Origin of the sequence: Winogradskyella wichelsiae, assembly GCF_013403925.1 — a bacterium.
Taxonomy (GTDB): domain Bacteria; phylum Bacteroidota; class Bacteroidia; order Flavobacteriales; family Flavobacteriaceae; genus Winogradskyella; species Winogradskyella wichelsiae.
Window position 1 is genome coordinate 346,029 of record NZ_JABFDJ010000001.1, and the last position, 57,671, is coordinate 403,699.

At 32.6% G+C, this 57,671-nt stretch carries 50 protein-coding genes and 1 tRNA gene (2 of these 51 cut by a window edge); 17 read left to right on the forward strand and 34 right to left on the reverse strand.

The genetic code is table 11. The features are described 5' to 3' along the window. The 4 genes in view from cysC to gmd are tightly spaced (at most 4 nt apart) and all read right to left on the reverse strand, a layout consistent with a single transcriptional unit that may run on beyond the window. Positions 1 to 142 carry the beginning of an adenylyl-sulfate kinase gene (gene cysC / locus HM985_RS01625; protein ID WP_179374558.1) on the reverse strand. The gene continues 458 nt to the left of window position 1, outside the view, so the window shows 142 of its 600 coding nt (coding positions 1-142); it begins with the start codon at positions 140 to 142; its stop codon lies off the left edge, out of view. Further along, positions 139 to 579, reverse strand: a complete 441-nt coding sequence (locus HM985_RS01630) for a DUF2061 domain-containing protein (protein WP_179374559.1) — start codon at positions 577 to 579, stop codon at positions 139 to 141. The genes cysC and HM985_RS01630 overlap by 4 nt, the downstream gene beginning before the upstream one ends. 4 nt (positions 580 to 583) lie before the next feature. Continuing rightward, positions 584 to 1,531, reverse strand: a complete 948-nt coding sequence (locus HM985_RS01635; protein WP_179374560.1) for a GDP-L-fucose synthase family protein — start codon at positions 1,529 to 1,531, stop codon at positions 584 to 586. Between the two features lie 4 nt (positions 1,532 to 1,535). Then, entirely contained in the window at positions 1,536 to 2,651 is a 1,116-nt protein-coding gene (gene gmd, locus HM985_RS01640; protein ID WP_179374561.1) for a GDP-mannose 4,6-dehydratase, read from the reverse strand. A gap of 802 nt (positions 2,652 to 3,453) precedes the next feature. On the opposite strand from gmd, the gene HM985_RS01645 reads away from it, so the two are divergent. The 5 genes from HM985_RS01645 (at position 3,454) to HM985_RS01665 (ending at position 10,208) form a co-directional block, all read left to right on the forward strand. Then, entirely contained in the window at positions 3,454 to 6,873 is a 3,420-nt protein-coding gene (locus HM985_RS01645) for a T9SS type A sorting domain-containing protein (protein WP_179374562.1), read from the forward strand. A 133-nt stretch (positions 6,874 to 7,006) separates the two neighbouring features. Then, positions 7,007 to 7,168, forward strand: coding sequence for a hypothetical protein (locus HM985_RS01650; protein WP_179312782.1), 162 nt, complete (start codon positions 7,007 to 7,009; stop codon positions 7,166 to 7,168). 18 nt (positions 7,169 to 7,186) lie between these two features. Further along, the gene (locus HM985_RS01655) at positions 7,187 to 8,314 is read left to right on the forward strand and encodes a hypothetical protein (RefSeq protein ID WP_179374563.1); all 1,128 of its coding nucleotides are present in this window, start codon (positions 7,187 to 7,189) and stop codon (positions 8,312 to 8,314) included. Between the two features lie 42 nt (positions 8,315 to 8,356). Further along, entirely contained in the window at positions 8,357 to 9,385 is a 1,029-nt protein-coding gene (locus HM985_RS01660; protein ID WP_179374564.1) for a nucleotidyltransferase family protein, read from the forward strand. A 238-nt stretch (positions 9,386 to 9,623) separates the two neighbouring features. Further along, positions 9,624 to 10,208, forward strand: coding sequence for a hypothetical protein (locus HM985_RS01665; RefSeq protein ID WP_179374565.1), 585 nt, complete (start codon positions 9,624 to 9,626; stop codon positions 10,206 to 10,208). A gap of 109 nt (positions 10,209 to 10,317) precedes the next feature. Here the strand turns inward: HM985_RS01665 and HM985_RS01670 are convergent, their stop codons facing one another. The 10 genes from HM985_RS01670 to HM985_RS01715 all read right to left on the reverse strand — a co-directional run bounded on the left by HM985_RS01670 (position 10,318) and on the right by HM985_RS01715 (position 23,110). Further along, positions 10,318 to 11,175: a zinc-dependent peptidase gene (locus tag HM985_RS01670; protein ID WP_179374566.1), complete on the reverse strand. Its 858-nt coding sequence runs from the start codon at positions 11,173 to 11,175 to the stop codon at positions 10,318 to 10,320. A 118-nt stretch (positions 11,176 to 11,293) separates the two neighbouring features. Continuing rightward, complete coding sequence (locus HM985_RS01675) at positions 11,294 to 12,598, reverse strand: Glu/Leu/Phe/Val family dehydrogenase (RefSeq protein ID WP_179374567.1); 1,305 nt, start codon at positions 12,596 to 12,598, stop codon at positions 11,294 to 11,296. A 227-nt stretch (positions 12,599 to 12,825) separates the two neighbouring features. Beyond that, positions 12,826 to 13,926: a mechanosensitive ion channel family protein gene (locus HM985_RS01680; protein ID WP_179374568.1), complete on the reverse strand. Its 1,101-nt coding sequence runs from the start codon at positions 13,924 to 13,926 to the stop codon at positions 12,826 to 12,828. Positions 13,927 to 14,129: 203 nt separating this feature from the next. Next, positions 14,130 to 14,696 (reverse strand): TetR/AcrR family transcriptional regulator, encoded by a 567-nt coding sequence (locus HM985_RS01685; RefSeq protein ID WP_179374569.1) that lies wholly within the window; start codon positions 14,694 to 14,696, stop codon positions 14,130 to 14,132. Between the two features lie 50 nt (positions 14,697 to 14,746). Beyond that, positions 14,747 to 16,165 carry an efflux transporter outer membrane subunit gene (locus tag HM985_RS01690; protein ID WP_179374570.1) on the reverse strand — a complete coding sequence of 473 codons (1,419 nt, stop codon included), beginning with the start codon at positions 16,163 to 16,165 and terminating at the stop codon, positions 14,747 to 14,749. A gap of 4 nt (positions 16,166 to 16,169) precedes the next feature. Next, complete coding sequence (locus tag HM985_RS01695) at positions 16,170 to 19,307, reverse strand: efflux RND transporter permease subunit (protein ID WP_179374571.1); 3,138 nt, start codon at positions 19,305 to 19,307, stop codon at positions 16,170 to 16,172. A 22-nt stretch (positions 19,308 to 19,329) separates the two neighbouring features. Next, positions 19,330 to 20,463, reverse strand: coding sequence for an efflux RND transporter periplasmic adaptor subunit (locus tag HM985_RS01700; RefSeq protein ID WP_179312774.1), 1,134 nt, complete (start codon positions 20,461 to 20,463; stop codon positions 19,330 to 19,332). Positions 20,464 to 20,475: 12 nt separating this feature from the next. Beyond that, positions 20,476 to 20,979, reverse strand: coding sequence for a GbsR/MarR family transcriptional regulator (locus tag HM985_RS01705; protein ID WP_173587183.1), 504 nt, complete (start codon positions 20,977 to 20,979; stop codon positions 20,476 to 20,478). Positions 20,980 to 21,165: 186 nt separating this feature from the next. After that, the gene (nhaA, locus tag HM985_RS01710) at positions 21,166 to 22,479 is read right to left on the reverse strand and encodes a Na+/H+ antiporter NhaA (RefSeq protein WP_179374572.1); all 1,314 of its coding nucleotides are present in this window, start codon (positions 22,477 to 22,479) and stop codon (positions 21,166 to 21,168) included. Between the two features lie 199 nt (positions 22,480 to 22,678). Further along, positions 22,679 to 23,110, reverse strand: coding sequence for a DoxX family protein (locus tag HM985_RS01715; RefSeq protein WP_179374573.1), 432 nt, complete (start codon positions 23,108 to 23,110; stop codon positions 22,679 to 22,681). Between the two features lie 393 nt (positions 23,111 to 23,503). On the opposite strand from HM985_RS01715, the gene HM985_RS01720 reads away from it, so the two are divergent. Both HM985_RS01720 and HM985_RS17390 read left to right on the forward strand, forming a co-directional pair. After that, positions 23,504 to 25,093 carry an FMN-binding glutamate synthase family protein gene (locus tag HM985_RS01720; RefSeq protein WP_179374574.1) on the forward strand — a complete coding sequence of 530 codons (1,590 nt, stop codon included), beginning with the start codon at positions 23,504 to 23,506 and terminating at the stop codon, positions 25,091 to 25,093. Positions 25,094 to 25,426: 333 nt separating this feature from the next. After that, positions 25,427 to 27,511, forward strand: a complete 2,085-nt coding sequence (locus HM985_RS17390; RefSeq protein WP_317167121.1) for an FUSC family protein — start codon at positions 25,427 to 25,429, stop codon at positions 27,509 to 27,511. A 60-nt stretch (positions 27,512 to 27,571) separates the two neighbouring features. On the opposite strand, the gene HM985_RS01730 is transcribed toward HM985_RS17390, so the two are convergent. From HM985_RS01730 to HM985_RS01740, 3 genes are all read right to left on the reverse strand, one after another. Beyond that, entirely contained in the window at positions 27,572 to 28,012 is a 441-nt protein-coding gene (locus HM985_RS01730) for a PepSY-like domain-containing protein (RefSeq protein WP_179374575.1), read from the reverse strand. A 114-nt stretch (positions 28,013 to 28,126) separates the two neighbouring features. Next, complete coding sequence (locus HM985_RS01735) at positions 28,127 to 28,708, reverse strand: hypothetical protein (protein ID WP_179374576.1); 582 nt, start codon at positions 28,706 to 28,708, stop codon at positions 28,127 to 28,129. A gap of 48 nt (positions 28,709 to 28,756) precedes the next feature. Then, the gene (locus tag HM985_RS01740; protein ID WP_179374577.1) at positions 28,757 to 29,128 is read right to left on the reverse strand and encodes a hypothetical protein; all 372 of its coding nucleotides are present in this window, start codon (positions 29,126 to 29,128) and stop codon (positions 28,757 to 28,759) included. Between the two features lie 146 nt (positions 29,129 to 29,274). Here HM985_RS01740 and HM985_RS01745 point away from each other — a divergent pair, with 146 nt between their 5' ends. The 4 genes from HM985_RS01745 (at position 29,275) to HM985_RS01760 (ending at position 32,710) form a co-directional block, all read left to right on the forward strand. After that, complete coding sequence (locus HM985_RS01745; RefSeq protein ID WP_179374578.1) at positions 29,275 to 29,946, forward strand: response regulator transcription factor; 672 nt, start codon at positions 29,275 to 29,277, stop codon at positions 29,944 to 29,946. Further along, entirely contained in the window at positions 29,946 to 31,223 is a 1,278-nt protein-coding gene (locus HM985_RS01750) for a sensor histidine kinase (protein ID WP_179374579.1), read from the forward strand. Before HM985_RS01745 ends, HM985_RS01750 begins: the two co-directional genes overlap by 1 nt. Positions 31,224 to 31,316: 93 nt before the next feature. After that, positions 31,317 to 31,775: a PepSY-like domain-containing protein gene (locus HM985_RS01755; RefSeq protein WP_179374580.1), complete on the forward strand. Its 459-nt coding sequence runs from the start codon at positions 31,317 to 31,319 to the stop codon at positions 31,773 to 31,775. 50 nt (positions 31,776 to 31,825) lie between these two features. Further along, complete coding sequence (locus HM985_RS01760) at positions 31,826 to 32,710, forward strand: SdiA-regulated domain-containing protein (RefSeq protein WP_179374581.1); 885 nt, start codon at positions 31,826 to 31,828, stop codon at positions 32,708 to 32,710. A gap of 77 nt (positions 32,711 to 32,787) precedes the next feature. On the opposite strand, the gene HM985_RS01765 is transcribed toward HM985_RS01760, so the two are convergent. The 15 genes from HM985_RS01765 to mraZ all read right to left on the reverse strand — a co-directional run bounded on the left by HM985_RS01765 (position 32,788) and on the right by mraZ (position 49,142). Continuing rightward, a tRNA-Arg gene (locus HM985_RS01765) sits at positions 32,788 to 32,861 on the reverse strand. Between the two features lie 35 nt (positions 32,862 to 32,896). Then, positions 32,897 to 33,346, reverse strand: a complete 450-nt coding sequence (locus HM985_RS01770) for a GatB/YqeY domain-containing protein (RefSeq protein WP_179374582.1) — start codon at positions 33,344 to 33,346, stop codon at positions 32,897 to 32,899. Positions 33,347 to 33,503: 157 nt separating this feature from the next. Beyond that, positions 33,504 to 35,465, reverse strand: coding sequence for a cell division protein FtsZ (gene ftsZ / locus HM985_RS01775; protein WP_179374583.1), 1,962 nt, complete (start codon positions 35,463 to 35,465; stop codon positions 33,504 to 33,506). A gap of 109 nt (positions 35,466 to 35,574) precedes the next feature. Then, positions 35,575 to 36,921, reverse strand: a complete 1,347-nt coding sequence (gene ftsA, locus HM985_RS01780) for a cell division protein FtsA (protein WP_179374584.1) — start codon at positions 36,919 to 36,921, stop codon at positions 35,575 to 35,577. Positions 36,922 to 36,924: 3 nt separating this feature from the next. Further along, on the reverse strand, positions 36,925 to 37,647 hold the full coding sequence (locus tag HM985_RS01785; RefSeq protein WP_179374585.1) for a cell division protein FtsQ/DivIB: 723 nt from the start codon (positions 37,645 to 37,647) through the stop codon (positions 36,925 to 36,927). Beyond that, complete coding sequence (gene murC, locus HM985_RS01790) at positions 37,634 to 38,986, reverse strand: UDP-N-acetylmuramate--L-alanine ligase (protein WP_179374586.1); 1,353 nt, start codon at positions 38,984 to 38,986, stop codon at positions 37,634 to 37,636. Before murC ends, HM985_RS01785 begins: the two co-directional genes overlap by 14 nt. Continuing rightward, a complete protein-coding gene (gene murG, locus HM985_RS01795; RefSeq protein WP_179374587.1) occupies positions 38,986 to 40,089 on the reverse strand; it encodes an undecaprenyldiphospho-muramoylpentapeptide beta-N-acetylglucosaminyltransferase in 1,104 nt (367 codons plus the stop codon). Before murG ends, murC begins: the two co-directional genes overlap by 1 nt. Before the next feature lie 29 nt (positions 40,090 to 40,118). Beyond that, the gene (locus tag HM985_RS01800) at positions 40,119 to 41,309 is read right to left on the reverse strand and encodes an FtsW/RodA/SpoVE family cell cycle protein (protein ID WP_179374588.1); all 1,191 of its coding nucleotides are present in this window, start codon (positions 41,307 to 41,309) and stop codon (positions 40,119 to 40,121) included. A gap of 84 nt (positions 41,310 to 41,393) precedes the next feature. Further along, positions 41,394 to 42,725, reverse strand: a complete 1,332-nt coding sequence (gene murD, locus HM985_RS01805; protein ID WP_179374589.1) for a UDP-N-acetylmuramoyl-L-alanine--D-glutamate ligase — start codon at positions 42,723 to 42,725, stop codon at positions 41,394 to 41,396. Next, entirely contained in the window at positions 42,725 to 43,966 is a 1,242-nt protein-coding gene (mraY, locus tag HM985_RS01810) for a phospho-N-acetylmuramoyl-pentapeptide-transferase (protein ID WP_179374590.1), read from the reverse strand. Before mraY ends, murD begins: the two co-directional genes overlap by 1 nt. A gap of 22 nt (positions 43,967 to 43,988) precedes the next feature. After that, on the reverse strand, positions 43,989 to 45,452 hold the full coding sequence (locus HM985_RS01815; protein WP_179374591.1) for a UDP-N-acetylmuramoyl-L-alanyl-D-glutamate--2,6-diaminopimelate ligase: 1,464 nt from the start codon (positions 45,450 to 45,452) through the stop codon (positions 43,989 to 43,991). Then, entirely contained in the window at positions 45,449 to 47,413 is a 1,965-nt protein-coding gene (locus tag HM985_RS01820) for a penicillin-binding protein (protein WP_179374592.1), read from the reverse strand. The genes HM985_RS01815 and HM985_RS01820 overlap by 4 nt, the downstream gene beginning before the upstream one ends. 58 nt (positions 47,414 to 47,471) lie before the next feature. Beyond that, positions 47,472 to 47,792, reverse strand: coding sequence for an FtsL-like putative cell division protein (locus HM985_RS01825; RefSeq protein ID WP_179374593.1), 321 nt, complete (start codon positions 47,790 to 47,792; stop codon positions 47,472 to 47,474). Next, the gene (rsmH, locus tag HM985_RS01830) at positions 47,789 to 48,685 is read right to left on the reverse strand and encodes a 16S rRNA (cytosine(1402)-N(4))-methyltransferase RsmH (RefSeq protein WP_179374594.1); all 897 of its coding nucleotides are present in this window, start codon (positions 48,683 to 48,685) and stop codon (positions 47,789 to 47,791) included. Before rsmH ends, HM985_RS01825 begins: the two co-directional genes overlap by 4 nt. Then, positions 48,672 to 49,142, reverse strand: coding sequence for a division/cell wall cluster transcriptional repressor MraZ (gene mraZ, locus HM985_RS01835; RefSeq protein ID WP_179374595.1), 471 nt, complete (start codon positions 49,140 to 49,142; stop codon positions 48,672 to 48,674). Before mraZ ends, rsmH begins: the two co-directional genes overlap by 14 nt. A 286-nt stretch (positions 49,143 to 49,428) precedes the next feature. On the opposite strand from mraZ, the gene HM985_RS01840 reads away from it, so the two are divergent. Further along, positions 49,429 to 50,193, forward strand: a complete 765-nt coding sequence (locus tag HM985_RS01840) for an alpha/beta fold hydrolase (protein ID WP_179374596.1) — start codon at positions 49,429 to 49,431, stop codon at positions 50,191 to 50,193. Positions 50,194 to 50,286: 93 nt separating this feature from the next. Further along, the gene (gene yihA, locus HM985_RS01845; RefSeq protein ID WP_179374597.1) at positions 50,287 to 50,904 is read left to right on the forward strand and encodes a ribosome biogenesis GTP-binding protein YihA/YsxC; all 618 of its coding nucleotides are present in this window, start codon (positions 50,287 to 50,289) and stop codon (positions 50,902 to 50,904) included. A gap of 3 nt (positions 50,905 to 50,907) precedes the next feature. Here the strand turns inward: yihA and HM985_RS01850 are convergent, their stop codons facing one another. Together HM985_RS01850 and HM985_RS01855 are read right to left on the reverse strand one after the other, a co-directional pair. Further along, the gene (locus HM985_RS01850) at positions 50,908 to 52,002 is read right to left on the reverse strand and encodes an ABC transporter permease (protein ID WP_179374598.1); all 1,095 of its coding nucleotides are present in this window, start codon (positions 52,000 to 52,002) and stop codon (positions 50,908 to 50,910) included. A 72-nt stretch (positions 52,003 to 52,074) separates the two neighbouring features. Continuing rightward, the gene (locus tag HM985_RS01855; protein WP_179374599.1) at positions 52,075 to 54,261 is read right to left on the reverse strand and encodes a carboxy terminal-processing peptidase; all 2,187 of its coding nucleotides are present in this window, start codon (positions 54,259 to 54,261) and stop codon (positions 52,075 to 52,077) included. Positions 54,262 to 54,617: 356 nt separating this feature from the next. On the opposite strand from HM985_RS01855, the gene surE reads away from it, so the two are divergent. The 4 genes from surE to HM985_RS01875 form a co-directional block, all read left to right on the forward strand. After that, the gene (gene surE, locus HM985_RS01860) at positions 54,618 to 55,385 is read left to right on the forward strand and encodes a 5'/3'-nucleotidase SurE (RefSeq protein WP_179374600.1); all 768 of its coding nucleotides are present in this window, start codon (positions 54,618 to 54,620) and stop codon (positions 55,383 to 55,385) included. Positions 55,386 to 55,421: 36 nt separating this feature from the next. Then, entirely contained in the window at positions 55,422 to 56,543 is a 1,122-nt protein-coding gene (gene lpxB / locus HM985_RS01865; protein ID WP_179374601.1) for a lipid-A-disaccharide synthase, read from the forward strand. A 39-nt stretch (positions 56,544 to 56,582) separates the two neighbouring features. Beyond that, positions 56,583 to 57,092 carry a C40 family peptidase gene (locus tag HM985_RS01870; protein WP_179374602.1) on the forward strand — a complete coding sequence of 170 codons (510 nt, stop codon included), beginning with the start codon at positions 56,583 to 56,585 and terminating at the stop codon, positions 57,090 to 57,092. A 130-nt stretch (positions 57,093 to 57,222) separates the two neighbouring features. Further along, positions 57,223 to 57,671: the 5' end (the start) of a ComEC/Rec2 family competence protein gene (locus HM985_RS01875; protein ID WP_179374603.1), read on the forward strand. It continues 1,582 nt past the right edge of the window; 449 of the gene's 2,031 nt are visible here — the first part of the coding sequence; it begins with the start codon at positions 57,223 to 57,225; its stop codon lies beyond the right edge, outside the window.

A 57,671-nucleotide genomic window follows, 5' to 3' on the forward strand; every position in this document is an offset into this window, starting at 1 on the left:
CAACTTCGACCAAATTGGCTAAAGTAGATTTCCCAGACCCTGACAAACCGGTAAACCATAACAGATAAGATTGATGCTTATGAAGTTGCTCACGATCTGCTTTGGTGACTTTATACTGATGTATAACGGTGTTATGACTCATAATTTCCTACGTTCTCTTAATTGTTGTAATCGCTTTTTTCTAATACGTTGATCTAATCCGAAATTAATACGGTACCATATTTTTTCGTGTCCAAAATACAATAACATTTTTGTAACCACTTCGGCTCCTCCTATTTTTAAACCGGTTAAGGGGTTGCCCGAAATAAGCCATCCCAATAACATGGTATCAAGCGTACCTACAGCACGCCAAGAAAATGTTTTTAAAATATGCCGCTTGTTTGAAGATTTAATTTTAGACCGAAACCACAGACGCTCATGACCATAATACAATAGCATTTTGGTAATCAATTCTAATCCTCCTATTTTTAAACCAATGGAAATATCATTAGAGATATACCAAGACAGCAAAAGGGTATCTAGTGTCCCTACCGCACGCCATGTAATGGTTTTAGCAATATGCCGTTTACTGAGTTTCACAAAATTATAATTTTACGGTTTTATAAGCACTTTGATGGGAACAAAACCAAGCGTAAGCATCTTTAATTCCTGCTTCTAAAGAATACTGAGGCTCCCACCCTAAGGCCCTTAATTTAGAACTATCCATGAGCTTTCGCGGTGTTCCATCGGGCTTTGTACGGTCCCAAACAATTTCACCGGTATGACCAACAATCTGTTGAATCGTTTCGGCTAAAGTTTTTATAGTAACGTCAGAACCGGTCCCCACATTGTATAAATGTTCGGGTAACACATGCCCTACAGCAAATAAAACGGCTTGCGCCAAATCATCGACATGTAAAAACTCACGCATGGGTGTACCACTTCCCCAAAGTCCTACCGCTTTATGGTTGGCTTTTGCCTCATGAAACTTACGAATCATAGCAGGCATAACATGAGAACTCTCTAAATCAAAATTATCATGAGGGCCATATAAATTGGTGGGCATTAGACTTACAAAGTCTTTCCCAAATTGTTTTCTTATAGCTTCACAAGCTTTTACACCAGCGATTTTTGCGATAGCATACCACTCATTTGTAGGCTCTAAACTATCGGTAAGTAAATAGTCTTCCTTTAGTGGCTGAGGCGCAAATTTAGGATAGATACAAGAACTACCTAAAAAGATGAATTTCTTAACGTCTAAATGATGAGCGGCATCAATGAGATTGTTTTGTATTTGTAGGTTTTCCATTAAAAATGGATAAGGAAAATTGTTGTTCGCTAAAATCCCTCCGACTTTGGCTGCCGCATCGATGATGATGTCTGGCTTTTCTTCTGCTACAAATGCATTAACGGCCTGCTGATTTCTTAAATCGAGCTTAGCACTTGTTCTACCAATTAAATGCGTATAACCTTGAGCTGTTAAGGCGCGCCATATAGCAGAACCCACCATACCTCTATGGCCTGCAATATATATTTTTGAAGTCTTAGTCATAGGATTATTCAAAATAATTCATGGTTTTATAACCGCCTTTTTCAAGATATTGTTGTTGCTGCATCAATTTAATATCACTCTGCATCATATCTTTAACAAGATCATTTAAATCATACTGACATTCCCAACCTAACTTTTCTTTGGCTTTGGTAGCATCACCAATCAACAACTCGACTTCCGTTGGTCTAAAGTAACGTGGATCTACAGCTAAGACTTCTTTACCAATTTCTAATTGATAGTCGGGGTTATGACATTTTGTAACATAAGCTTTTTCATTTTCGCCTTCGCCTTTAAACTCAAGTTCTACACCAACTTCTGCGAAACTCATATGCACAAAATCACGTATGCTAGTGGTTTTACCTGTAGCAATCACCCAGTCTTCAGCAGCTTCAGCTTGAAGTATCATCCACATCATACGGACATAATCTTTAGCATGACCCCAATCGCGTTGGGCATCTAAATTACCTAAGTAAAATTGATCTTGTAAGCCTAAGGCGATTCGAGATACGGCTCTTGTAATTTTTCTGGTCACAAAAGTCTCCCCTCTAATTGGGGATTCGTGATTGAATAAAATACCATTACAAGCATACATACCATAAGCTTCACGGTAATTCACGGTAATCCAATACGCATACATTTTTGCGACCGCATAGGGTGAACGGGGATAAAAAGGAGTGGTTTCTGATTGTGGCACTTCTTGAACTTTACCATACAACTCAGAAGTTGATGCTTGATAAATTCGTGTTTTTTTCTCGAGACCTAATAAACGAACAGCATCTAAAATTCGAAGTGTACCTAAACCATCAGCATTCCCAGTGTATTCTGGAATCTCAAAAGACACAGCAACATGACTCATAGCCGCTAGGTTATAAATCTCATCAGGTTGAATTTCTTTGATCAAACGGATCAAATTGGTACTATCCGTCATATCTCCATAATGCAGAAAGAAATTTTTATGATCAACATGCGGATCTTGATACAAATGATCGATACGATCCGTGTTAAACAATGAAGAACGGCGTTTTAACCCATGAACCTCATAGCCTTTCTTTAATAAAAACTCACTTAAATAAGCTCCATCTTGGCCTGTAACTCCTGTAATAAATGCTACTTTACTCATAAAATCAAATTAAACCACTGAGGTCTATTTAGGAATAATTAAAACACAAATTTAAAATAATTGGAGGAGTATACTAAAGAATTTAAAGAATTTAAAAATCTAAATACGAATCCTATGAGACTTACGCTTAGATTAAAAAAAACAGAAACTAAAAACCATTACATCGATAAACCGACTTAAATAACACACTAAACAACAACAAATTAAAACAACAAGACAGCATTCCGAAAGACAAATCACATAAAAGAAATACATATTTAATTTTCAAACAACCAAAAGCGTACAGCTGAAAAAGTCATAATACGAGAAGACCAATAACACACGATATAGCCACTTATAAGACGGAACAAATAAATAGTTCACCTGTTAACCCTATAGATACTCCCTAGATACTCCCTAGATACTCCGTAGATAGTCCATGGCTAATGTATACGATCAACATCAATAATAGCCATAAAATAAAAGCGATCAACTAAGACACTATGAACAACCAACCCGTAATTATGAACAACCAACACGTAATATATATTCAAAAAAAGAAAGTATACAGCTACAAAACCCATGGTTTTTAAAGAAACATCCTACAAGACCATAACTATCTAACAATAAATTACTTAAAACATTAATATTTATATCATTTATTACATATATTTGTATTTAAAAGTAAAGTTGAGCTATTAAAACACTCCCCCTGTTTGATATATTCAGCAACAATTTTTAATAACATTACCCCTATTCATACCTGAGAAATATTATTATGATTTCTCTTTTTATAATTTTCAACCCCAAACAAAGACCTACTATGAAAAACCTTTACCTTTTATTAATTGCATTATGTCTAAACAGTATAAGCTTTGCTCAAACCACTGCTGATGCTTGGATAAATGAAATACATTATGATAACTCTGGATCTGACATAGCAGAAGGTGTAGAAATTGTTATTGCTGATATCGCAACCTACCCTTTAGATAATTGGTCTATTGTTTTATACAATGGAAGTAATGGAGTATCCTACGGAACAATAAACTACAGCGAACTATCCACAGTAACAAGTAATGTTTCTGGTTTTACAATAGGATGGGAAGCTAAATCAGATATTCAAAACGGTGCCCCAGACGGATTAGCTCTCGTTTACGATGGAACTACAGTCGTACAATTCCTTTCTTATGAAGGTATCATTACAGCCACAGATGGAGCTGCTATCGGATTAACTTCCATTGACATAGGGGTACAAGAAACAAATACGAATGAAACACCGGCTGGAACATCGCTACAATTAATAGATACAGGACTTCAATATTCACATTTCTCATGGCAAGCTGATGTAACTGCTACGGCAGGTACTATAAACACAGGACAAACATTTCAACTTCCTTGCTATCCGTTACTCCAAGCATCAGACTATAACACTACCACACCTATTGGAACAACAACAGCCACTTTAAATTGGACTATAGGAGATGGAGATAATGTTTTAGTGGTGGTAAAAGAAGGGGCTGCGGTTGACACAGATCCTACATCAGGAACAAGCTATACAGGCAATACCATTTTCTCTTCAGGAGATCAAATAGGAACAGAAAATTATGTCGTATATAGCGGTGCTTCTGCTTCATCGGTAAACATAACGGGATTAAGTGAAGCTACAACTTACCATGTAGCTATTTACGAGTATAACATTACAGGCACTTGTTATAACCTTCGTGAATTAACGGGTAGTTTTACAACAAACTGTACAACACCTACAAATGTTTCAGCTCTAAATGCCATAGGTGGTGATACCACAATTGATTTAAATTGGACGAATCATGCTTGTTTTGATGAAATACTTATAGTTGCAAAAGCAACCACTGAAGTTACAGAAACACCTACAGGAGATGGATCGACCTACACCGCAAATGCTACTTTTGGTAGTGGAACGAACTTAGTACCTTTATCACCAATAGGCTTAGGAGAATATGTTGTTTACAAGGGTACTGAAACTTCAACAACTGTAACAGGGTTAACCAATGGCACTGTTTATCATTTTGAAGTCTTTACGCGTAAAGGTTCAACTTGGAGTGCTGGTGTTAGTACTAATGCGACACCAGATTCAGCAGCTTTGTCTAACAGCATTATGATTACCGAAATAATGATAAACCCTGACAATTCTTCTGATACACATGGAGAGTATTTTGAAGTCTACAACACTACTGATACTCCTATAGACATGAATGGATGGATAATATTAGATACCCATACAGATAACCACACTATAAACACGAGTGTCATTGTGCCAGCCCACGGCTTTGCTGTATTTGGACGAAATGCAACTACAACTGAAAACAGCAATGTAACCGTAAACTACCAATATAGTAATATTTCAATTGCAAATTTTGCTGATGAAATCATTTTACTCAATGCTAATAGAACAGGAATTGATCGCGTAGATTATGGTAGTGATGCAACTTGGCCAGACCCTACCACAGGTGGGACTGCAATGATATATACAGGTAGCGATATAGAAGATAATAATGAGGGCTCACTTTGGACGTTTGCGACAGTGTCTGAAGGTATTGATGTAGATTTCGGATCTCCGGGTAGTAATGGTACTGACCAAATAGTAGCTTATTTAGTATTTGTAAATGACGCATGGAATACAACACCATCTGGATTAACATCTACAAGAACTGGGCTCATTAAAAGTAATGAAAACACAAGTTTCACTTTAATTAGCGCCTATCTTTTAGACGAACTCTATATTGAAGAAGGGGCCAGTTTAACTATAGAAGAAAATGCAACACTAAAATTAAATAAATTAATCTTAGAATCGACCTCAAACTCTTATTCGAGTTTAATATTAGATGGTGTATTATTAGAACTTGATGGGACCTTATTAAGTAATGTTGCATATGAGCGTTTCGTAAACTCTAATACTTTAGGAAATGACCTAATATCAACACCGCTATTTGGTCAAACTTGGTCAGATTTTTTAAGCTCAGGTACCAATGCTGATGATTTATTCGACAATGGCGCAACAGCACCAACAACTTATGCATTTGCACCTTTTGACAAAGCAGCCGATGATTATGTCAACTACAACTCAGACACTTCTTTAACCATAGAAAGTGGAAAAGGCTTCAGGGCTGCTACAGATAGTGGTACAACATTAACCTTTACAGGTAGTGTTTTAAATACCGATGTTACAATGAATATTGAATACACTGGCGCAGTTCACCCTGACTGGAATTTAATAGGAAACCCATATCCTTCTTATATAAACATAGATAACTTTTTAAACTATGAAATTAGTGGAGGAATAAAAAACATAGATCTTTTAGAAGATGCTTCTGGAGTCTATGGTTATGATGGAGATGCAGCTGATGGGTATAATATTATCACCTTAGCAAATTCAGCAGGGCAATTAATGACTCCTGGGCAAGGCTTTTTAATTGCTGCAGATCTTAATGATGTTGCTAGTTATGATATTACATTTACGCCAAGTATGAGAACTACGGGAAACTCGGATGACTTCATACTAGGCCGTAATGCAAATCCATTAACCTTTTTAAAGCTTAATGCTAGCACCAGTAGCAAATCATACAGTACTGAGTTTTATTTCAACGCAAATTCTACTCAAGGCTTAGATCCTGGGTACGATGGTAAAGTATTGGGAAATGTAGGTTCTAGTTTTGCATTATATTCGCATTTGGCTCAAGATAACACAGGTATACCTATGGCACTTCAATCCTTAAACTCAACAGATTTAACCAATGTTACAATTCCTCTTGGCGTGAATACAAACCAAGGAGAACAATTAGTATTTAGCATTGCAGAGTCTACGCTACCAAATACTGTTAATGTGTACTTAGAAGATAACGTAGCTAACGTTTCTACTCTATTAAACACTAGCGATTATATAATAACACCTAGCTCTAATTTATTAGGTACAGGAAGGTTTTACCTGCGTTTTACAGAGAGTGTATTATCTACTATAGACAACTCTTTAAATGAATTGAGTATCTACACTAATAAAGCGGATGAGACTATTCTTATAGAAGGGCAATTATCAGAGCAAACTAATGTTTCAATTTACGATATTCAGGGGAGATTAGTTTTAACCTCTACATTAGAAATAGCACAAGGATCTCAGGCTATTAATGTTAATTCCTTAAGTCAAGGGATTTACATTATACAGTTACAAAATACATATCAAAAGAAAACACAAAAAATAATTATCAATTAACAAAACATTATTGAACTCATTTTAGGACCTTAAACATTGACTAAAATGAGTTCTTTATTTAAACCTTTTAATAATTTAGTCAAATAATTAAATTATTTTGCTATTTTTGAACCGAAAATCTAGGTCTAGAACCATGAAAAAAGAAAACAATACAGATAAAATCACACGTAAGGAAGCCATTTCAAAAATGGGGAAATATGCAGCATTAACAGCCGTAGGAACCTTTGTGATTTTAAACCCACTGAAAGCACAAACATCTTCTGCACCAAATCCTGGAGGAGATCCTTTTTCTTAATAAGTTATACTTTCTATTTTGAATACAGCATTAGCACCGGTAGAACAACTACTTATAGGTGATTTTTGGGTATTGTGGTATGCCAAATCGAATACTTACAGCATTGTCAATACTGAATTTAAACTGCTCTTAGATGAATATTTAGTTTCTGAATCTAAAACTCAATTCTTAAATTCCCTTTATTTTGAAGAGGATAAAGAACTTCAAAATAAAATTGTAGAAAACTTATTTAGCTATCTGCAAAACTGTAATAGTCCATACAGCAAATCTACAACGTCAACCTCAACAGACTTAGACAAAAGACAACGTTACATTTCAAAACAATACAATTTTGAACACAAAATCGTTCAAGTGAACTACTGCTCAGAATTGGTTTTAAAAACCATCCACCCTTCAATTGCACATTACTGTAATATCTCAAAATCTAAAGTTGATGTATTATTTGATGTTTACTTAAAAGAGAATCATCTACACCTTTTTAAAAATGAGGAATTAATTTCTTATGTTCCTAAAAAGGACTATCATTATATCCAAGGTAAATTTATCATGCAATTACTTTGTGAACTTCATAACAAAACCGAAAAAGATTGGATAGGTTCGTTACATGGATCTACAATTACAGACGAAAACAATGCAATACTATTTGTTGGAAAATCTGGAAAAGGAAAAAGTACCTTGTGTGCTTTGCTAGCTAATACGGATTTAAAACTCTTAGCTGATGATGTTTCCCCCTTACTTTCTAAAGATCAACACATCTACTATAATCCATCTGCAATATCCATTAAACAAGGTGCTTTTAAGCTATTAGAACCTTTAGTTAATAACTTTAATAAGTTACCAATTGTAGATTTTAATAAAACAAAAGGAAACTTAAAATATTTACCTTGCACAAAACCGAAACAAAATCATTACCCTTGCCGTGCCATTATTTTAGTAAATTATAAACCAGAATCTAAAACATTATTAGAACCAATTTCTATAAAGACAATTCTAGAAACCATAATTGAAGATTCATGGCTGTCACCAAAACCAAAACATGCCGAACAATTTCTAAGTTGGCTAAAGAACATGAAACTATATCAATTAACGTATAGTGATACAACTTGTGTAACCAAAGAAGTCTCAAATTTATTTAAAGAACTTTAAAATAATTTTTAATAGTCTACCTTAGTGTCGAGATATCAATCTATGACTAATTCAGCGTTAACAATTCACTATATTGCAGATATTCTAAGTTTTAAGACTTTAACAAAAACATTAGAAGAAATGCTAAGTAACCCTTCTTTTGATTGGGAGGTCATAGTTGTTCAAGGTAGTAAACACTTAGTTCTGCCTGCGCTGTATTGTAGGTTGAAGGAAAGAAATCTTCTTCATACTTTACCCACGGATTTAGTTGACTATTTAAAAGAAATAACGAACATTAATAGAGCCCGAAATGTAAGAATACTAAATCAAGTTCGCAGCATATCTAAAATTTTAAACGCTAACAATATTAACCATGTATTTTTAAAAGGAACAGCCCTTTTAGCTTTAGGCTGTTATAAAGATAATGCAGAACGCATGGTTGGTGATATCGATATTTTAATTGAAACATCTCAAGCCCAAGAGGCCTTTAACTTATTAAAGAACTCAGGTTACAATAAGACTTCAGGATTTGCTTATGACAAAAAGGATTTTAGACACCTCGACCGTTTAATTTCGGAAGAGGAACTCGCTGCTATTGAGCTACACACCGGGTTATTAAATAAAAAAAACTGGGCATTAATAGATATACCAGGCTTTATTCAAAATAAAAGAATTGTAAATAACATCGCTATACCCAATAAAGAAAGCTTAATAAAACACCTTATACTAAGTTGGCAATTAAATGATCATGGACATTATTATAATGCGGTAAGCCTAAAATCTATTTATGACCTAATTTCAATAAAAACCCATGAAGAACAAGTGCTATTGGATAACTTGCTAAAATTAAAATATGCTAAATCCTACTTAGAGCTTGCTAAATTTTATTTTACAGAATTCCAAAACATAGAATCTAATAATTATATGGTGTTTAGAAAATTGATGTATGATCTTAAAACCTCTTATAAGCCAATAACTATATTAATAAATCTCACCCTATATTGTATCCAGTATTTAGGAGAACGAATATTTCTAATTTGTACAAACAAAAGCTATACCATTCATATCCTAAAAAAAGCTTTCAAAAATTAAACCCACAGGATTAAAAAAGATTATTAAATCGGCTATAATACACCATCTATTATTCAAATATTTAACTCTAACACAAGCACATTACAAACACCTTAAATAACAGGAAAAAAGACAGTTATACTCAATTTAGTATAATTCTAAGCTTCTTTTATTTTTTTTTAAGTATTATTACAATAAGTTTACGGCTATATTTGTTTTATAATCCTTAAAGACTACCTTTGGACAAAATTTTTTTAGTATGAAAAAAATCATTTTACTAATATTACTCATATCGTTTAGTTTATCATCTTTTGCTCAGAGATATAGATCTTATGAAGATTGGACTTTAAGTTTTGGTGTTGATGCTATAAATAACTTAGCATCGCGCTCGCCTTTTGAAAAACCTGGAGATTGGAATTTCGGAACGCCTATTTCAGCAGCAATTGAATACAGTTGGATTGAAAATTTTGCAATAGAACAATCGATTACGATTAATAGTTTTACTGGTGATCCTAATATCGATAATATATTTCCTGAAAAAGATTACAATTATCTATCATTAGATACCCATGCTAAATATTATTTTAAAGAACTTATTTTTGGTCGCGGTAGAAACATGAGTTGGTTTAACATATACGCTGATGCGGGTTTAGGTTACTTTCATATTGATAAAGGTAATGTATCGGCAAATATTGGAGCTGGTGTTTTATTTTGGCTAGACAGAAACCAAACAATTGGAATTAGAGCACAAACAATTGCTAAATTTACAGGATTTAGCACTTCTGAAGTTGGTTACGACAATAATCATTATCAATACCACTTACAAGCCGTAATAAGATTATAAGTTTATAATTATATATATAAAAAGAGGTTCACAAATGTGAACCTCTTTTTTTTTACAATACAATGTAATATGCCCTTTTAAAAGTTATAGAACAACTAAATAAACTGTTCTAATAACCTGCAAACTTAAAATTAAGCATGTGTTTCATTTGTTTATATAACTCTGGAAATTGTGCTTTAAATTGTGACGGTGTCTCGATAAAGTTTTCAAGCAAAACCGCAAAAAATTCGTACTGATTAGTGTATGCATATGTTCTAAAATATTTTGAGGCAATTAAGCGTTGTCTAACCTCTTTATTGTGCTGCAAATATTGAGTTAACTTTTTAAATCCTTTATTAAAAATTAAACTACTAATATCATTACTTTTCGAAGCACTAAGGTGAATGGCATGTCCAAATTCATGAATTCCGAGATTTAGGTTATCATCTCCAATTTTATAACCATGTTCAAAATCTTCCCAAGAGAATACGATGGCTTTATACTGCGGATTCATTTCCCCTTTATGGTAGGTATTATGACTTGTAGAATAATAGACTTTTGGATATATAATTACAGTTTCAATAAGATTTAAAAGATATTTCTTAAAACCAAACGTTAGCATTATAGCAGTCGCTGCAATAGTAACTCGCATCTGTTCTGTTACTTCTAATTCATTATGGCCAACAAATTCTTTCTCTTTTATAAATGTAGCGACTCTATGCTCAAAATACTGTTTATTTTTATCATCTAATTGTCGATAAAATATGCTTTCTTGTTTTAAAATAGCACATTGTTGGAGTGTTAATTTATTTCGATTAAAATAGATATGAGTAAAAACTGGTTTATTAAATAATGAGGCATAATAAAACTGAAAAATTAAAGCAAGACGATATAAGATAAAGAGCGCAATTATAAAAATCCCAATAGGAACTACATAATTAGAAATCATTTCTAATTCAAAAATCTCTTGCTCTGTTTTTAACTCCATATTATTTAAATCACTTAGTTGTAAAACTAAACAAATAATTCAGTGCAAAAAAATACCGCTCAACTTAGATGTTGAACGGTATTTATATAAATTTAAAGGCATTAAATGAGCCGAATGATTAAGGAAAAATACCACGTTGAATATATGCTTTTTCAATACGCTGAATCGCGATACAAAAAGCTGCTGTTCTAAAGTCAACGTTTTCATTTTCTGAATACGTATAAACTTTATCGAATGAACCCTTTAATTTTTTACGTAGCTTGTCTAAGACCTCTTCTAAATGCCAAATCTCACCACTTCGGTTTTGTAGCCATTCAAAATAACTTCCAATTACACCACCAGAATTACAAAGGATATCTGGAATAATAACCACACCTCTATCTAACAATATTTTTTCACCTTCAACATTTGTTGGTCCGTTAGCTCCTTCTGCGATTATCTTCGCTTTTATATGCGGTGCATTTTCTTTTGTAATTTGATTTCCTAATGCTGCAGGAATACAAATATCACAATCAATTGAAAAGAATTCATTTTTAGCTACCAATTGAGATTTAGGAAAATCCATAACCGTACCCCCCTTCTCTTGCGTGTAATTAAAAAGACTTTCTACATCAATACCATCTTGATTTTCGATACTACCTTTTGCATCTTGAACGCCTACTAATTTTGCGCCATCTTGTTCTAAGAAAACAGAAGCCCAATAGCCCACATTACCAAAGCCCTGAACAATAAATCGTTTACCATTTAAGTCCATATTATTTTTATCAGCCCAAAACTTAATGGTTAAATAAACACCAAAGCCTGTAGCTCTATCACGTCCTTCTAGTCCACCACTACCATCGGGCTTACCCGTTACGACATGTTGATTTGCACTACGTTGCGCAGGCGGCCTTGTACTCATATAAGTATCAGCAATCCATGCCATAGTTTGGCTATTGGTGTTAACATCTGGTGCAGGTATGTCATGTTCTGGACCAATATTATCTGCTAGAGCAAACGTAAAACGTCTTGTGATACGCTCTAATTCTGATTGCGAATACAGTGAAGGATCTATTTTAATCCCTCCTTTGGCACCACCATAGGGTAAGCCTGCTAAAGAAGTTTTCCAGGTCATCCACATAGCTAATGCTCTTGCGGCATCTAAATCTACAGTAGCATGGTAACGAAGACCACCTTTATAAGGTCCTAAAGCTCCATTATGCTGAACACGATACCCCGTAAAGACTTCCACATTACCGTTGTCCATTTTTACAGGAAAGTTTACTAAAATCTCATTATTAGTGATACTTAATATTTTCCTGATATTGGGATGTAAATCAATATGATCTGCAGCACTGTTAAACTGTTCCATGACGTTATCCATCATTCCTTTTAAAGGCACAGCTTTCTTTTTATTCTTTAACTCTATTTTTGAATTTTCCATTTATGCGTATCTTATTTTTAGAATTACATATAATTATCGCGCAAAAATAACAAATTCCTAAATAACAAGTCTTTTTTTAACAAATAAGTAATTTATATTTTCATGAGTCGATTATAGTTACTAAAAATGAAAGCTTCTAAGGCTCCATATATTGAAAGAACTAGCAAATAAAGGCTTTAAAGATGCTTTAAAAACAAACGAAGTACTTAAGGTCATTTCATTTAAAACTATGCTTTATTTTCCGAATGCTTTTCATTTGCCATGTAAATCGTTCGGGTAGGAAATGCGAGTCCTATTCCTTCACTATCAAAACGCTTTTTAGCACTTTCATAAACATCACATTTTAGGGTAAACGAATTACCAAAACTTGATGACCAAGCCCAAGCCCTAATCGTTATTGAAGAATCATTAAATTTAGTTAAAGCAGTTTTAACAATAGGTTTACCATCTGACTTATCTAATGCTGTTCTATTATCATAAATTAAAGGGTGATTTTCACATTCTTGTTGAAGAATCTTTTTAGCCAAAGTAATATCACTATCGTAAGTAATGCCCATTTCTATATGTTCGCAACACTTCAGCTCTCCTAAATCATAGTTAATTAACTTCTCTTTATTAATTACAGCATTAGGAATGACAATCATTTTGTTTTCAAAATTTCTAATGACTGTATGACGTAATGTAATATCGGTAACTGTACCAACCATAGTATCTGTTATCTTAATAACATCACCTATTTTAAAAGGTTTAAACGAGACTATAAAAATACCACCCACCAAATTAGATAACGCTTCTTGTGAAGCAACACCTGCAATAAGAGCTAAAACACCTGCACCGCCTAACGCTGTTTGGGCAACTCCTTTTAAAGAAGGAAAAGCCATTAAAACAAAAAGCAGGCCAATGAAACAAATAGCAAAAACAGAAATATACCTAAGAAATTTGTAGGTTGTAGGATCAAAGTCGTGTGTTACTTTTTCTGAAATACGATGTTTAAACCATAAATTACAAAGCGTAGCAGATATTATAGTGACCACTGTAACAATACCAATGTAACTGGCTAATTTAAAATAACCTAATAAAACCTCATCCTTATCTCGATCTACAAAAATAGCACTCAACGCAATAATACCTAATACCAACCACAAAAGATTAAGCGTCAGTTTCACCATTTTCATAGATCTTACTGGCGATTCAGGTAAACGATTAGATTCTTTTTTAATCAACCACTTAACAATAAACTTTGTGAGAAGTCGAAGAATGATCACTGACGAAATTACTATCGCTACATATATTATAAGCGGTTTATAAGCTTCTATAAATTCTGTCATATATTATATTAGTTAAGAAGTCTGTACATATTAAAACAATTTACAAACACATTAATTGAACTACTAAATTATACAAAGTACTATTAATAGTCCTCAATAAATGTATCAATAAAAATAACGTTTATTAAAAAATAATATTCACAACTTAATGCATAAAAAATGCTGTTATTAGAAATAACAGCATTTATAAACTTCAGTAACTATTAAAGTAAACTTTTATCTTTTAGAATGCCATTTAGATTATAAACGACAATATGATCTACGATTTGAGTTATAGTATATTCACTAAAAATAGCATCATTAAGAAGTAACACATCTATTTTGTAAATGTTTAGCAAACAAAACAATTTAAGATCTACTTCTGGTTTAATATCCCCTAACTTTTGAGCCTCTTTTAACAAATCTAAAATAATTGTAAAGGTGATATAATCGCGCTCTACTTCATATTTTTTATAAACTTTTGGATAGTATTTTTTTAGTTCTAAATAAAACGTTCTAGAATTCGCCGATAATTGACGAATTCCGTAACGATACATTAAAATGATTTTCTTTAATGGTAAAATATCTCGTTTCAAAATTTGATCAAAAACAGAATGATGTAGCTTAAAAATTGAGTCAACACTCTGCTCAACTAAATCACCTTTACTTTTATAATGCACATACAATGTTTTTTTAGAAATACCTAAATGATGACTGATATCATCCATGGTAATCCTTTTTACACCATAATTTCTAAAAACAGGAATAATAGTATTTAACATATCTTCCATAACATAGAGCACTTTAAACTGCTTTTATTTTTTTAACGATAAAACCATTTTTATTTCCAACCACCACCTAGTGCTTCATATAAATCTACAATAGAAACCAATTGTTGTAATTGACTATCTATGATATTAAGTTCTGCACTTAAGGCACTCTGTCTTGCCGTTAATAGATCTAAATAATTCGCATAACCATTTTTAAGTAATTCTTCAGAATTTGTTTCTGCAGTTCTTAAGGCTTCAACTTCATTCTTTCTAAATTCAAATTTTTTCGTTTCTGATTCATATGAGAATAATGCATTAGAAACTTCACTACCTGCAACCAATAAGGTCTTCTTAAAATTCAATAATGAACTTTCTTGATTTGCTAACGCGACTTCCTTTTGAGTTTTTAACTTTCTTTGATTTAATAGAGGTTGCGTTAACCCACCAACTACTGTTGCAAATAAAGAATTCACATTAAATAAATTATCCAATTCTAAACTTTGCAAACCACCTGAAGCTGTTAAAGTTAATGAAGGATAAAAATTACTATTAGCAACATTAGTTAATTCAAAGTTTTTAATCAAAGCATATTCTGCAGCCATAACATCTGGCCTGTTTCTTAATAGCGTCGCAGGAACTCCTAGTTTTATCTCTTGATCTATTTTTTGAGTTTCTAAAGCACTCCTTTCAAAATCCTGAGGTGATTTTCCTAATAAAATACTTAATGTATTTTCTGCTTTAAAAATAGCCGTCTCAATATCTACTTGTAGTGCTCTAGCACTATTGTATTGTGCGATATTTTGATCTACAGCGACCTGAGTAACCTGACCAGCATCCTTTAAAGCTTTAATAGTTTCTACACCACTCTCCCTCGTCTCAATCGTTTGTTTCGTAACTTCTAATTGCGCGTCTAAAGCCAATAAATTATAATAGGTATTGGCAATACTAGAGATTAATTGTGTTTTCACAGCTTGATGACCTGCTACATTTTGCAAATAATCGGCTTGAGAAGCTCTTTTACCACTTCTTATTTTCCCCCAAATATCGGCTTCCCAAGATAAATCTGCTGTAACGTCATAACTATCTAATCCTCCACTAAAAATAGAACCAAATTGACTATTTTCTGAAAACTCTTGACGTGTATAATTAGGTCCTACACTTAAGGTAGGCATATAACCTGCCTTACCTTGTTTTGCGTAAGCTTCTGCTGCTATCATTTGTTGAATAGCGATACGAATATCCATATTATTTTGCAGACCTTCTTCTATGTATTGTTGAAGGTATTGATCTGTAAATAAGTCTTTCCAAGATACATCGGCGATAGAAATGCTATCTATCGGAAGATTCTCTGTTCTATAAAGTGCTTCAGTTTCGATATCTAATTCTGGCCTAGCATAATCTTTTGCGACAAAGCAACTTTGAAAAGTTAGTCCAACAACGAGAATTATAGCTCCTCTATTAAAATTTCTATGTTTTATAATTGATTTCATCATTTTATTCTTCAATAGTTTGTATTGCTGGCTTACTAGAAATTTTTTCTTGTAACCACTGAAATAATATAAATAAGATTGGAATTACAAAAACCCCGATAATAGTACCTATTAATAATCCTCCAACAGCACCAGTTCCTATAGATTTATTTCCTTCTGACCCTACACCTTGTGCTAAAACCAATGGCATTAATCCTAAAATAAAGGCAAAAGAGGTCATTAAAATTGGACGTAAACGCGACTTAGCTCCTGTGATGGCTGAGTCTACAATACTGTCGCCTGCTTTTCGCCTTTGCAAGGCAAACTCTACAATAAGAATCGCATTTTTAGCTAATAAACCAATCAGCATTATTAAAGCAATTTGGAAATAAATATTGTTTTCTAACCCTAAGAATTTTGTACTGATATAAGCACCAAACACCCCAAACGGTAAGGATAACACCACTGCAAATGGTAATAAATAACTTTCGTATTGCGCACTTAATAAAAAGTATACAAATACAATACTTAAGATAAATATAAATGTAGTTTGGTTACCTGCACTTACCTCTTCTCGTGTTAAACCTGAATAAGCAACTGTATAATTACTTGGTAATTTAGCAACTTCTTCTTCAATAACTCTAATGGCATCACCGGTACTAAACCCATCATTGGTTGCACCTGTAATACTTGTAGAATTTAATAAGTTAAAACGTGTTACAGATTGCGGCCCGTAAACTCTTTTTAAATTTACAAACTGCGTAATTGGTGTCATTTCTCCAGTATCTGTTCTTACATACATACTATTTAATGCACTTTCATCTGCTCTGTCTTCTGGTAAAGCTTGAATATAGACTCTAAACTGTTTTCCGAATTTAGAAAAATCTGATGCATAAATTCCACCGATATAACCTTGTAAAGTTGAAAAGATACTTGTTACTGAAACTCCTTTTTCTTTAGCTAAAGGCACATTAACTTCCATTTCGTATTGCGGATAGCTTGTTTTGAAAGAAGACTGTGCGTACTTAATTTCTGGGTGACTCATTAAAGCCATAGAGAAATCTTTATTCGCTTTATCTAAATCTGAAAATTCACCCCCAAATTTATCTAATAAATTCACCTCAAAACCAGCCGAATTACCAAACCCACGTATACTTGGTGGCGAAAAGAAAATAATATTAGCTTCAGGAACACTTGCTGCTAAACCAAACAATTTTCCAGTAATTGCTGTTGAAGAAAGAGAAGCATCTTCACGCTCACCCCAATCTTCTAATTTAATAATACCCATGCCGTAGTTAGACCCAGTACCATTAATTAAACTTCGTCCTTTAATGAAGTTTACACCAACAATACCTTCCATACCTTCAATTTTAGAATATAATTTTCTTGCTACAGCATCTGTTCTATCTAAAGAAGCACCTGCTGGCAATTCTATATTCGCAAAAATGATACCTCTATCTTCATTAGGTACAAATCCTGTAGGCGTTGTATTTGCAGCCCAATAAATACCTACGACAGCAATAATTAATAGTATTGCTGAAATAAATTTTCTCTTGTATAAAAAGTGTAATGATCTACCATATCTCTCAACAGTAGCATTAAAACCACGATTAAATAAAGCGTAAAAACGTTTTAAAGGACTTTTTCCTTTAATCGCTTCATCATCTTTATGAGGTTTTAATAACAATGCACACAACGCCGGACTTAATGTTAAGGCGTTTACTGCAGATATTAAAATAGCAATAATTAAAGTCACACCAAACTGCTCGTAAAATACACCTGTTGGACCTGTTACAAAAGTTACTGGAATAAATACCGCTGCCATGACTAAAGTAATTGAGATAATGGCTCCAGAAATTTCATTCATTGCGGTTAAAGTTGCTTTTTTAGGATTCTTTTCGCCTTCATCTAATTTAGCATGAACCGCCTCTACAACAACTATGGCATCATCGACCACAATACCAATGGCGAGTACTAATGCGAATAACGTTAATAAGTTGATAGAGTATCCAAAAACATTCAAGAAAAAGAACGTACCGATAATAGAAACGGGTACAGCAATTGCCGGAATTAATGTAGAACGGAAATCTTGTAAAAAGATAAATACCACTAAGAACACTAATACAAAAGCTTCTAATAAGGTATGAATTACTTTTTCTATCGATGCATTTAAGAATAAACTTGTATCGTATGGTACAAAAACACCTAATCCCTCTGGTAAATCTTTTTCTACAGCAGATAAGGTTGTTTTTATGTTTTCAATAATCTCTTGTGCATTAGAACCTTTAGTTTGAAAAATCCCCATAAATACTGCTGGGTGGCCTAAACTCATCGCATTTGCAGCATAAGATTGTGCATCTAACTCTATAGTTGCAACATCTTTTAGTCTTAAAAACTCACCGTTTCCTAAGGCTTTAATTACAATATCACTGTATTGCGCTTCTTCCTTAAAACGCCCACTATAGGTTAAAGTATATGAAAACGATTCTCCATTATTCTGACCTAATGAACCCGCTGCTGCTTCTAAATTTTGTTCTGCTAAAGCAGTCGTAATATCTGAAGGAATTAAGTTATAAGCTGCTAATTTTTCTGGCTTTAACCAAATGCGCATGGCATAATCTTGTTGTGAGAATACACTAACATCACCTACACCACTAATACGTTGCATAGCAGGAATAACATTAATCTTTAAGTAATTCTGAATAAACGTAGCATCATAATCCTCACTTTCAGAATACATGGAAACAAACATTAAAGCACTAGTTTCTACTTTTTGCGTCGTAACACCGGTTTGCGTTACCTCTTGTGGTAATAATGGCGTAGCTCTTGCTACACGGTTTTGTACGTTTACGGCAGCAATATCAGCATCCATTTCTTGATCAAAATAAACGGTAATTTCTGCGGTCCCCGTATTTGATGCTGTAGAAGTAATGTATGTCATTCCTTCTACCCCATTAATTTGCTCTTCTATAGGAATGATAACACTCTCTAAAACAGTTTCGGCATTTGCACCCGTGTAACTTGCTGTTACTTTAATTGTAGGGGGCGCAATATCTGGATATTCCTCTATAGGTAACGTACCGATACTAATAGCACCAAGTAACACTATAATGATAGAGATTACTGTTGAAAGTACTGGCCTTTCAATAAATGTTTTTAACATAATAAAAATGTTTGGTGATTAATTAATTTCTAAATAAAGTTGCAATAGGCTTAATAGCTTCATCAAAAGGCTTATCTTGAGGACTAATAACCATTCCGGCTCTTAGCTTACCTACACCAGAAACTATTATTTTGTCTTTAGCAGTTACACCAGATTCTATAACGTACAAGTTATCTACAGTTGCTTTTACTTCTACTATCGAAGTTGTTACTTTATTCTCTTCTCCTAGTTTAAACACCATTACATTACCTTGTTGCTCATAAGTAGCATCTTGTGGCACCACAATAGCATTTTCGTAAACCAATGGTATTTGAATTTTACCACTATTACCATTCGTAACTAATTGATTAGGGTTATCAAAAACAGCTCTAAAACTTACCGTACCTGTACTTTGATTTATTTGACCAGAACTTGTTTCGATCTTACCTTTCTCTTCATAAGTACTACCATTAGCCAATATTAAATTTACAGGTGCAAAATTTGCAATCTTTTCTTTTACGTTTTTGCCTTCTGCATTTTGTAAAAAATCTAAATATTGTGTTTCATTTAAACTAAAAAAAGCATACACCTTACTAATATCGCTAACCGTTGTTAATGGTGTTGGATCACTTGGGCTAATTAAAGCACCTTCTCTAAAATTAATTTGACCAACATAGCCGTTAACAGGACTTTTAATCGTTGCATAACCAATATTTGCAGAAACACCGCTGTAATTCGCTTTTGCTTGTGCTAAGTTAGCTTTTGCTGTTTCTAATTGTACGGCACTAATAATGTTTTTTTCTACAAGCGGAATTAATTTATCGACCTCAACTTGCGCTACATTAATACGGGCTTTTGCTGCACCTGCATCTTGACTTAAAGACTGTGTTTCTAATCTAAATAACACTTGTCCTTTACGCACTTTTTCACCTTCATCTACTAATACACTCTTAACATACCCTGAAGTTTTTGCTCTAACATCACTGTTTACGATACCTTCAATAGTAGTTGGGTATTCTTGATAACCTGTAACTGTTTTAGTTTCTAATTGCGAAACAGGAATAGATGGTGGTGGTGCTTGTACTGCCGCAGCACCTTGTCCTTCTTTGTCGCCACAGCTTAAAACAAGGAAAAATACACCTAGTGCTAATATTGAGTATAAATTATTTTTTTTCATTTTTTTATATATTTAAAGGGTAAAATGGTTCGTTATTATTTTATTTTTTAATTCTTTAATTGATGTCGTTGCCCCATCTAAAAATTCGATGTAATCGTTATGAAAATTTAAGTCAAACTTTTCTTCATTATCAGCTTTTGCTTTTTCATTAATGGTTTCTTTATAACTTCTAATTTCTAAGTGCAATCCTTTAATATCATTCCATTCATCAACCATATTATCTATATGCTGAAGGATAGAGTCTTTATTTATAATAAAGTATTTTTTACGATCACCTGTTTTAGTGAAATAAACAATCTTATTTAAATCTTGAAGATGGTTTAAATGTGTAGAAATAGTACTCTTACTTGCACACAAAATTTTAACCATATCTTCAAAAGTCACTCCTTTTTTACCCGTTAATATTATAAAAGATAAAATGCGTGCCGCAACAGGAGCTAGTTGTTCTCTCGTTTCTAAATGAACCCCTAGTTTTTCAACTAAAGCCATTTTTTCTTTGCAGATATTTTGTTTCATTGTTTTTAAAATTTACTACTGTGAAATACAAATTTAATATCTCTCCACAGTAAACCGGTCGCAAAAATACCACTTAGTTCGGAAGTAACCGAACCAATCGAAGTTAAGTATTTGTTAAAAAGCATAAACACAAAAAAGCCTATATAATTTATATAGGCTTAAGACATTAAGATTTTAAAAATTTAATTAGACGGCTTCAATTACTTTTTTCTTAGAGGATAAATGCAGTATAACATAACCTATAATTGCTGAAATAAAGGAACCAATAAGAATACCGATTTTTGCAGAATCAATATACTCTGGTGTAGACTCAAAAGCTAAACTTGCAATAAATATGGCCATGGTAAAACCTATACCTGCTAAAAATGCAACACCTATAATTTGAATAAATTTAATATCACTTGGCACTTCTATAAGTTTAATCTTCTTAGCTAAAAAGACAATCAAGGTAATACCAATACCCTTACCTAAAATTAAACTCACAACAATATTAATGACTAGCATAGTGTCTAAACCTTCAGAACCACTAATTAATACTCCTGCGTTTGCGAGTGCAAAAATTGGTATTATAAAATAAGCCACCCAACCATGTAGACTATGTTCTAAATGCTGTAAAGGCGACTGAAATTTAGCAGACCAATCATCTAAATCATCAATTAGTTGAATCTGCTCTGTTGAAAGAATTGGTGCTTTAAGTACACTAGCTTTCTTAATTCTATTAAATACTCTTTCTAACTGCTCTAAAAATGTTGCAGTTTTAATCTTCTGCCTAATAGGTACAGAAAATGCTAATAAAATACCCGCTATAGTTGGGTGAAGCCCTGCTTTTAAAAACAAGAACCAAACAGCTATTCCGAAAAAGAACAATAGAAAACGAGAATAAATTCCTTTATAAGAAAGAAAATATAAAACAGCTAATAATGCTGCTGCGATTAATAATAAGGTGATTTTAATACTACCACTATAAAAAAGAGCAATAACCAACACTGCACCAATATCATCTACAATAGCAAAAGCTGTTAAAAAGATTTTAAGACTTAAAGGAACTCTATTCCCTAATACATTTAAAATCGCTAAAGAAAACGCGATATCAGTTGCCATAGGTATTCCCCAACCATGTGTTGTTTCAGGATTTTGATTAATAAGTAAAAAGAATAGAACAGGAACCACCATTCCGCCTATTGCCCCCACTAAAGGAAAAGCAATTTTTTTTGGTGTATTTAATTCACCTATTACTAACTCCCTTTTTATCTCTAATCCTATTAAAAAAAAGAATATTGCCATAAGGCCATCATTAATCCAAAGGATTAAAGGCTTCTTAAACTCAAAGTTTTCGGTTACAATACCGACATCATATTGCCACAAATCTCTATAGATATCACCAAAAGGAGAATTAGCCCAAACTAACGCAATAATTGTAGCAAACAATAGCAAAATACCACTGAAACTCTCAAATTGTACAAATTTTTGAAATGGTGTAAGAAATACTCTTTTTATCATATATTAATTTGTTGTATAAATCGTTAATTCCAAAGATAAGATATCAAAGGATTAAAATTAAATATTAACGATTCAATTTTTTTTAGCCAGATAGCTTATCTGGCCTTGTTGTATTTTACTTGATTCTTGTCAAGAATCATCTTATTTCATTACAAATATTAGAACACTATAAGTCTTTCAAATATTCGTTCTGATAATTCTAATATTTATATTTCACTTTTTTTCGCTTAACAAAAGTGTCTAAAGCATATTTACCTGGTCCTGTAAGTAACAAGGTGATGTAACCAACACCGTATAAAAGTCCTTTTTCCATAACACCAAAACCATCAGTAATATGAACACTAAATATAGCCACTAACATCGTAACAATAAGAGGCAATAAAGCCAAGCGTGTAAATAAACCTAACGCCAAAAGTATACTGCAGATAACTTCTGCAAAAACAGCCAGAGCTAATGATGCCAGCATTCCAATTCCAAATGGATCTGCAAATTTAATTTCTTCTCCACTAAAAAGTGAACTCCATTTTCCTAAACCATGACCAAAGCACATAGCAACACCTAAAAACACTCTTAGTATCAGAAGACCTAAATCTGTTAAATTATTTCTATTGTTACGGCTTAAAACGCTCATTTTAATTACTTGTTTTGAATTCGGCTAATAGACATTTTTCTAATTATTAAAGAAAATACCTTCTTTTAAAATAAAACTATCCGCTTTTTTTAAAGTCGTTACAACTTGCTAATATTAAAAGCGTATTAATATTATTATTTTCAGCAAAGATCTACAAATATATAGCTTGTTAAAATTAGATAAAACAACCAAAGATTAAAGTATTGTTAAAAAAACACCCATTATAATCTTTAAAGAAGTATTTCTCTGGATCTTCAGCATTGTCAAATTATAATTATAACTTCCAAATGTTAATAATTCCTGATTTTTTTTAACAAAAAACCACAAACTTTACAATTTTAATTTCTTATTCAAAAGGTAATCCTATCTTCGCGCTTCATTAAAAATAAACCTATGAAAGTACGTGAGTATTTTATAATAATTTCGATAGCGCTTACACTATCTCTGATTGCTATTGCGCAATTTTGGACACCTGCATTATGGTTTTTCATAATAATAGGACCTTTAATTATTTTGGGTATTTTTGATATTTTTCAAACTTCGCATACTATAAGACGAAACTTTCCTTTATTAGGACGGTTTAGGTATATTCTTGAGTCTATAAGACCAGAGATTATGCAGTATTTTGTTGAAACCGATACTGAAGGAAGACCACTTAACCGTATTTTAAGATCATTAATATACCGAAGAGCAAAAGGAGAAAATGATACAGAGCCTTTTGGTACACAAATGGATCTTTATCATTCTGGTTACGAATGGTTAGAGCACTCAATGTATGCTAAAACAAACCCAAAAGATATTGGCGAATTTCCTAGATTACTTATTGGGGGTAAAGATTGTAAACAGCCTTACTCTTCAAGTTTATTAAACATTTCAGCAATGAGTTTTGGTTCTTTAAGTAATAATGCTGTAATGGCTTTAAACAAAGGAGCTAAAATGGGTAATTTTGCTCACAATACAGGTGAAGGTGCTATAAGTGATTATCATTTAGAGCATGGTGGTGATTTAATATGGCAAATTGGTACGGGTTATTTTGGATGTAGACACGAAGACGGTACATTCAACGAAACTACATTTAGAAAAAATGCAATAAGACATGAGGTTAAGATGATAGAGATTAAATTATCTCAGGGTGCAAAACCTGGTCATGGTGGAATTTTACCTGCGTCTAAAAACACTGAAGAAATTGCAAAAATAAGACATGTACAACCAGGAGTTGCGGTACACTCACCTCCATCTCACTCTGCTTTCTCAGACCCCATACAATTTATGTATTTTATAAAAAACCTTAGAGAACTTTCTGATGGAAAGCCTGTAGGTTTTAAATTATGTTTAGGTAGAAAACAAGAATTCATGGATTTCTGTGAAGCTATGATTTTTACCGGAATTCTTCCTGATTTTATTACTGTAGATGGTGGTGAAGGAGGAACAGGTGCTGCACCTGTTGAGTTTTCTAACTCTATGGGAATGCCCTTAAGAGAAGGATTAATATTTGTACACGATACACTTGTTGGTTTTGGATTAAGAAAAGAAATTAAGGTTATCGTTGCTGGTAAAATAATTACAGGTTTCCATATGGCTAGAGCACTCGCTTTGGGTGCAGATGGTTGCAACAGTGCACGTGCAATGATGCTATCTATTGGTTGTATACAAGCCTTACAGTGTAATACAAACACATGCCCTGTAGGAGTCGCTACTCAAAATGCATCTTTAGTAAAAGGATTGGTTGTAGAAGATAAAGCGCCAAGAGCAAAACGATACCAAGAAGCAACAATTCATAGTTTTTTAGAGCTCGTTGCCGCAGCAGGACTAAATAGTCCGCAAGATTTAGAACGCGAACATATAAGTAAACGTGTCGGTTTATATGACGTAAAAACTTATGCTGAAATTTACCCTAATATAGAAGAAGGATCTTTATTAAATATTGATACAATACCTGAAGACTATAAAAAGTTTTTTCACTTAACACGTATCATGAAATAAAACACTGACTTAATTTATTAGCAATGCCTTCAGAAATGAAGGCATTTTTTATTCCAATTACTCAAAACATAGAACTAATTGTTATCTACTAACAAGGTTCGTTTACTTTTAATTATATTTAAGTTCTAAGGTTTCTTTTGAAACTAAAATCAGGTTTCAAATTGTATCTTTGTTACTCATTATTAAATCACTAAAATCATTTTAAATTTAATATCAAATCACCTCAAAGAATTATTAGAATTCTTTAAAAGCACAAGCTTTTCTAAAGCTATTTTAGTTGGTATTGCTGTTACTACACCTATCATTTTAGGTATTGCAACTGACCATTTTGAAATAGGTCTTTCGTTTTGTTTTGGTGCTATTTGGTGCTCTCCAAGTGATGTTAGTGGTAATTTAAAACAAAAACAAATTGGTATTCTTTTTTCATCTGTATTAGTTGTAATTATTAGTTTTATAGGTGGCTATTTAGCTATTCCTAATATCTTATTATTTCCAATTTTAGGGTTCTTAACATTCTGCATCGCATTTATTTCTATTTATGGCTTTAGAGCTTCTTTAATCAGTTTTTCAGGATTATTGGCATTAATATTAAGCTTTGCTCATACCTCTAAAACTTTAGAGGTATACCAATACGCTTTATTTATTGGTGCAGGTGGTTTATGGTATTTATGCTTATCAACGTTATGGTATTTTATAAACCCTAAAGCACAAACTAAAGAAACGCTTACAGAAACCTTCTTATTAACTGCCAATTTTTTAAATGTAAGACGGGAACTTATTGGAGAACAACCAGACCGTGTTAGCTTACAAAAGCAACTAATAACCATACAAAGTGAATTAACAGAACATCATGAAACCCTGCGTGAAATTTTAATTTTATCCAGAAAAAATTCAGGTAAATCTAATTACCACAACAAACGTTTATTAGTATTTATTTTGCTCGTTGAAATGTTAGAAACAGCGATTGCAAATCCTGTAAACTACCAAAAGATGGATGCCCTATTTAAAGTTCAGCCAGAATTAAAAATTGATTTTCAAAAGTTAATTTCAGAAATATCAAGCCAACTACATGCTATTGCCAAAAACAGTAGGTCTGAAGCATTTCCTTCAAACAAAATTCTTACAGAACAATTTAAAACGCTTGAACAAGATATATTAAAATTTAAAAAAGAAGATCACCATAAGGATTATGAACGTTATTTAATGCTTCAGAATTTATTGGATTATCAAAGTAAACAAATTGAAAAACTTAAAAAGATAAAATGGCTATTAGGAAACCCTGTATTAACTTCTGAAGATTTAGTTAATAAGGATAAAATGAAACGGTTCATTGTTTCTCAAGACTATGATCCTAAAATAATTTTAAGAAATTTAAGTTTCAAATCCACCATATTTAAACACTCTTTACGTTTAGCTGTTGCTGTAATGCTAGGTTATGGTATCGGTTTAGTCTTTGATTTTCAAAATCCTTATTGGATTATACTTACTGTTATTGTTATAATGAGACCAAGTTACGGCCTTACAAAAACACGATCTAAGGATCGTATAATTGGCACACTTATAGGTGCTGCATTAGCTAGTATTTTGGTTTTCATAATTAAGGATCCTTACCTCTTTGGAGGCTTAGCAGTTGTCTCAATGGTTATTGCCTTTTCAATGGTTCAGAAAAATTATAAAGCTTCTGCAACCTTTATAACCATTAGTGTCATTTTTATATATGCCATTCTTCAACCAGACATTTTAAAAGTTATTCAATTTAGAGTTATTGACACCGTGATAGGTGCTACTATTTCTTTTATAACAACGAGATGGCTTTGGCCTGCTTGGTCTTTTATGGAAATCGGAAATAATATTACAGATGCATTAAAAGCCAATATGGCATTTTTTAAATCTATAAGTACATTTTATCAAAACAAAGGACCAATACCGACCAGTTTAAAAGTGAATAGGAAAGAAGCTTTTGTACAAATGTCTAACCTAAGTTCTGCGTTTCAGCGTATGGCGCAAGAACCACAATCTAAGCAAACACATATTGATGATATTTATGAGCTTGTGGTAATAAACCATAGTTTTTTATCATCGCTATCCTCTATAAATACATTCATCCAAAATCACAATACAACAGCTGCATCAAACGATTTTAAGCAAATTTCTGATAAAATTGAAAGCAACATTAATACCGCTTATACATATCTTAAGCTTATTAATTTTGAAACTATAAATTCTAAAGTTGGAACTCCAAACACAAAGATAGACGACTTTAATTTCTCTGCCAACCAGCTTACTAACATTGCAATTTCGCAATCTAACAATGAGCATACGCATAGAGAAGCTCACTTAGTTTGGGAACAATTGTATTGGTTATATTCTCTTAGTGAAAAAATGTTGAAATTAACATCTAAATATAAAATTGATTAATGTATCACATAAAAAAAAGGTTGAACTTTCATCCAACCTTTTTTATATTGAGACTTTAAATCAGTCTCTTGTAGAACTTATAACGTTTCCTTTTTCATCAAAAACAACAGTCAATTCTTCAGTCCAACCCTTATCTAGTTCAACTTCGTAAATTTTCTCATTATTTATTTCAGTGACCTCTGCTTCATCAACCTTAAAGCCTGCATATTTACTTTTAATTGTAGATAAAATAGCCGTCGGTAAGTTACGCGCTGTTATTTCTTTTTCAGACTTTACGACTTCACCTGACTCTGCATACCAAATCTCATGATCCATTCTATTTAGATCAAATTCTACTTTATAATACTCACCTTCCATTTCCCACTCTACATCCGAAGCAGTCTTATAGTTTTTTTGGAAGTCGATTATAAGATTCCCAGGAACCTCATTCATTCTTAAATCTTGTGCACTTATTGCTGCCGTAGCAAAAATTGCGAGAGCAGCTATTCTTAAACTTTTCATTGTAATTATGATTTTACGATTAAATTATACCACAAATTACGGCACCAAATCTGTAATAATTTAGGAATACAAGCTTGAAAAAAGTTAAACGTTTCTAAAATTTTACCAAAAAAATTAAGCTAAATTTAATTCGGTCGTATCGCTCTGTTGCTCATTAACAATCTTTACTTTTAACAATTCTTCAATGTAAGTTTGCCATTTATTAGCAACATCAAGCTCACCACTTAATGAGGTTTCAGTATTGTTATTAAATAACTCTAGTGATTCTTTCTGGTTATTATTGTGCGTAAAAGAAAGCGATACACTATTAACAAGATCATAACCGTTAGTTTTATCTTTAATGCGTCTTGTATCTTTTATAACCTGACAAGATGAAACGCTGCTTAAGTTTATAATTTTAGAGCTTGATTTATTATTATTCTTTTTATAAAAAAATATTTTACCTGAAGCTGTGTCTAAGCCAATTGCAAAATTATTTAACGACTCTGTTTTGCTTAGCATGCAATTATTGTCTGCAGCTATGGCTTTTAATGCCTTGCGTATGGTACGTTGCTTTTTCTTGCTTCCGTTAATAAATAGTATAAATGGTAAAATAATAATAACGAGTATAATCGCATCGATTATGTATAATCCTGTTCCCATGATATGTAGTTTTAATGATAATAATTTTAAAAGTGTTGTTTTATTTTTAGGCATTTGCGTGCCTTATCTCACATCAAATAACTGATGTTTAAACACTAATAATTACCAAAAGGTATGGAATGGAAAAAGGGTTTTCTTTAAACGAAGTGTCTTAAAACCACTACGAGCGGCTTTAACAAATTGTGGTCGTTGTACATTTAATAAATCAATACTACGGTAATGTATACCAACTGTATGGTCTAAATTCTCATCTGATATTGAAGGTCCATCTTTAGAACTTGTAACGATTCTGAAATCTGAAGTTGGAGCATCAAAAAACTGATTCTGCAATACAGATTGCTGAGAAATCTCTTCAGAGCGATCTATACTTATTACATGTGTTAATTCACTGTGTTCTACAGAAAAATCATGAGCATTGGCAGAAGTGCCTATGACCATAAAAATCCATATAATATTAAATAGTGTTTTAAACATGTTTATTAAAAAATACAATACAAAGTAAAACCATATTTTTGATATATTTTATAAATTGTTGTTAATTAATATTGAATCTATAGCTTCGTATTTTATTCCCAATTGTTTTTAGATTTAAGTTATATTGTTGTTAAAAGCTTTTTATCATGAAAATTTTAATCATAGAAGACGAACCTCAAATGTTAGACAATATGCGTATAACACTAGAGCGAGAACATTACCAAGTAGAAACAGCTGTAGATTATAAAACAGCCAGTGCTAAACTCGGTGTATATGACTATAATTGTATTTTGTTAGATATAAATCTACCTGATGGTAATGGTCTAAATCTCTTAGAACAAATTAAAACACAAGGCAAAGCTCATGGTGTTATCATTGTTTCTGCAAAAAACTCTTTAGACGACCGGTTAAAAGGTCTTAATTTAGGTGCTGATGATTACTTACCAAAACCATTTCATAATGCAGAATTAAATGCACGTGTAAAAGCAGTTTTGAGACGTCTAAATTTTGAAGGACATAATCTTATAACCATCGGAAATGTAAGTATAACACCAGAAAATCGTGAAGTAAAAATTCACAAAAAGGTTATTGAACTCAACAGAAAAGAATACGATATTTTAATGTATTTAATAACGAATAAAAACAGACTGGTTACAAAATCTGCTTTAGCAGAACACGTTTGGGGAGATCATATTGATCAGTCTGATAGTTTTGATTTTATCTATTCTCAAATTAAAAATCTTAGAAAAAAAATAGAAGAAGCCTCCATTAATGTCGAAGCAGTTTATGGAGTAGGTTATAAATTGAATATTAATTAATGAAACTACTCAATTACACCACTAAATACGTATCGCTCCTTCTTCTTCCTCTAATTACAATTTGGGCAATTGCGTTTTATTACGCCATGCTAGACGAGATTTATGATAGTTTAGATGATGGCTTAGAGAATCATAAAATTTTACTTACTAAGCGAGCCAATGAAGACCCCTCAATATTAAACAATACAGATTTAAATAAACACGTTTATACGTTTAATCCTATTTCAGAAAATGAATATCGCGATTTTAAAGACAGTTATAGAGATACATTGATGTACATGTATAACGAGGATGACTTTGAACCTGTGCGCATTTTTGAAAGCAAGCTAAAACATGATCATGGTTTTTACAAAGTTAAGATTGTAACATCTATGATTGAAGAAGACGATCTCATCTCTGATATGTTTAAGTATCTTATTTCACTATACGCTCTGCTACTTATTAGTATTCTACTACTAAATAATATACTCTTAAGAAAGATATGGAAGCCTTTTTATTATTCCATATCTCAATTAAAAAATTTTAAGATTGAAAAAGAGAGTAAAATCATTACTAAACCTAGCTCTATAGATGAATTTCAATTGTTAAATGACACTATTACAAAACTCATCAAAAAATCTAGCGATAGTTATATTGAACAAAAACATTTTATAGAAAACGCATCTCATGAGCTTCAAACACCTTTGGCAATAAGTATTAATAAACTTGAATTGTTTTTAGAAAATCACCCTTTAAACGAAAATCAAACCAAATCATTGGCCTCAATTTTAGATAATTTAAACCGGTTAACACGCCTTAATAAATCTTTACTTCTACTATCTAAAATTGAAAACAAAGAATTTTTGGAAGAAGAATGTATTGATTTTTTAAGCTTGACAAAAAAAATAACTGAAGATTTTGAAGATTTACTTCTCCATAGAAATATGTCTATTAGTATTGATCATAATTCTATGATAAATGCTAATATGAATAAAGACCTCGCTATTATATTGCTAACCAATTTTATAAAAAACGCAATTATTCATGGCAGTCCAAATCAGCAAATTAATATTCAGCTTCATCATAACTCTTGGTCCATTTGCAATATTGGCAAGCCTAAAGCCTTAAATAAAGAGGATTTATTTACAAGATTTAAAAAAGTTAGTTACAGTAATAAATCCTCTGGATTAGGTTTAGCCATCAATAAAGCTATTGCTTCTAAATACAATTTAGAAGTATCTTATAGTTTTAAGGATGCTCACACTTTTTATATTCATTTTCATCAAACGTTAATTTAATTATAAATTACATTTTACTAATACTAATTACCAATTGTTTTCAGTTTTCACCATGATATTTGAATCATTAGTAACTTTTAAAAAATATATTAAATGAAAAGATTATCTTTAATTGTAATGACAGCATTAGCCTTGGGATTCACATCATGTAGTGATGACGATGACGACGATTTAAACAGTGCTCAAGTTCCCAATGAAATCACTGTAGCATTAGATTCAGAATTCCCAAACGCGACGGATATTGAATATGAAGCTTTTGGTGAGCAATATATTGCTGATTTTGAAATTGACACTGTAGATTACGAAGCCCTTTACAATAGCGATGGTACTTTAGTAAAATATAAGTACGATAGCCTTACATCAGAAGTCCCAGAGTCTGTAATGACTACAATTGCTGCGGATTATGACAATAGAACTATTGATGACGCTGAAATATTAGTTATTGATAGCGTTAACTATTATCAGATTGAGTTAAATAACACACCAACTGATGATTATATTGTATTTAATGAAGATGGTACGGTTAACACATCAATAGTGTTTTGGGATTAATTAAATTTAACTCAGAATCCATATAACATTCAGGTAAATAATAAGCATTTATGAAATTTTCAAAATCTCACTTAACCATATTTATTACTATTCTTTTCGGAGTTGTATTATTAGCTCTGCAAAAGCCAATAACAGATTCATTAGTAAAAAAAAGTAATAAAATTGATGCTCGATTTTCTAAAGTTTATAACATAAAAAACACGCATTATTTACCTGAAATATTAAACGAAATTAGTGGAATAACATGGTTAAGCAACAATGTTTTTGCATGTATACAAGATGAGGACGGTTATATTTATATCTATGATGTTCAGCAAAAAACGATATTAGAAAAAATTAAATTTGGAACATCTGGTGATTATGAAGCACTTGCTATTAATGACGCAGATGCTTACGCAATGCGAAGCGATGGCATTATTTATGAAATAAAAAATTATAGATCAGAAAATCGTGAAGTTTCTCAATTTAAAACTTCTTTTTCTGAAGACAACAATATTGAGAGTTTAACTTATGATAAAGATAATAATCGATTATTGCTTGTACCTAAAGATGAAGATTTGATGAGCAAAAGCTTAAAATGCATATATCAAATTCCAATAGACAAAATGGAAATGGATAGCTTGCCTTTAATGAAAATAGACTTAAAAGCTGACTTACTTAAGCCTTATCGTGGTAAAAAAACTCATAAAACATTTAACCCTTCAGATATTGCTATCCATCCTAGAACAAAAGACATTTATGTTTTAGAAGGTAAAAATCCAAAACTATTAATATTGAATAGTAAGGGTGAAATGATAAAAGTGTACCCATTAGATGATCGTAAATTTGCTCAACCAGAAGGCATTACTTTTAGTGATGATGGACGATTATTTATTTCTAACGAGTTTCAAAAGAAAAGCAGCAGTGCTAATATTTTAGAGGTAGAGTTGAAATAAAAATTTCACTTTATTATAAATCATAAAAAAACGCTCAAGTAAATTACTTCAGCGTTTTTTTTATAATTATTTAATAGTGACCGCGAAGGGATTCGAACCCCCAACCCTCAGAGCCGAAATCTGATATTCTATCCAGTTGAACTACGCAGCCATAATTCCTGTAAAAACAGGAATCTTATTTAATCTTTAAGACAATTTTGCCTTTACAATATTAGAGATTGTTTTACCATCAGCTTTACCTGCCAATTCCGTACTAACCATCCCCATAACTTTACCCATATCTTTCATACCTTCTGCACCTGTTGCTGCAATGGTTTTCATAACTGCAACTGTAATTTCCTCTTCTGAGAGTTGTGCTGGTAAAAATTGACTTATAATTTCTGCTTGTGCTAATTCTGGTTCTGCTAAATCGTTACGATCTTGCTCTAAAAATATAGCAGCACTATCTTTACGCTGCTTTACCATCTTAGATAATATTTTTATTTCCTCGTCTTCTGAGATTTCTTCTTTAGAACCTGTAGCCGTTTGAGCTAATAATATTTCTGATTTTACAGCTCTTAAAGCAGCTAAAGCTGTTTGATCTTTCCCTTTCATTGCTGCCTTCATAGCAGTCATTATATCGACTTGTAAACTCATAATTTTGTTCTTTAATTAAGAAATGCAAAGATACTAAAAGTTTCGCTCACCGCACATAACATAAGCTCTAATAAAACAAGTGTTATATACAAAAAGCCCAAAAAGATACTGATATCTTTTTGGGCTTAATTAGTATAATTAAACACTATAAATAATATTAATCTACATTATCATGTAAGAATGAATTATTACTTCTTAATTGAATATCATCGTTCTCATCTGTACCAACAGACATTCTAGATGTTTTTGTTTGAGAAGAATGTTGAGCATCTTCTAAGTTAACACCTTGTCTTTTGTAAGCTGGGACTTTTTCAATTTCGTTTATCTTAGCGTTGTTAAACTTATAATTGAAATCCTTCATCTTTCTTCTGCGCTCATCTGCACGAGAAATCAGCAAATCAGAAATAGGACTATTCATTGGATCAATCTCTTCTTCAGCTAACGTAGAACGTTCTTCTGTCGGTAGCGTCTTTGTTTCAAAAACAACTTCCTCCTTAACTTCTACTTTTTCCTTTTTTGTATTTATAGAAGAATGCATTGTTTCAAAATCTTCTAACTCATAACGTTTTTCTCCTTCTTCATTTACTTTCGGTACCGAAATTATTTCAACAGGCTCGTTAACTTTTATATCATTAACATCTTCATCAAGGCTAAAGAACATTTTATCTTCCTTTTTTTCCTCTTGCTCAACTTGCTTAGGCGCATTGTTAGAGATAGGTAAATCGAAAGTTAAAGTTATTTGTTCCTCTGCTTCAGGCTCAATAGTTTCTACTTTATTAACTGCCGGGGTTATAATAAAATCTTCTGGCTCAACAATAGCTTCTGGTTTTGAATCTAAAACTTCATCATAAACAACATTCATGTTCTTTAAGAAGTCTGTCGTAGCAATTAAATCAGTTCTATTATAATTTTCAGTTCTCTTAGTTTCTACTGGCTTAGACACATCATTAACCTCTTCTACTTCTTCATCTAGCAAAGTATGACGAACAATAGGATCTGGTTTCTTTTCTTCTAAAACAATATCTGGAGTAATAATCGCTGGAGTTTTCTCTTGAATGCTAATTTTTGGCTCAGGAGTTTCCTCTAAAGCATGAATCACTCGCTTTGTTTCGGTATTAGAAATTTCATTCTGTTGATCAATATCAAAACCCGTAGCAATGATCGTTACAGAAATTGACTCTTGTAGCTCTTCGTCTTCACCAACACCCATAATAATGTTAGCACCATGACCTGCTTCAGATTGAATATGATCATTAATTTCACCTATTTCATCAATTGTAATTTCTTGTGACCCAGAAACGATTAGCAACAATACGTTTTGAGCACCAGTAATTTTATTATCGTTAAGTAAAGGCGAATCTAAAGCACTCATAATAGCTTCTTGTGCTCTGGTTTGACCCGATGCTGTAGCCGATCCCATAATCGCTGTTCCGCTATTGCTTAATACTGTTTTAGCATCACGTAAATCAATATTCTGAGTATAGTGATGTGTTATTACCTCTGCTATTCCGCGCGAAGCAGTAGCTAAGACTTCATCTGCTTTTGAAAAACCGGCTTTAAAACCAAGGTTTCCATACACTTCACGAAGCTTATTATTATTTATAACAACTAACGAGTCTACATGCTGACGTAATTTTTCAATACCACGTTGTGCTTGTTCGTTACGCATTTTACCTTCAAACTGAAAAGGCATTGTAACGATACCAACGGTTAAGATATCGAGTTCTTTAGACATTTTAGCAATAACAGGAGCTGCTCCAGTACCTGTACCACCACCCATACCAGCTGTGATAAATATCATCTTGGTATTGGTATCTAACATTCTACGAATTTCTTCTGAACTTTCAATTGCTGCTTGTTCTCCTACATCTGGATTTGCACCTGCTCCAAGACCTTCGGTTAAATTAACACCTAATTGAATCTTATTTGGAACACCACTATTATGAAGTGCCTGAGAATCTGTATTACAGATTACAAAATCTACTCCTTTAATGCCTTGTTGAAACATGTGATTTATGGCATTACTACCACCGCCACCTACACCGATTACTTTAATGACATTTGATTGGTGCTTTGGCAAATCAAATGAAATATCTCCAAATTCGTTGCTATTACTCATAATTATTATGGGTTTACTATTTATTCTATTCTTTTTCAATGTAGACATCTTGTAAGATGTCTTATACTTTATATAAATACGTAGACAATTCTATAATTGTCGTTGCATGTTATTCTGTTTTATCTAAGAAATCTTTAACGCGCTCTGTTAATTTATCTAAAAATGAACGACGTTCTCTTATTGGCACTTCTTCTACCTCAACTTCTTGTTCTATTTCTTGTTGAGAAACTTGTTCTTCTAAAACAACTTCCTCCTCTATCAACTCTTCTTCAATAGCTTCGGCTTTTTTACGTTCTTGACGTTTTAAGCCGTCCATTACTAAACCTACAGCTGTAGCAAATAAAGGACTCGCAATATCATCATCGCTGTCTCCTGCTAAATGCTCATTTGGATAACCGATTCTAGTATCCATTCCAGTAATATACTCAACTAACTGCTTTAAATGTTTTAGTTGTGCTCCACCACCAGTTAATACGATACCTCCAATCAGTTTTTTCTTCTGCTCTTCGTGACCGTAATTTTTTATTTCAACATAAACTTGCTCTATAATTTCCACAACTCTAGCATGAATAATTTTAGACAAATTCTTTAATGTAATCTCCTTTGGTTCTCGTCCTCTTAGCCCCGGAATAGATACAATTTCATTATCCTTATTCTCACCTGGCCATGCCGATCCAAACTTTACCTTTAAAAGCTCTGCTTGTTTTTCTATAATAGAACAACCTTCTTTAATATCTTCGGTAATAACATTACCACCAAAAGGAATTACAGCTGTATGACGAATAATTCCATCTTTAAAAACAGCTAAATCTGTTGTTCCGCCCCCTATATCAATTAAGGCGACTCCAGCTTCTTTTTCTTCTCTACTTAGAACTGCATTTGCAGAAGCTAAGGGCTCTAACGTAATACCTTCTAAAGTTAAACCTGCACTTTTAATACAACGTCCAACATTTCTTATCGAAGATACCTGACCAACAACCACATGAAAATTGGCTTCTAAGCGACCACCATACATACCGATTGGCTCCGTAATTTCTGCCTGACCATCAATCTTATATTCTTGTGGTAAAACATGAATAATCTCTTCGCCTGGAAGCATAACTAGTTTATGCACCTGGTTAATTAAACGATCAATATCATCTTCATCAATAACAACTTCAGAATTAGGCCTTGTAATATAATCACTATGTTGTAAACTACGAATATGCTGACCTGCAATACCAACGGTTACATCTTCGATTTTTTCGTTTGCAGCGGCTTCTGCTTCTTGCACAGCTTGTTGTATTGATTGAATGGTTTGTGTAATATTGTTAACAACACCACGATGCACCCCCATACTTTTAGCTCTACCTAAACCTAGAATCTCAACTTTATCGTACTCGTTTTTGCGACCAATCATGGCCACAATTTTTGTGGTTCCTATATCTAAACCTACTGAAATATTATGTTTGTCCATAGCTTATTTTTTGGTGCAAATAACTTGTTTATCAAATTTTAAATTCACTACATCATAGTGGTCTAAAACTTGGTCTTTAAAAGCTTTTTGGTAAAAAGCCTTAAAATTGTTTATTTTTTTTTCTAGATTTTTTAAAGTTCCTATATGAACCGTAAAATCACTTTTTCGAATTTTGAAATCGATAGTGTCATCATTATTCTGATGAATCTCGATGACATGTTTCTTCAAGAAATTATCTCCATCTGCAAATTTCGCAAATTGATAGACAGTTTCAAGCTTATTTCTCTTAATATTTCCGGTGACGAGTGGAACTCTTGCTGCATAATTGTAAGATAAAGGCATAAAACCACCTTCATCATCTATATAATATGATGCATTTGTGTTAACTCTTGCTATAGGTTTTTTTTGTTCGATTTCAGCTGAAAGCCCACCGTTTACTGACATAAACACTTCGGCTTGCTTAATCATTAAATTAGAATTTAGGGCAATTTCTAATTCATTCAAATCTATAATTTCTTTAGATAATTCTGATACAGGTTCTTGATTTTGTATTAACAATTTACTAACATTCGTTTCTGTAATAAACATTTTATTCTCACCTAAAAATATAATGCTTGGCTCACCTACCTTTCTTACCTTATTTCTTTGATTAGAAAAGGCAAACAAAAAGCCAACTACAGCAATTAACCCAATGATTTTTATATAATTAAAATTAATTTTCGACATAGAACGCTTCTTTTATATGTTTCACTTCTTGCCCAATATCTCCTGCTCCAATAGTTAATACGACTTGAGCTTTTGATTTCTTAATTTCATTAATTAAATCTGATTTTTGAATTAACTTTTTATTCGTGTTTTTAATCTTATCTAAAAGCCATTTTGAGGTTACACCTTCAATTGGCAATTCTCTTGCTGGATAAATATCTAAAAGCAATAATTCGTCGAATTTTGAAAGGCTCTCAGCAAATTCATCTATAAAATCTTTTGTTCTGCTAAATAAGTGCGGCTGAAAAACAGCTAACACTTTTTTACCTGGATACATTTCTCTCACCGCTTGATGTACTGCCTTTATCTCTTCAGGATGATGCGCATAATCATCTACAAACACAAAGTCTTCAGTCTTTATTTGATATGTAAACCTACGCTTCACACCTTTATACGATTCTAAAGCGGTAATTAGATCTTTGTACGTACAACCATATTCTGCTGCCATTGCCAAAGCTATAATTGCATTAGACAAGTTATGCCTCCCTGGTAAACTGAACCTAAAACCTTTATGTAAACCTTTAGGTGTTTTTACATCAAAAACATAACTTCCATTCTCTATAGAAATATTTTGTGCACTATAATCTGCGTCGTCTTCTATACCGTAAGTAATTCCATTTAAAGGTAAACCATTCTTCACAAATAGTTTTCCCCCTGGCTTTATACATTCTGAAAAATCCTTAAAACTCTTCACTAATTCTTCCGCATTTCCGTAAATATCTAAATGATCGGCATCCATTGATGTAATGCAAGCTAAATCTGGCGACAAAGTTAAAAACGAACGATCAAACTCATCAGCTTCAACCACTGTAACTTCGGTTCCGTTTAGGATTAAGTTTGAATTGTAATTTTCACTTATTCCACCTAAAAAAGCAGTTACAGGACTGTTACAAGCATTAAGCAAATGTCCTAAAATACTTGTTGTTGTGGTTTTACCATGCGTTCCCGCTACAGCTAAGCAAAAAGTTTGTCTTGTAATCTCTCCTAAAATCGCTGAACGTTTTAGAATATTGAAATTATTAGCTTTAAAATATTCAAATTCTGAATGTCCTTTTGGAATTGCCGGTGTATAAATCACCAAAGTAGATTCTGTATCTAAAAATTGAGTATCAATTTCTGAAACATCATCGTTAAAATGAATGGCAACACCCAAATCTTGAAGCGCTCTTGTAATGTCCGTTGGTGTTTTATCATAACCACCTACTTGTTTGCCATTGGCCACAAAATAGCGCGCAATCGCACTCATTCCGATTCCTCCGACACCAATAAAATAGACGTTATTTATATTTTCGAAATTCATTACTTACTTAACATTTTTTCAACTTCATCAACAATATCCTTCGTTGCATTTACTAATGCTAAAGCTTCAATATTTTTACTTAATTCTTTTCTTTTATTTTCGTTTGAAATCAGTTCTGAAAATTCATTTTGAAAATCAGTATCTAAATCTTTTTCTCTTATTAAAACAGCTGCATTTTTATCTGCAATCGATTTTGCATTTTTAGTTTGATGATCTTCTGACACATTAGGTGACGGAATAAAAACTACAGGTTTACCCACTATGCACAATTCTGAAACTGAAATCGCTCCTGCTCTAGAGATAATCATATCTGAAGCCGCATAAGCCAAATCCATTTGATTTAAAAAAGCATGAACCTGAATATTTTTATGATCGTCATATTTTTTATACTGATCATAATACAGTTTTCCGCATTGCCAAATCACTTGAATATTTTGAGTTTCAAAAAAATCGATATTTGCTTCGATAAGCTGGTTAATTCGTCTTGCTCCTAAACTTCCCCCTAACACTAAAAGAGTTTGTTTTCCTTCTTCTAATTTAAAAGCGACTTTACCTTCAGCAGTCTTATTTTTGACTTGCAATAAATCTTTTCGGATTGGGTTTCCTGTTAATTTAATTTTCTCTTTTGGAAAAAATCGCTCCAATCCATCATAAGCCACACAGATTGTATTTACTTTTTTTGCTAACAACTTATTGGTAATACCTGGAAACGAATTTTGTTCTTGTATTAAACTGGGTATACCCTTAGATGCAGCTACTTGCAATAATGGTCCACTTGCAAAACCTCCTGTACCAACAACTGCATCTGGTTTAAATGATTTTATAATCTTTCGAGAATTCCATAAACTACTGATCAGTTTAAAAGGAAATGCTAAGTTTTTCAATGTTAACTTTCGTTGAATTCCAGAAATCCACAACCCTTTAATCTTATATCCGGCTTGCGGCACTTTTTCCATTTCCATACGATCCGAAGCACCCACAAAAAGGAATTCAGCATCAGGATAGCGTAATTTTAATTCATCTGCAATCGCAACCGCAGGATAAATATGCCCTCCTGTACCTCCTCCTGAAAGGATAAATCGATATGTTTTATTTTTTTTCAATCCGTATTCTAATTTCTTTATTCTCTTTATTAAATCGCTTCACTTAAAACAGATAAGGGATTATCTTCTGCATCTTCTTTCTCCTTTAACTCTTCGCGCTTAGCACTTACGCTTAATATAATTCCAATAGACAAACACGTCATCCAAATTGATGTTCCACCACTACTTATTAAAGGCAATGTTTGTCCTGTAACAGGAAACAACTCAACAGCGACCCCCATATTTAACAAGGCCTGAAACACAATAGGCAAACCAACTGCCAAAACCAATAATCTACCAAAAATGGTGTCTGATTTATGACTCACAACAATAATTCTAAACAATAACCACATATATAACACTAGTAAAAACACACCTCCAATTAAGCCATATTCTTCAATAATAATAGCGAAAATAAAATCTGAAGAAGACTGTGGTAAAAAATTTTTCTGTATGCTTTTTCCTGGTCCTAATGGCGAAATCCCTGTTGCAATAGCAATTTTTGCTTTCTCAATTTGATAATCTGCTTCTGTATCTTCTCCATTTGAAAAATTCTCAATTCTACTTATCCAAGTGTCCACACGGTTAGGCATAGCGCCAGGAAATGCTTTTGCGACTAACACAAATATGGTTAATGCCATGATACCACCCAAAACCATTAGTAGCAAGTATTTAATAGGATAACCACCTACAAATGACAACATCATAATCATAGTAAACACGATTGCTGTTGTAGAAAAATTAGCAGGAAGAATGAGCATTAAAATCAAGAATATAGGTGCCCACAATGGCAAAATAGATTCTGTAAATTTAACTTCCTTATCTTTTATTTTTGATAGGTAACGCGCCACATAAACCATTAAAACTACAGCTGCTAAAGTTGATGTTTGAAACGACATACCAACAATAGGAATCCGTATCCATCGACTTGCATTTGCACCTTCAATAGTAGTGCCTTGCAACATTGTAATTAGCAATAACATAAATACAATCGGAATCATTATAATTGACAAACCACGAAAGTATTTATAAGGCACTTTGTGCACACCAAACATGATAACAAAGCCTAAAAACAAATGCATAAAGTGCTTTATAAAGAACGAAAATGTACTTGTATTCCCTCCATGATATGCTAAATTACTAGCAGCACTATAAACAGGTAAAAAAGAAAATATAGCCAACAGTGTAACTATAGCCCAAATGGCTCTATCCCCTTTTATTTGTTTAAATAAATTTTGCATTTACTTTTTTGTTATTTCTGAGACAACAGAAATCTAATTATTTGTTTTTTTTTAAATTCTTGTTTCCACAGGAATGACAAACCTCTATAAATTTCTTACTGCATTTTTAAATTGACGCCCTCTATCCTCATAATTCTCGAATAAATCGAAACTAGCACAAGCAGGTGATAACAACACATTATCGCCAGCATCAGCTAACTTATAAGCTATCTTAACAGCCTCTGACATATATTGAGTTTCAATAATTACATCAACCATCTTACCAAAAGACTCGATTAACTTAGCGTTATCAACACCCAAACAGACGATTGCTTTTACTTTTTCATTGATAAACGGAAATAACTCTCTGTATTCATTCCCTTTATCAACACCACCTACAATCCAAACTGTTGGTGCAGACATACTCTCTAAAGCAAAATACGTTGCATTTACATTTGTAGCCTTAGAATCGTTTATATACTGAACCTTATTTATCTTTAATACGTTTTCTAAACGATGCTCCACTCCTTGAAAGTTCTCTAAACTCTCACGAATAGTTTGTTTTCTTATTTTTAGTAAATGCGCAACAGTAGAAGCAGCCATTGCATTCTTCACGTTGTGTTTCCCTTCTAATGCTAAATTATTTGTTGGCATAATGATTTTATTATTATCTATTGTTATTATTATCTTGTTGTTCTCTAAATATGCACCTTGCTCAATAACCTTGGTTAATGAAAAAGGCAGTTTTTTTGATTGAATTTGATGCGTTTTCATATACTCTAGAATAACATCGTCATCTGCATCGTATATAAAATAATCATCCTTCGTTTGATTTTCTACAACTCTAAATTTTGAAGCGATATAGTTTTCAAACTTGTTATCGTAACGATCTAAATGATCTGGCGAGATATTAGTTATAACAGCAATTTTAGGTTTGAAATCGATAATATCATCCAATTGAAAACTGCTGATTTCCAAAACATAGTTATCATAGTTTTTCTCTAAAATTTGCTTCGCGAAACTGTCACCAATATTTCCAGCTAACCCAACATCTAATTCTTGTTTTAGAATATGATCTGTAAGTGTTGCTGTTGTTGTTTTTCCATTACTTCCGGTAATAGCAACTAAAGTCGCCTCAGTAAATTTTGATGCGAATTCAATTTCAGAAACTACTGCAATCCCTGCTTCACGAATTTGCTTCACCAAAGTCACTTTATCTGGAATACCAGGACTTTTCATGATGATGTCTGCATTTAGAATTTTTAATTCCGTGTGCTTTTCATCTTCAAATTCAATCTCATTATTTAAAAGAACGTTTTTATATTTTTCTTTAATCTTTCCTTTGTCTGATACAAATACATCGTATCCTTTTGCTTTTCCTAAAAGCGCTGTTCCTACACCACTTTCTCCTCCTCCAAGAATGACTAACCTCTTCATTATCTAATTTTCAAGGTTACCATCGTTATAATAGCAAGCAAAATTCCAACAATCCAAAAGCGAGTTACAATCTTACTTTCGTGATATCCCGATTTCTGATAATGATGATGCAATGGCGACATTTTAAAAATACGCTTACCAACACCAAACTTTTTTCTTGTGTATTTAAAATAACTTACCTGTAAAACAACTGAGAGATTCTCTGCTAGGAAAATTCCGCATAATACAGGAATCAACCATTCTTTACGAATTGCAATTGCGATGACTGCTATTATTCCGCCAATCGTTAAACTACCTGTATCTCCCATAAAAACTTGAGCAGGGTATGTATTGTACCATAAAAATCCTATCAACGCCCCTACAAAAGCAGCGATATAAATTGTGATTTCTTCAGCTCTTGGGATATACATAATATCTAAGTAATCTGAAAAAACGATATTACTAGAAACCCATGCAAAAATCCCAAGTGTTAACACAATAATGGCCGATGTTCCTGCGGCAAGTCCATCAATTCCATCGGTTAGATTTGCCCCATTAGATACTGCCGTAATAATAAAAATGGTAACTAGAATAAAAACCACCCATGCATATTTTTCTAACCCGGGATGAATCCATGTAATCAAATCTGAATAATCAAATTCGTTATCTTTTAAAAACGGAATTGTTGTTTTCGTTGACTTTTCTTCAGCCTTAAAAAGCTTAGCTCCTTGCACGCCAGGATTCTCCGCTCTTAATTCATTTTGCTGCTGAATTGGCAACTTTTCCTTAATAGTAACATCATTATTAAAAAATAATGTTGCTCCTACTATAATTCCTAGCCCTACTTGACCAAGTACTTTAAATTTACCTTTTAAACCTTCCTTATCATTTTTAAATTTTTTGATATAATCATCTAAAAAACCAATCGCCCCCATCCATAATGTGGTGACAATTAAAAGGATGATATAAATATTACCTAGCTTCGCTAATAACAAAACAGGAATAAGCGTCGCTAAAATAATGATGATTCCACCCATTGTTGGTGTACCAGCCTTCTCAACCTGACCATCTAATCCTAAATCTCTAATCGTTTCGCCAACTTGCTGCTTTTGCAAAAAACGAATGATGCGTTTACCATAAATCGTAGAAATCAACAATGACAATATCATAGCCACAGCAGCCCTAAAGGTTATAAAACCAAAAAGTGATGCTCCTGGCAATTGGAACTGTTGCTCTAAATATTCAAATAAGTAATACAGCATTCTTTGTTATTGTTTTTTGGTTTTATTTCTGTAATTGTTTTAAGTAATCTTGAACTATTTTGTAATCATCAAAATCAAAGCGTTCACCTTTAATTTCTTGATAAGTCTCATGCCCTTTTCCTGCAATAAGAATAATATCTCTTTCTCCAGCCATTTGACAAGCCGTTTTTATAGCTTGCTTTCTATCTGTAATTGATAACGTTTTTTTAAAGTTCTGCGGCTCAACACCAGCTTCCATATCTTCAATTATGGTTTCAGGAACCTCATTTCTTGGATTATCGCTTGTTAAAATTACTTTAGTACTTAAAGCAGAAGCGATATGTGCCATTTTAGGTCGTTTTGTTTTGTCTCGATTACCACCACAACCAACAACCGTAATTAGTTCTTCGTTTTTAGTTCTAATATTATTGATTGTTTCTAATACATTTTTTAATGCATCTGGCGTATGCGCATAATCAACAATTGCTGTGATTTTGCCTTCTGAAATAAAATATTGAAAACGCCCTGAAACATTTTCAAGCTCACTTATTAATCTTAATATTTCATCTTTATTTAAACCTAATAATTCAGCTGTTCCGTAAATAGCAAGAATATTATAAGCATTAAAACTTCCTATTAAACGTGTCCATAATTCACTATCATTAACTTTTAATAGCAAACCACTAAATTCATTTTCTAATATTTGAGCCCTATAATCTGCATAATTCTTTAATGCGTAAGTATACTTTTTCGCCTTTGTATTTTGCAACATTACTAAGCCGTTTTTATCATCTACGTTTGTTAAAGCAAAAGCCTCACTCGGTAACTGATCAAAAAACGTCTTTTTAACATCTCTATATTCTGCAAACGTTGCATGATAATCTAAATGATCATGAGAGAGATTTGTAAATATGCCTCCTTCAAATTTTAACCCTTCAGTTCTTTTTTGATGAATACCATGAGAGCTCACTTCCATAAAGCAAAACTCTACACCTTCATCATTCATTAACTTTAAATACTTATTTATAGTCAATGAATCTGGTGTTGTATGCGTTGCCTTATACTCTTTATCCCCCACCATAATCTTTACGGTTGACAACAACCCAACCTTAAATCCTGCTTTTTCAAATAGCTGATATAATAAACTAGAAACTGTTGTTTTACCATTGGTTCCTGTAACACCAACTAATTTTAGATTCTCAGAGGGATGACCATAAAAATTAGCAGCCATGTAAGCCAAAGCTTGATGAGAATTATTTACTTTGATATACGTGATTCCGTTTTGCAAACTTTCAGGAAGCGTTTCGCACACAACAGCTGTTGCTCCATCTTTAATCGCTTTTTCTATATAATTATGACCATCAGTTATAGTACCCGAAATTGCCACAAAAATATCATTGACCTCAACTAAACGAGAATCGAATTCCATTTTCCCCACAGTTATACTAGTACTGCCAACAACAGCATCTATAGTAACCTTATATAATATATCTTTTAATACCATCATGACGCTTCTAAAACAATGGTTTGATTGGTTTGTAATTTTTGATGCTTTTCTACAGATTGTTTTTTCACAACTCCACTTCCTGTTAACTTCACCCTTACATCAATATGTAAATTTTCTAATAATGCAATTGCATCCATTGCTGGCATACCAATAACACTTGGCATTAATTCTTTATACTTCCTCGCGTTTTCGTAATAGATTTCATAATCTTCATTCACTAAATTATCTTTAAAATCTAACGTTTCAACCTCATCTATAATTGGCGTATCTGTATAGATTTTTTGAGCAATTCTTTTAAATACTGGCCCAGAAACATCAGCACCATAAAACCCCACCTTTGTACTAGGTTGATGAATAACTACTATACACGAATATTTAGGGTTATCTGCTGGAAAATAACCAGCAAAAGAAGACACATACTTTCTTTCTTTTCTCCACTTTTCATAATCTGCATAATCCGTTCTTGCTGTACCCGTTTTACCAGCCATAGAAAATGTTTCAGAATACATACGTCTTCCTGTACCACGAATAACAACATTCTTCAACATGTCTTGAACTTCCGCTAGAGTTTCATTTGAACATATTTTACCTACTAACACTTCTTTTTTAAAGACTTCAATATTCTTATCAAAAGATTTTACTGATTTTAAAAACCGAGGCTTTATCAACTCACCATCATTAGCAATAGCATTATAAAACGCTAAAATCTGAAGCGGTGTCATCCTAAGATTATAGCCATAAGCCATAGAAGGCAATGCATTTCTACTCCAGTTAGAAGCCCCAGGCTTAGGAATATCTGGTTTTCCTTCTCCTATTATAGCTACACCTAATGGCTGATCTAACCTCCAAGAACTTAACCGATCTAAAAACTTTTCTGGTTGTTTTGCATAATGATCATCAATAATCGTTGCTAAACCAATATTAGAAGACACCTCTAAAGCTCTTGCCGCAGAAATCTCACCATAACCACTACCAGAATCCGTAATTACACGACCATAAAAAGATTTTCTTCCTTTTTTGGTATCTACAACTGTAGATGTATCTATAACCTTATCTTCTAAAGCCGCCATCATAGCCATGACTTTAAAAGTAGAACCAGGTTCCTGACTTTCACCTACTGCATAATTTAAGCGTTCATAGTACCCGCCTTTTTTATTTCTACCTAAATTAGATATTGCTTTTATTTCTCCCGTTTTCACATCCATTACCACTACACAACCATGATCTGCCTTATAGTACTCTAATTGTTTTAATAAAGAATGATGTGCTATATCTTGAATATTTACATCTATAGTCGTATAAACATCATACCCATCCTGAGGTTCTACTTGATCGAAATCTGCAATAGGCTTCCATTGACCGTTACCTATTTTCTGCTTTAAACGTTTTCCGTTGGTACCTTGTAAATATTTAACACCAAAAGCACCATCGATTCCTGGTCTCGTAAAGTTTCCATTTTCATCTTGTCTTTCGTAACCGATAGTACGCTCTGCTACTCCTCCCATTGGATGCTCACGCCTGGTAGTTTGTTCTACAATTAAACCACCTTTTATAGCACCGAGATTTAATAAAGGAAAATTTCGCATTCTCGTATAATCCGAATAGCTTATGTTTCGAGCTAACAAGAAATATCTGTTTTTATTTTTTCGAGCTCTTCGAATTACATTTTTATAATAAGATACGGGCTTTTGCTTTTTCTTAAATAGATAAAGCGAATCTGCCAAAGCACCAATATATTTCTCGAACGTAGCATCTTTAGCCTGAATAGCATCAATTCTTATATCATATTTAGGAATAGAAGTTGCCAATAAGCTTCCATCAGCAGAATACACATTGCCACGATTTGCAGGAATATCGAAATTCTCTAATGTGCGCTTATCTGCCAGTGCTCTATATTTTTCACCTTGAACAAACTGAATGCTCACTAATTTGAACACCACAGCAAAAGCGAATACAAGCATGCAGCCTGTCACGAAATATAATCTGTGTAATATGTTTTTCTCAGTTATTGCCAAAGCTTTATTGCTCTTGTGATTTTACTATAATTTTTGTTGGTGGGTTTAAGGAAATCCCGATTCCTTTACCTTTCATCACGCCTTCTACGAAAGATTCTTTTTTAAGCTGCATTAACTTTCCTCTTTTATCTACAAAAGCTGAACGCAACTCTTTTACTTCATTTGTTAGTTTAGCTATTTCATAAACTTTTTGATCCGCACTGTGTGAACTTGCAATCATAACAATTGCCAAAACAGAAATAAAAATGATGATACGCCAATTTTTAAACGAATCATCACTGACTAGAAACTTCCCTTTTAATATGCTATATATGCCTTTTCTCATAGTTTCTTAGCAATCCTCAGTTTTGCGCTTCTCGCTCTATTATTTATTTTTATTTCTTCTTTTGAAGGAACAATCAATCCGCCCACTTTTTTTAAGGGAACTTCAAAATTCCCAAAAACATCACGTTCGGGTTCCCCTTCAAATAACCCATTCCTTATAAATCGTTTTACTAAACGATCCTCTAAGGAGTGGTAAGAAATAAAACTTAACCTACCCTCTTTTTTTAAGACTTCTGGCATCTGAAGCAGCAATTCCTTTAAAACTTCAATCTCTTGATTTACCTCTATTCTAATCGCCTGATAAATTTGCGCTAGAACCTTATTTTCTTTTTGATGATTTAAAAATTGTTTTAAAACCGCCTTTAATTCTTCACTTGTTTTTATTTCGGCATTTTTTCTTTCCTCAACAATAGCTTTAGCCATTGCAGGAGCATTTCGTAACTCACCATACTGAAACAAAACTGCTCTTATTTGCTCTTCGTCATAATTATTAATAACCTCAAAAGCAGATAACTTACTGTCTTGATTCATTCGCATATCCAAATCCGCTTCAAATCGTGTTGAAAAACCACGTTCAGCAACATCAAACTGATGAGAAGACACTCCGAAATCTGCCAAAACCCCATCAACCTCTTTTACTCCATAAAACCTTAAAAATCTTTTTACAAATCTGAAGTTCTCATTAATAAGTACAAACCTTTCGTCGTCAATAGCATTTTCTAAAGCGTCTTTATCTTGATCAAAAGCGTACAATTTTCCATTAGGACCTAATCTAGATAAGATTTCGCGACTATGACCACCACCTCCAAAAGTGACATCTACATAAACACCATCTGGTTTAATTGCTAAACCATTTACTGTTTCTTTTAGTAATACTGCATTATGATAATCCATTATCGTCTTCGTCTTGCCCCATGACTTCCTCGGCCAAATCTGCAAAATCTGAAGCCGCATCATCAATAGCTTGTTCGTATTTATTTTTATCCCAAATCTCAAGAATATTAACAGCAGACGCCAAAACCACTTCTTTTGAAATTCCAGAAAAACCAATTAGGTCTTTCGGAATCAATAAACGGCCAGCACTATCTACCTCTACAATTTTAACACCCGCTGTAAAACGTCTTATAAAATCATTATTCTTTTTCTTAAAACGGTTAAGCTTATTTAATTTTTCCATCATTTTGTTCCACTCAGACATCGGATACAATTCTAAACAAGGCTGAAAAACAGCTCGCTTTAAAACAAATCCATCTTGCAAAGCTGATGAAAGCTGTTTTTTAAGCACAGCAGGTATCATTAGCCTTCCTTTAGCATCCGCTTTACATTCGTATGTCCCTATAAATGAATTCAAAAGATTTCCTTTACCACTTTAACGATTCAAATTCAAAGATATTGAAAAAAACACCACTTTTTACCACATCTTACCACATTTGTTGATAAGTTTTAAGGTTGTTTACTCTAAATCTTGTTCAATGTCAATAAATTCGTCTTGCGAGAAGATATTATCGAAGTGGGAATTATTAACATAGAGAAGTTAAGATGGTCGTGGATAAAAAACATTGATATTTCCCTCATATTATTTATATTCTAGCGGAAATAGTTATATTTGTTTTTAACACATAAGTACGAATTTGCAAATGGCACACCTTTTAAAAAAAGAAAAGGAATTTAGATATATTGAAGTAGGCGAAGGCAAACCAATTATTGTGTTGCACGGCTTAATGGGTGGCCTCAGTAATTTTGATGGAGTGACTAAATTCTTCAGTTCTGAAGGGTACAAGGTTATCATACCTGAACTACCTATTTACAGTATGACACTGTTAAAAACTAATGTAAAAAGCTTTGCTAATTACCTTAGAGATTTTATTGAATTTAAAGGCTTAGATGATGTTATTTTACTAGGAAATTCTTTAGGTGGTCATATTGGCTTATATCACACAAAATTATATCCCGAAAAAATAAAAGCACTTATTATTACAGGAAGTTCTGGACTTTATGAAAGCGCCATGGGAGGCGGTTATACAAAGCGAAGTGATTACGAGGTAATGAAAAAGAAAGCTCAAGAAGTTTTTTACGATCCCGCAGTTGCAACAAAAGAAATTGTAGATGAAGTTTACGAAACTGTAAATGACAGAAACAAGCTAATTAAAACACTAGCAATTGCTAAAAGTGCTATTAGACATAATATGGCTAAGGATTTACCCAACATGTATACTCCTATTTGTATTATATGGGGAAAAAATGATCATGTTACCCCACCTGAAGTCGCTGAAGAGTTTAATGAATTATTACCTGATTCTGAGCTCTATTGGATTGACAAATGTGGACATGCAGCAATGATGGAACATCCTGATGAGTTTAATGAGATTTTAATAGGATGGCTTAAAAAACGCGCATTTTAATAAAATACGTAATAAGTTCTATAACATATTACCCAAACAGAATTACCAGAAAGTTTAATTAAAAAGAGATTCTTGCGCTTACAGGAAATGAACATGAAAATAAAATCAGCTGAATTTGTAGTTAGTAATTCTGAAGTGGAAAAATGTCCTAAGAACAATATGCCAGAATATGCTTTTATAGGACGAAGTAATGTCGGAAAATCTTCATTGATTAACATGCTTACCGATAGAAAGAGTCTTGCTAAGACTTCTGGACGACCTGGAAAAACACAACTAATTAATCATTTTACAATAAATAAAACTTGGTATTTGGTCGATTTACCTGGTTATGGTTATGCACGCGTTTCAAAATCTTCGAAACAAAAATTTCAGAAATTTATTACTAATTATTTTGAACAACGTCAACAACTCGTTTCCGCCTTTGTTTTAGTTGACATTAGACATAAACCTCAGCCTATAGATTTAGAGTTTATGCAATATTTAGGTGAGAGCGAAATTCCTTTTGGTATTATATTTACTAAAGCAGACAAGCTAAAACCAATGGCTATTGAACGTCATGTAGATGAGTACTGCCAAGAACTTTTAAAGTTTTGGGAAGAGCTACCATCTTATTTTGTAACATCGTCTTCTAAAAGTATTGGAAAGGATGAAGTATTAAATTTCATTGATGCCACCAACGAAGAAATAGAACAATTACGTGCTAATCAATAACCTTTAAGACTTTACATCTAAAGCATCTCTTAAAGCATTACCAACCAACATAAAAGCCATTACCAACAACATAATACAAAGTCCTGGTATTAAGGCTAGGTAGGGCTTACCTAATATAATATAATTGTAATGATCTTTAATCATAGCACCCCAACTTGCCATTGGTGGCTGTGCTCCAATACCTAAAAAACTTAATCCACTTTCTATTAAAATAGCTGCTGCAAAATTAGCTGCAGAAATAACGATTAAAGGACCAAAAATATTAGGCAATATATGTTTTGTTATAATTCGGTAATCATTGTAACCTAAAGCTCTTGCTGCTGTAACATATTGCATTTCTTTAGCACTAATAATTTGCCCTCTAACAACTCTTGCCACTTCTACCCACATTGTTAAGCCAACAGCAATAAAAACTTGCCAAAACCCTTTTCCTAAAGCCAAGGTTATTGCTATTACTAATAGTAAAGTAGGGATAGACCATGTAATATTGATAATCCACATAATAAACGCATCAACCTTCCCTCCATAGTAACCTGCTAAACTCCCCATTAAAAGCCCCACTATTAATGATATAAAAACGGCAACAAAACCTATAAAGAAAGAAATTCTCGAACCTATTAAAATTCGACTTAAATAATCTCGTCCGTATTTATCTGTTCCAAAAATGAATGTTCTATTATCGATATGTTTTTTATAGTCTAAATTAGAAAAACGAAACAAATCAATTTGTTTTTCCTGTCCTTTTAATCCATCTGAAGCATATTCTGTGTAATATAAAACACCTTTATTTACACTATAAGATTCAATAGGAATTTCAGTATCTGTATTATTTTCTCCAAAGAAGTATTTTGAAAATATATTTTGATCCGTTTTTATCCCTGAAGGAATAGTTAATATTTCAACTTTAAAACCTGGCGATTTAGAGTGAATAGACAAATGCATCTGATTAGCATTCATAGAGGCATCTGGAGCAAAAACATATGCAAATACAGAAACCATCCCAATGCACACAATGACAAACAAACTAAAAACGCCCCAAAAGTTCTTTTTAAACTTTTGAAGCGCCAAGCTTGTTAATGAATTATTTTTATTAGACATTCATCTTTATAAATTAGTAATCGCTTTGTAATAAATTCTTAGCTACAAAGGTATTCTATTTTATCACTTTATTTAGTTCTTAGTAGAATTTGCAACACCCCCTTTTATGGCTTGTCCTTCTTTTAAGTCACGAAGTACATTAATCGCTTCTTCTACATAAACATCTTTAGATAAACTTTTATGCCACCTGTTTCGTTTTTCCATCAATACAGAATCTGCATCCATTAACTTCACCTCATAAGGTAACGATGTAAACGTTAAATCTGTTTGATATTCTGAAAGCTTAGAAAAACGTTTTGTTTCTTCTTCATTAACTTCCATTTCCTTTTTATAAGTTTCGTAATTTAATGAATACGATTCGCGATCTCTAATTTTCTTTACCCATTTCGCATTAGCATCAATTAGCTTCAATTGTTCATTACTAAACATCCTAGCTTTACTTTTACTAACTGTAGTATCATAATCGAAATAGTTAGTCCATACATCATAATCAGCAGCATCAATTTTATCCCATGGTAATGGGTTTTCTTGATCTTTTTCTCCTATATCAATGTAACTATAACGGTCTGGAACCACAACATCACTCTTTACACCTTCTAACTGTGTTGACCCTCCATTAATTCTATAAAATTTCTGAGTAGTAAACTTCAGAGCACCTAAATCGCCTTGTGTATTATTTTTTACCATTCGGTTTAAGTCCATTACGGTTTGTACCGTACCTTTACCATAAGTCTGCTTGCTTCCAATAACAATCCCTCGCTTATAATCTTGCATTGCTGCTGCTAAAATTTCTGATGCAGATGCAGATAACTCATTCACTAAGATTACTAAAGGACCATCCCAAACGATCGCTTTATCTTTATCACTTAAAACTTCTTTTGCCTCACCTGTTGTTTTCACTTGCACCACAGGACCTTCTTCTATAAATAACCCCGCAATATCAACTACCGTTTGCAAAGAACCACCACCATTATTTCTAAGATCCATTACTAAACCTTCAACACCTTCTTTTTTTAATCTAATAATTTCTTGTTTAATATCTGAAGCTGCATTACGCTCATTGTAATCTTCAAAACTGATATAGAACTTAGGTAAGTTAATAAGCCCGAAAGTTTTTCCATCTTTTTTTACTATAGACGACTTAGCATAAGTTTCTTCTAATTCAACCACATCTCTTTTAATGTCTATATCTTGTATTGTACCATCTACTTTCTTTAAGGTTAATGTCACTACAGTTCCTTTTGGGCCTTTTATAAACTTAATAGCATCCTCTAAACGCATACCTACAACATTGATAGCTTCTTTTTCATCTCCTTGTTTTACTTTAAGAATCTGATCTCCTACCTCAAGCTCATCTGCTCTCCAAGCTGGTCCACCACTAATAATTTCATTCACCATAATGCCGTCTATTTTCTTTTGTAAACGTGCACCAATACCTTCAAATTTACCTGAGATATCTCTATCAAAACGTTCCTTATCTTCTGGCGCGAAATAAAAAGTATGTGGATCAAATTCTTCTACTATAGCATTGATATAAACAGCAAACCAATCGTTACGCCTTCTGTCTTCAATATAATCATAAAGTTCATCAAGAGATTTTTTAGTTGCTAACCTAGCTTCAGATTCTAACTCTTTATCAGATTTCTTTTCTGCAGTTTCTTTAGTCTCTAATTTTTCATTTGACTCAGACGTATCTGTATCCTCCGACGGATCGAAATCAGTATTTAAATCACGTTGTGAGACAACATTATCAAAATTTGCTATTGTAGAAAACTTAAGTTGCTTTCTCCAACGTTCCTTCATCTCACGTTTATTGGTAACATATGTTAGTTGCTTATAGTCTGCATTATATTCTTCTTCTTTTGAAAAATTAAATGGCTTATCTAAAATGTTTTTATAAATGGTTTTAGACTCCTCAATACGTTGCAATAAACGCTCGTGCGTAAGATTGAAAAAAGAAACATCATAAGCCTTAATTTGATCATCTATTTTATTTCTGTAAGCTTCAAACTCTTTAATGTCTGATTCATAGAAATAACGTTTAAACGGATCTAAATTATTTAAATAGTCATCATAAACATGTGATGAAAAGTCATCATTAATATCTTTAGGTTCAAAATGACCTTGATCCAGTAAGTAAGTAATAAGTTGAATTAACAATTTATCTTTATCTGGATCTTCAAATTTTTTGCTTGTAAAACTGCACGAAGCAAATGCTATTAATAGCGCTAGTAATAAAAATTTATAATTCCCTTTCATTCTCTTTTTTTGTTTTTTTTAGGTAAAACGTAATCATTAATACTCAAGCTTTATTTGCTAAAAGCTAGAATATAGATCTACAATTTTTCTTTTGTAATTAAAGTAGGCTCTCAATTTTTCACTAAAATAGACGAAAAAACCATGCCACAAAAAATAGACACCCTATTTTTTTGTTAAAGCTATGACTACTACTTTCTAAAACTACAATCAATCGCTTTAGGTTTCTACTTAATTCAAACACGCATCTTAAAAATAAAATTCTTATAGAAATTACAACTATCACAAACAGGGCAGGCATTTCCCTTAAATAGAAACCTTTTTTATTACTTTTACAATTCATTTAATATTAAGTAGAAATGTCTAAACGCCCATTAATTTTAGTCACAAACGACGATGGTATAACAGCACCTGGAATTAGAACTTTAATCTCTGTAATGAATACAATTGGAGATGTAGTTGTAGTTGCACCAGACAGCCCTCAAAGCGCTACAGGACACGCTATTACAATCAATTCCACTTTATACGTAGAAAAAGTAACGATAGATGGTAATCAACCAGAATATAGTTGCTCAGGAACACCTGTTGATTGTGTAAAACTAGCAGTCAATGAAATTTTAGACCGAAGACCTGATATTTGTGTTTCAGGAATTAATCATGGCTCTAACTCTTCAATTAATGTTATTTATTCAGGAACGATGAGTGCTGCAGTAGAAGCTGGAATCGAAGGTATACCTGCGATAGGGTTTTCTCTTTTAGATTATAACTGGGATGCTAATTTTGAGCACTGTAAAACTTTTATCGAAACGATTACAAAACAAGTTTTAGAAAATGGTTTACCCAATGGAGTCGTTTTGAATGTTAATTTACCAAACTTAAAAAAGGAAGACATTAAAGGAATTAAAGTTTGCAGACAAGCAAAAGCTAATTGGGAAGAAGAGTTTGATAAACGCACCAATCCTATGGGACGCGATTATTATTGGCTTACTGGCAAATTTGTAAATATGGATGAAGGTGAAGACACGGATGAATGGGCTTTAGAAAATGGATATGTTTCTGTAGTACCAGTTCAGTTTGATTTAACTGCATACCATGCCATACAGAATTTGAATACTTGGAAATTATAATTAGTTTTATAAAAAGATTTTAAATTAAGAATTAGAATGAAATACTACATCATAGCAGGAGAAGCTTCGGGTGATTTACATGGTTCTAATCTAATGAAAGCATTATTTAAACAAGATGAACATGCTGATATTAGATTTTGGGGTGGTGACCTTATGCAAAATGTTGGTGGCGAATTGGTGTTGCATTATAAGGAACGCCAGTTTATGGGTTTTGCTGAAGTTATATTTAACCTCAGAAAAATTTTAGGACTCATTAAATTTTGTAAAACGGATATTAAAACATTTCAGCCTGATGTTATCATTTTTATAGACAACTCTGGCTTTAATCTAAGAGTTGCAAAATGGGCAAAAGAGCATAAGTTTAAAACTCATTATTATATTTCTCCACAAGTTTGGGCATCTAGAGCAAACAGGGTAGAAAAGATAAAGAGAGATGTTGATGCTATGTATTGCATTCTTCCTTTTGAAAAAGCATTTTACGCAAAATATAATTTTGATGTTAACTTTGTGGGACATCCGTTAATTGATGCCATTGCAGATAGACCACAAGTTGAAGATGACTTTTTTAGAAAAGAAAATAATTTAAGTGATTTACCAATTATTGCATTATTACCGGGTAGTCGTAAACAAGAAATTACAAAAATGTTGGGCGTTATGCTTAGCTTAGTTGATGATTTTGAAGATTATCAATTTGTTATTGCAGGAGCGCCGAGTCAAGATTTTGATTTTTATAAACCTTTTATAAAACACGATAATATTAATTTCATTTCTAATAAAACTTACGATTTACTCAGTGTTTCAACAGCCGCCTTAGTAACCTCAGGCACTGCTACATTAGAAACCGCCTTATTTAAAGTCCCTCAGGTAGTATGCTATAAAGCAAATGCTATTTCATATCAAATAGCAAAACGTATTATTACCTTAAAATATATCTCGCTTGTTAATCTTATAATGGATCGTGAAGTTGTCACAGAATTGATTCAAGGTGATTTAAATAAAAAACGATTAAAAAAAGAATTAACTGCTATTTTAGATTCTGAAAACCGGGAACAACTATTTTTAGATTATTACGAATTAGAAAAAATATTAGGAGGACGAGGTGCTAGTGAAAATGCTGCTAAATTAATTGTTGCATCAATCAAAGATGCTAACAACTAACTTCTAAACTATTAAAAAAACAAATCCCCAAAACTACATATGAAAAAATTATTGCCTCTTATATTACTCGTTATACTAGCAAGCAGTTGTAAATCGAAAAAAACAGTCTCTAGCACATCTAGACAGGCCAGAACGATTGATGTTAATACCAATGTAAAAACAAGTTCTGAAGCAAAAAGTATTGTAAAATATGCACAAACTTTTGATGGCACACGCTATAAATATGGCGGTACTACTAAAAAAGGTATGGATTGTTCTGGATTAATTTATACGAGTTATAAAAAATATGATGTTAGTCTACCTAGAAGTACATCGGGACTAAAAACCACCGGAGATTGGGTGGATGTAAAAGAAGTTAATGTTGGTGATCTTTTGTTTTTTGCTACTAGTAAAAACAGTAGAAAAGTAAATCACGTTGGTATTGTTACTAATGTTAGAACAGGTAATGTCGAATTTCTTCACGCATCTACAAGTAGAGGTGTCATGACTTCTTCATTAGCTGATAAATATTGGTACTTTGCCTTTGTACAAGCTAGACGTGTTTTGTAAATCTATGACATTCTTAACCGCTGAAAAAACATCTAGCAACTTCAGTATAAAATAGAGTAACACTCTTACAGTCTTAAGCTTAAAAAACAAAATAATAACATAATATATAGATTTTTAGTAACTTACGTTAATGAAGCTACTAAATTTCACGATAATAAAACTTACCATTTGCTTAATATCTGGTATTCTTTTGGCACATTACCTAAAGCCAAATTTCCATATTATATGGTGCCTATCTATTGTACTAGCAGCTTTTATTGGCATTTACACCTATATTATTAAGACTAAAATTAGCTGTTCACCAATTTTTGGTGCTCTTGTGTATCTGTGCATGATTGGCATTGGTATTATTGCGTATAGTTTTCAAGATGAGAGATTACAATCAAATCATTATACGCATTACACTTCAGATGGTAATTATAACAATTTTATTTTTCAAATTAAAGAACGGTTGAAACCTGATGCTTATAACGAGAAATATATTGTAAGCATAACATCGATTAACGATAAAGAAACTGTTGGCCGTTTACTGATTAATATAAAACGAGATCATCTTTTAAAATCATATAGTATTGATGA

Coding starts and splice junctions, on each gene's coding strand:
- HM985_RS01635 (WP_179374560.1), bottom strand. CDS start 1,531: ATGACTAAGACTTCAAAAATATATATTGCAGGCCATAGAGGTATGGTG.
- gmd (WP_179374561.1), bottom strand. CDS start 2,651: ATGAGTAAAGTAGCATTTATTACAGGAGTTACAGGCCAAGATGGAGCT.
- HM985_RS01645 (WP_179374562.1), top strand. CDS start 3,454: ATGAAAAACCTTTACCTTTTATTAATTGCATTATGTCTAAACAGTATA.
- HM985_RS01650 (WP_179312782.1), top strand. CDS start 7,007: ATGAAAAAAGAAAACAATACAGATAAAATCACACGTAAGGAAGCCATT.
- HM985_RS01660 (WP_179374564.1), top strand. CDS start 8,357: ATGACTAATTCAGCGTTAACAATTCACTATATTGCAGATATTCTAAGT.
- HM985_RS01665 (WP_179374565.1), top strand. CDS start 9,624: ATGAAAAAAATCATTTTACTAATATTACTCATATCGTTTAGTTTATCA.
- HM985_RS01670 (WP_179374566.1), bottom strand. CDS start 11,175: ATGGAGTTAAAAACAGAGCAAGAGATTTTTGAATTAGAAATGATTTCT.
- HM985_RS01675 (WP_179374567.1), bottom strand. CDS start 12,598: ATGGAAAATTCAAAAATAGAGTTAAAGAATAAAAAGAAAGCTGTGCCT.
- HM985_RS01680 (WP_179374568.1), bottom strand. CDS start 13,926: ATGACAGAATTTATAGAAGCTTATAAACCGCTTATAATATATGTAGCG.
- HM985_RS01685 (WP_179374569.1), bottom strand. CDS start 14,696: ATGGAAGATATGTTAAATACTATTATTCCTGTTTTTAGAAATTATGGT.
- HM985_RS01690 (WP_179374570.1), bottom strand. CDS start 16,165: ATGAAATCAATTATAAAACATAGAAATTTTAATAGAGGAGCTATAATT.
- HM985_RS01695 (WP_179374571.1), bottom strand. CDS start 19,307: ATGTTAAAAACATTTATTGAAAGGCCAGTACTTTCAACAGTAATCTCT.
- HM985_RS01700 (WP_179312774.1), bottom strand. CDS start 20,463: ATGAAAAAAAATAATTTATACTCAATATTAGCACTAGGTGTATTTTTC.
- HM985_RS01705 (WP_173587183.1), bottom strand. CDS start 20,979: ATGAAACAAAATATCTGCAAAGAAAAAATGGCTTTAGTTGAAAAACTA.
- nhaA (WP_179374572.1), bottom strand. CDS start 22,479: ATGATAAAAAGAGTATTTCTTACACCATTTCAAAAATTTGTACAATTT.
- HM985_RS01715 (WP_179374573.1), bottom strand. CDS start 23,110: ATGAGCGTTTTAAGCCGTAACAATAGAAATAATTTAACAGATTTAGGT.
- HM985_RS01720 (WP_179374574.1), top strand. CDS start 23,504: ATGAAAGTACGTGAGTATTTTATAATAATTTCGATAGCGCTTACACTA.
- HM985_RS01730 (WP_179374575.1), bottom strand. CDS start 28,012: ATGAAAAGTTTAAGAATAGCTGCTCTCGCAATTTTTGCTACGGCAGCA.
- HM985_RS01735 (WP_179374576.1), bottom strand. CDS start 28,708: ATGCCTAAAAATAAAACAACACTTTTAAAATTATTATCATTAAAACTA.
- HM985_RS01740 (WP_179374577.1), bottom strand. CDS start 29,128: ATGTTTAAAACACTATTTAATATTATATGGATTTTTATGGTCATAGGC.
- HM985_RS01745 (WP_179374578.1), top strand. CDS start 29,275: ATGAAAATTTTAATCATAGAAGACGAACCTCAAATGTTAGACAATATG.
- HM985_RS01750 (WP_179374579.1), top strand. CDS start 29,946: ATGAAACTACTCAATTACACCACTAAATACGTATCGCTCCTTCTTCTT.
- HM985_RS01755 (WP_179374580.1), top strand. CDS start 31,317: ATGAAAAGATTATCTTTAATTGTAATGACAGCATTAGCCTTGGGATTC.
- HM985_RS01760 (WP_179374581.1), top strand. CDS start 31,826: ATGAAATTTTCAAAATCTCACTTAACCATATTTATTACTATTCTTTTC.
- HM985_RS01770 (WP_179374582.1), bottom strand. CDS start 33,346: ATGAGTTTACAAGTCGATATAATGACTGCTATGAAGGCAGCAATGAAA.
- ftsZ (WP_179374583.1), bottom strand. CDS start 35,465: ATGAGTAATAGCAACGAATTTGGAGATATTTCATTTGATTTGCCAAAG.
- ftsA (WP_179374584.1), bottom strand. CDS start 36,921: ATGGACAAACATAATATTTCAGTAGGTTTAGATATAGGAACCACAAAA.
- HM985_RS01785 (WP_179374585.1), bottom strand. CDS start 37,647: ATGTCGAAAATTAATTTTAATTATATAAAAATCATTGGGTTAATTGCT.
- murC (WP_179374586.1), bottom strand. CDS start 38,986: ATGAATTTCGAAAATATAAATAACGTCTATTTTATTGGTGTCGGAGGA.
- HM985_RS01800 (WP_179374588.1), bottom strand. CDS start 41,309: ATGCAAAATTTATTTAAACAAATAAAAGGGGATAGAGCCATTTGGGCT.
- murD (WP_179374589.1), bottom strand. CDS start 42,725: ATGAAGAGGTTAGTCATTCTTGGAGGAGGAGAAAGTGGTGTAGGAACA.
- mraY (WP_179374590.1), bottom strand. CDS start 43,966: ATGCTGTATTACTTATTTGAATATTTAGAGCAACAGTTCCAATTGCCA.
- HM985_RS01815 (WP_179374591.1), bottom strand. CDS start 45,452: ATGATGGTATTAAAAGATATATTATATAAGGTTACTATAGATGCTGTT.
- HM985_RS01820 (WP_179374592.1), bottom strand. CDS start 47,413: ATGCTTGTATTCGCTTTTGCTGTGGTGTTCAAATTAGTGAGCATTCAG.
- HM985_RS01825 (WP_179374593.1), bottom strand. CDS start 47,792: ATGAGAAAAGGCATATATAGCATATTAAAAGGGAAGTTTCTAGTCAGT.
- rsmH (WP_179374594.1), bottom strand. CDS start 48,685: ATGGATTATCATAATGCAGTATTACTAAAAGAAACAGTAAATGGTTTA.
- HM985_RS01840 (WP_179374596.1), top strand. CDS start 49,429: ATGGCACACCTTTTAAAAAAAGAAAAGGAATTTAGATATATTGAAGTA.
- yihA (WP_179374597.1), top strand. CDS start 50,287: ATGAAAATAAAATCAGCTGAATTTGTAGTTAGTAATTCTGAAGTGGAA.
- HM985_RS01850 (WP_179374598.1), bottom strand. CDS start 52,002: ATGTCTAATAAAAATAATTCATTAACAAGCTTGGCGCTTCAAAAGTTT.
- HM985_RS01855 (WP_179374599.1), bottom strand. CDS start 54,261: ATGAAAGGGAATTATAAATTTTTATTACTAGCGCTATTAATAGCATTT.
- surE (WP_179374600.1), top strand. CDS start 54,618: ATGTCTAAACGCCCATTAATTTTAGTCACAAACGACGATGGTATAACA.
- lpxB (WP_179374601.1), top strand. CDS start 55,422: ATGAAATACTACATCATAGCAGGAGAAGCTTCGGGTGATTTACATGGT.
- HM985_RS01870 (WP_179374602.1), top strand. CDS start 56,583: ATGAAAAAATTATTGCCTCTTATATTACTCGTTATACTAGCAAGCAGT.